The organism is Rhodothermus bifroesti (genome assembly GCF_017908595.1).
Classification (GTDB): domain Bacteria; phylum Bacteroidota; class Rhodothermia; order Rhodothermales; family Rhodothermaceae; genus Rhodothermus; species Rhodothermus bifroesti.
On the sequence record NZ_JAGKTL010000001.1, the window covers coordinates 665,001 to 721,458 of the forward strand.

General features: G+C 55.7%; 51 protein-coding genes and 2 rRNA genes (2 of these 53 only partly in view). 29 read left to right on the forward strand and 24 right to left on the reverse strand.

From position 1 onward, the window contains the following. The 5 genes from J8E65_RS02830 to trxB form a co-directional block, all read left to right on the forward strand. Positions 1 to 2,187 (forward strand): 23S ribosomal RNA (locus J8E65_RS02830) (it extends 1,438 nt beyond the left edge of the window). A gap of 88 nt (positions 2,188 to 2,275) precedes the next feature. After that, positions 2,276 to 2,392, forward strand: a 5S ribosomal RNA gene (gene rrf / locus J8E65_RS02835). A gap of 138 nt (positions 2,393 to 2,530) precedes the next feature. Beyond that, entirely contained in the window at positions 2,531 to 4,807 is a 2,277-nt protein-coding gene (gene purL, locus J8E65_RS02840; RefSeq protein WP_210373852.1) for a phosphoribosylformylglycinamidine synthase subunit PurL, read from the forward strand. A 66-nt stretch (positions 4,808 to 4,873) separates the two neighbouring features. Next, positions 4,874 to 5,221: a thioredoxin gene (trxA, locus tag J8E65_RS02845; protein WP_210374059.1), complete on the forward strand. Its 348-nt coding sequence runs from the start codon at positions 4,874 to 4,876 to the stop codon at positions 5,219 to 5,221. 24 nt (positions 5,222 to 5,245) lie between these two features. Then, on the forward strand, positions 5,246 to 6,244 hold the full coding sequence (trxB, locus tag J8E65_RS02850) for a thioredoxin-disulfide reductase (protein WP_210373853.1): 999 nt from the start codon (positions 5,246 to 5,248) through the stop codon (positions 6,242 to 6,244). Between the two features lie 4 nt (positions 6,245 to 6,248). Here the strand turns inward: trxB and J8E65_RS02855 are convergent, their stop codons facing one another. After that, positions 6,249 to 7,121: a proline dehydrogenase family protein gene (locus J8E65_RS02855; RefSeq protein WP_210373854.1), complete on the reverse strand. Its 873-nt coding sequence runs from the start codon at positions 7,119 to 7,121 to the stop codon at positions 6,249 to 6,251. 52 nt (positions 7,122 to 7,173) lie between these two features. Continuing rightward, positions 7,174 to 8,307 carry a trans-sulfuration enzyme family protein gene (locus tag J8E65_RS02860; RefSeq protein ID WP_210373855.1) on the reverse strand — a complete coding sequence of 378 codons (1,134 nt, stop codon included), beginning with the start codon at positions 8,305 to 8,307 and terminating at the stop codon, positions 7,174 to 7,176. Between the two features lie 94 nt (positions 8,308 to 8,401). Here J8E65_RS02860 and J8E65_RS02865 point away from each other — a divergent pair, with 94 nt between their 5' ends. Both J8E65_RS02865 and pdxH read left to right on the forward strand, forming a co-directional pair. Then, positions 8,402 to 10,483: a PAS domain S-box protein gene (locus J8E65_RS02865; RefSeq protein ID WP_237181556.1), complete on the forward strand. Its 2,082-nt coding sequence runs from the start codon at positions 8,402 to 8,404 to the stop codon at positions 10,481 to 10,483. A 34-nt stretch (positions 10,484 to 10,517) separates the two neighbouring features. After that, the gene (gene pdxH, locus J8E65_RS02870) at positions 10,518 to 11,159 is read left to right on the forward strand and encodes a pyridoxamine 5'-phosphate oxidase (RefSeq protein ID WP_210373856.1); all 642 of its coding nucleotides are present in this window, start codon (positions 10,518 to 10,520) and stop codon (positions 11,157 to 11,159) included. A gap of 2 nt (positions 11,160 to 11,161) precedes the next feature. Here pdxH and J8E65_RS02875 read toward each other — a convergent pair whose 3' ends face one another. Continuing rightward, positions 11,162 to 11,620, reverse strand: coding sequence for a hypothetical protein (locus J8E65_RS02875; RefSeq protein ID WP_237181558.1), 459 nt, complete (start codon positions 11,618 to 11,620; stop codon positions 11,162 to 11,164). Between the two features lie 45 nt (positions 11,621 to 11,665). Between J8E65_RS02875 and J8E65_RS02880 the strand changes: the two genes are divergently transcribed. Further along, positions 11,666 to 12,514, forward strand: a complete 849-nt coding sequence (locus tag J8E65_RS02880) for a sulfurtransferase (protein ID WP_210373857.1) — start codon at positions 11,666 to 11,668, stop codon at positions 12,512 to 12,514. A gap of 57 nt (positions 12,515 to 12,571) precedes the next feature. On the opposite strand, the gene coaE is transcribed toward J8E65_RS02880, so the two are convergent. The 3 genes from coaE to J8E65_RS02895 are packed head-to-tail and all read right to left on the reverse strand — an operon-like array spanning position 12,572 to position 15,487. Continuing rightward, a complete protein-coding gene (gene coaE, locus J8E65_RS02885) occupies positions 12,572 to 13,183 on the reverse strand; it encodes a dephospho-CoA kinase (RefSeq protein ID WP_210373858.1) in 612 nt (203 codons plus the stop codon). Then, the gene (locus tag J8E65_RS02890; RefSeq protein ID WP_210373859.1) at positions 13,171 to 15,135 is read right to left on the reverse strand and encodes a hypothetical protein; all 1,965 of its coding nucleotides are present in this window, start codon (positions 15,133 to 15,135) and stop codon (positions 13,171 to 13,173) included. Before J8E65_RS02890 ends, coaE begins: the two co-directional genes overlap by 13 nt. A 4-nt stretch (positions 15,136 to 15,139) precedes the next feature. After that, entirely contained in the window at positions 15,140 to 15,487 is a 348-nt protein-coding gene (locus J8E65_RS02895; protein ID WP_210373860.1) for a histidine triad nucleotide-binding protein, read from the reverse strand. A 163-nt stretch (positions 15,488 to 15,650) separates the two neighbouring features. Here J8E65_RS02895 and J8E65_RS02900 point away from each other — a divergent pair, with 163 nt between their 5' ends. Genes J8E65_RS02900 through J8E65_RS02910 form a run of 3 tightly spaced genes read left to right on the forward strand, consistent with a single transcriptional unit; the run spans position 15,651 to position 17,418 of the window. After that, positions 15,651 to 16,064: a 6-pyruvoyl trahydropterin synthase family protein gene (locus J8E65_RS02900; RefSeq protein ID WP_210373861.1), complete on the forward strand. Its 414-nt coding sequence runs from the start codon at positions 15,651 to 15,653 to the stop codon at positions 16,062 to 16,064. Next, positions 16,054 to 16,713, forward strand: a complete 660-nt coding sequence (gene folE / locus J8E65_RS02905) for a GTP cyclohydrolase I FolE (RefSeq protein WP_210373862.1) — start codon at positions 16,054 to 16,056, stop codon at positions 16,711 to 16,713. The genes J8E65_RS02900 and folE overlap by 11 nt, the downstream gene beginning before the upstream one ends. Before the next feature lie 3 nt (positions 16,714 to 16,716). Beyond that, the gene (locus J8E65_RS02910; RefSeq protein ID WP_210373863.1) at positions 16,717 to 17,418 is read left to right on the forward strand and encodes an SDR family oxidoreductase; all 702 of its coding nucleotides are present in this window, start codon (positions 16,717 to 16,719) and stop codon (positions 17,416 to 17,418) included. Between the two features lie 11 nt (positions 17,419 to 17,429). Here J8E65_RS02910 and J8E65_RS02915 read toward each other — a convergent pair whose 3' ends face one another. Beyond that, entirely contained in the window at positions 17,430 to 18,785 is a 1,356-nt protein-coding gene (locus J8E65_RS02915) for a nicotinate phosphoribosyltransferase (RefSeq protein WP_210373864.1), read from the reverse strand. Between the two features lie 160 nt (positions 18,786 to 18,945). On the opposite strand from J8E65_RS02915, the gene J8E65_RS02920 reads away from it, so the two are divergent. Next, the gene (locus J8E65_RS02920; protein WP_237181560.1) at positions 18,946 to 19,698 is read left to right on the forward strand and encodes a PAS domain-containing protein; all 753 of its coding nucleotides are present in this window, start codon (positions 18,946 to 18,948) and stop codon (positions 19,696 to 19,698) included. Between the two features lie 34 nt (positions 19,699 to 19,732). Here the strand turns inward: J8E65_RS02920 and J8E65_RS02925 are convergent, their stop codons facing one another. Further along, entirely contained in the window at positions 19,733 to 20,287 is a 555-nt protein-coding gene (locus tag J8E65_RS02925; protein WP_210373865.1) for a YqgE/AlgH family protein, read from the reverse strand. Positions 20,288 to 20,300: 13 nt separating this feature from the next. Beyond that, positions 20,301 to 20,729, reverse strand: coding sequence for a hypothetical protein (locus J8E65_RS02930; RefSeq protein WP_210373866.1), 429 nt, complete (start codon positions 20,727 to 20,729; stop codon positions 20,301 to 20,303). A gap of 145 nt (positions 20,730 to 20,874) precedes the next feature. Between J8E65_RS02930 and J8E65_RS02935 the strand changes: the two genes are divergently transcribed. Further along, the gene (locus J8E65_RS02935; RefSeq protein ID WP_210373867.1) at positions 20,875 to 21,849 is read left to right on the forward strand and encodes an aldo/keto reductase; all 975 of its coding nucleotides are present in this window, start codon (positions 20,875 to 20,877) and stop codon (positions 21,847 to 21,849) included. Positions 21,850 to 21,854: 5 nt separating this feature from the next. Here J8E65_RS02935 and J8E65_RS02940 read toward each other — a convergent pair whose 3' ends face one another. Further along, complete coding sequence (locus J8E65_RS02940; RefSeq protein WP_210373868.1) at positions 21,855 to 24,143, reverse strand: T9SS type A sorting domain-containing protein; 2,289 nt, start codon at positions 24,141 to 24,143, stop codon at positions 21,855 to 21,857. An 81-nt stretch (positions 24,144 to 24,224) separates the two neighbouring features. Between J8E65_RS02940 and J8E65_RS02945 the strand changes: the two genes are divergently transcribed. Continuing rightward, on the forward strand, positions 24,225 to 24,539 hold the full coding sequence (locus tag J8E65_RS02945; RefSeq protein WP_210373869.1) for a hypothetical protein: 315 nt from the start codon (positions 24,225 to 24,227) through the stop codon (positions 24,537 to 24,539). Here J8E65_RS02945 and J8E65_RS02950 read toward each other — a convergent pair. From J8E65_RS02950 to J8E65_RS02975, 6 genes are all read right to left on the reverse strand, one after another. Then, entirely contained in the window at positions 24,531 to 26,150 is a 1,620-nt protein-coding gene (locus J8E65_RS02950) for an oligosaccharide flippase family protein (protein ID WP_210373870.1), read from the reverse strand. The two genes, J8E65_RS02945 and J8E65_RS02950, sit on opposite strands and share 9 nt — an antisense overlap. An 8-nt stretch (positions 26,151 to 26,158) precedes the next feature. Beyond that, positions 26,159 to 26,668 (reverse strand): metal-dependent hydrolase, encoded by a 510-nt coding sequence (locus J8E65_RS02955; protein WP_210373871.1) that lies wholly within the window; start codon positions 26,666 to 26,668, stop codon positions 26,159 to 26,161. Positions 26,669 to 26,670: 2 nt separating this feature from the next. Beyond that, positions 26,671 to 27,117: a type II 3-dehydroquinate dehydratase gene (aroQ, locus tag J8E65_RS02960; RefSeq protein ID WP_415663038.1), complete on the reverse strand. Its 447-nt coding sequence runs from the start codon at positions 27,115 to 27,117 to the stop codon at positions 26,671 to 26,673. Between the two features lie 62 nt (positions 27,118 to 27,179). Further along, positions 27,180 to 27,995, reverse strand: a complete 816-nt coding sequence (locus J8E65_RS02965; protein WP_210373873.1) for an MBL fold metallo-hydrolase — start codon at positions 27,993 to 27,995, stop codon at positions 27,180 to 27,182. Further along, positions 27,979 to 28,296: a hypothetical protein gene (locus J8E65_RS02970; protein ID WP_210373874.1), complete on the reverse strand. Its 318-nt coding sequence runs from the start codon at positions 28,294 to 28,296 to the stop codon at positions 27,979 to 27,981. The genes J8E65_RS02965 and J8E65_RS02970 overlap by 17 nt, the downstream gene beginning before the upstream one ends. Before the next feature lie 3 nt (positions 28,297 to 28,299). Continuing rightward, positions 28,300 to 30,153, reverse strand: coding sequence for an Rne/Rng family ribonuclease (locus J8E65_RS02975; protein WP_210373875.1), 1,854 nt, complete (start codon positions 30,151 to 30,153; stop codon positions 28,300 to 28,302). Between the two features lie 541 nt (positions 30,154 to 30,694). Between J8E65_RS02975 and sdhC the strand changes: the two genes are divergently transcribed. The 4 genes from sdhC to J8E65_RS02995 are packed head-to-tail and all read left to right on the forward strand — an operon-like array spanning position 30,695 to position 34,128. Next, positions 30,695 to 31,105 (forward strand): succinate dehydrogenase, cytochrome b556 subunit, encoded by a 411-nt coding sequence (gene sdhC, locus J8E65_RS02980; protein WP_210373876.1) that lies wholly within the window; start codon positions 30,695 to 30,697, stop codon positions 31,103 to 31,105. A 2-nt stretch (positions 31,106 to 31,107) separates the two neighbouring features. Then, the gene (locus J8E65_RS02985; protein WP_210373877.1) at positions 31,108 to 31,611 is read left to right on the forward strand and encodes a succinate dehydrogenase hydrophobic membrane anchor subunit; all 504 of its coding nucleotides are present in this window, start codon (positions 31,108 to 31,110) and stop codon (positions 31,609 to 31,611) included. 29 nt (positions 31,612 to 31,640) lie between these two features. Then, positions 31,641 to 33,380: a succinate dehydrogenase flavoprotein subunit gene (gene sdhA / locus J8E65_RS02990; protein ID WP_210373878.1), complete on the forward strand. Its 1,740-nt coding sequence runs from the start codon at positions 31,641 to 31,643 to the stop codon at positions 33,378 to 33,380. A 31-nt stretch (positions 33,381 to 33,411) separates the two neighbouring features. Continuing rightward, entirely contained in the window at positions 33,412 to 34,128 is a 717-nt protein-coding gene (locus tag J8E65_RS02995; RefSeq protein WP_210373879.1) for a succinate dehydrogenase iron-sulfur subunit, read from the forward strand. Positions 34,129 to 34,142: 14 nt separating this feature from the next. Here J8E65_RS02995 and J8E65_RS03000 read toward each other — a convergent pair whose 3' ends face one another. The 8 genes from J8E65_RS03000 to J8E65_RS03035 form a co-directional block, all read right to left on the reverse strand. After that, positions 34,143 to 35,036, reverse strand: a complete 894-nt coding sequence (locus tag J8E65_RS03000; protein ID WP_210373880.1) for a GvpL/GvpF family gas vesicle protein — start codon at positions 35,034 to 35,036, stop codon at positions 34,143 to 34,145. Continuing rightward, the gene (locus J8E65_RS03005) at positions 35,033 to 35,518 is read right to left on the reverse strand and encodes a translation initiation factor IF-2 (RefSeq protein ID WP_210373881.1); all 486 of its coding nucleotides are present in this window, start codon (positions 35,516 to 35,518) and stop codon (positions 35,033 to 35,035) included. Before J8E65_RS03005 ends, J8E65_RS03000 begins: the two co-directional genes overlap by 4 nt. Positions 35,519 to 35,650: 132 nt before the next feature. Then, positions 35,651 to 37,813: a LysM peptidoglycan-binding domain-containing protein gene (locus tag J8E65_RS03010; protein WP_210373882.1), complete on the reverse strand. Its 2,163-nt coding sequence runs from the start codon at positions 37,811 to 37,813 to the stop codon at positions 35,651 to 35,653. Between the two features lie 76 nt (positions 37,814 to 37,889). After that, a complete protein-coding gene (locus J8E65_RS03015; protein WP_210373883.1) occupies positions 37,890 to 39,053 on the reverse strand; it encodes a hypothetical protein in 1,164 nt (387 codons plus the stop codon). A gap of 53 nt (positions 39,054 to 39,106) precedes the next feature. Next, the gene (nadC, locus tag J8E65_RS03020) at positions 39,107 to 40,021 is read right to left on the reverse strand and encodes a carboxylating nicotinate-nucleotide diphosphorylase (protein ID WP_210373884.1); all 915 of its coding nucleotides are present in this window, start codon (positions 40,019 to 40,021) and stop codon (positions 39,107 to 39,109) included. Positions 40,022 to 40,026: 5 nt separating this feature from the next. Beyond that, a complete protein-coding gene (locus J8E65_RS03025) occupies positions 40,027 to 40,461 on the reverse strand; it encodes an acyl-CoA thioesterase (RefSeq protein ID WP_210373885.1) in 435 nt (144 codons plus the stop codon). Then, complete coding sequence (locus tag J8E65_RS03030; RefSeq protein WP_237181562.1) at positions 40,458 to 41,498, reverse strand: acetyl-CoA carboxylase carboxyltransferase subunit alpha; 1,041 nt, start codon at positions 41,496 to 41,498, stop codon at positions 40,458 to 40,460. Before J8E65_RS03030 ends, J8E65_RS03025 begins: the two co-directional genes overlap by 4 nt. Before the next feature lie 3 nt (positions 41,499 to 41,501). Next, positions 41,502 to 43,595, reverse strand: a complete 2,094-nt coding sequence (locus J8E65_RS03035; RefSeq protein WP_237181563.1) for a glycosyltransferase — start codon at positions 43,593 to 43,595, stop codon at positions 41,502 to 41,504. 345 nt (positions 43,596 to 43,940) lie between these two features. On the opposite strand from J8E65_RS03035, the gene J8E65_RS03040 reads away from it, so the two are divergent. The 11 genes from J8E65_RS03040 to J8E65_RS03090 all read left to right on the forward strand — a co-directional run. Then, positions 43,941 to 44,588: a cytochrome c3 family protein gene (locus tag J8E65_RS03040; RefSeq protein WP_210373887.1), complete on the forward strand. Its 648-nt coding sequence runs from the start codon at positions 43,941 to 43,943 to the stop codon at positions 44,586 to 44,588. 29 nt (positions 44,589 to 44,617) lie between these two features. Then, a complete protein-coding gene (locus J8E65_RS03045) occupies positions 44,618 to 47,758 on the forward strand; it encodes a TAT-variant-translocated molybdopterin oxidoreductase (RefSeq protein WP_237181628.1) in 3,141 nt (1,046 codons plus the stop codon). Positions 47,759 to 47,786: 28 nt separating this feature from the next. Beyond that, positions 47,787 to 49,250 carry an NrfD/PsrC family molybdoenzyme membrane anchor subunit gene (gene nrfD, locus J8E65_RS03050; RefSeq protein ID WP_210373888.1) on the forward strand — a complete coding sequence of 488 codons (1,464 nt, stop codon included), beginning with the start codon at positions 47,787 to 47,789 and terminating at the stop codon, positions 49,248 to 49,250. Positions 49,251 to 49,271: 21 nt separating this feature from the next. Then, complete coding sequence (locus J8E65_RS03055) at positions 49,272 to 49,925, forward strand: DUF3341 domain-containing protein (RefSeq protein WP_210373889.1); 654 nt, start codon at positions 49,272 to 49,274, stop codon at positions 49,923 to 49,925. Between the two features lie 12 nt (positions 49,926 to 49,937). Beyond that, the gene (locus J8E65_RS03060; RefSeq protein WP_237181564.1) at positions 49,938 to 50,561 is read left to right on the forward strand and encodes a c-type cytochrome; all 624 of its coding nucleotides are present in this window, start codon (positions 49,938 to 49,940) and stop codon (positions 50,559 to 50,561) included. Between the two features lie 11 nt (positions 50,562 to 50,572). Then, on the forward strand, positions 50,573 to 51,826 hold the full coding sequence (locus tag J8E65_RS03065; protein ID WP_210373891.1) for a hypothetical protein: 1,254 nt from the start codon (positions 50,573 to 50,575) through the stop codon (positions 51,824 to 51,826). 83 nt (positions 51,827 to 51,909) lie between these two features. Beyond that, a complete protein-coding gene (locus J8E65_RS03070; RefSeq protein WP_210373892.1) occupies positions 51,910 to 52,305 on the forward strand; it encodes a hypothetical protein in 396 nt (131 codons plus the stop codon). Positions 52,306 to 52,365: 60 nt separating this feature from the next. Then, the gene (locus tag J8E65_RS03075; RefSeq protein ID WP_210373893.1) at positions 52,366 to 53,157 is read left to right on the forward strand and encodes an SCO family protein; all 792 of its coding nucleotides are present in this window, start codon (positions 52,366 to 52,368) and stop codon (positions 53,155 to 53,157) included. Positions 53,158 to 53,178: 21 nt separating this feature from the next. Beyond that, positions 53,179 to 54,120 carry a cytochrome c oxidase subunit II gene (coxB, locus tag J8E65_RS03080; protein ID WP_237181566.1) on the forward strand — a complete coding sequence of 314 codons (942 nt, stop codon included), beginning with the start codon at positions 53,179 to 53,181 and terminating at the stop codon, positions 54,118 to 54,120. A 17-nt stretch (positions 54,121 to 54,137) separates the two neighbouring features. Then, the gene (ctaD, locus tag J8E65_RS03085) at positions 54,138 to 55,847 is read left to right on the forward strand and encodes a cytochrome c oxidase subunit I (protein WP_237181567.1); all 1,710 of its coding nucleotides are present in this window, start codon (positions 54,138 to 54,140) and stop codon (positions 55,845 to 55,847) included. Between the two features lie 20 nt (positions 55,848 to 55,867). Further along, positions 55,868 to 56,458: the 5' portion of a cytochrome c oxidase subunit 3 family protein gene (locus tag J8E65_RS03090; protein ID WP_210373895.1), read on the forward strand. It continues 90 nt past the right edge of the window; the window shows 591 of its 681 coding nt (coding positions 1-591); the start codon lies at positions 55,868 to 55,870; its stop codon lies beyond the right edge, outside the window.

The following is a 56,458-nucleotide window of genomic DNA, read 5'->3' on the forward strand; positions in this document are numbered from 1 at the left end:
AGGCGATGGATAACGGGTTAATATTCCCGTGCCACCTAAAGGCGTTAACCTGAGGCGGGACGCAGAAGCGTAAGGTCCGCGCCCTGACGGAATAGGGCGTTGAAGCCCGTAGGCTGGGTGGTAGGCAAATCCGCCACCCGCTAAGGCCGAAAGGCGACAGTAGGGGGACCCGCAAGGGAAACCCATAGAGGCCCCAAGCACGCTGCCAAGAAAAGCGTCGCAGGTTGCCTTTGGGTGCCCGTACCGGAAACCGACACAGGTGGGCGAGGCGAGCATCCTCAGGCGCTCGAGTGATCCGTGGCTAAGGAACTCGGCAAATTGGCCCCGTAACTTCGGGAGAAGGGGCGCCTCCTCCCATCTAAAAGCGGGAGGGGGCCGCAGTGACCAGGCCCAAGCGACTGTTTAACAAAAACACAGCTCTCTGCGAACTCGTAAGAGGACGTATAGGGAGTGACACCTGCCCGGTGCCGGAAGGTTAAGGAAGGGGGTTAGCCGCAAGGCGAAGCTCCCGACCGAAGCCCCGGTAAACGGCGGCCGTAACTATAACGGTCCTAAGGTTCATCGCGAGCCTTAGTAAAACCGAACTATATGCGGGGAACCCCTCAAACAGCCAGGCAGTACTCGCCTGCCCCAAGCAGGCAGTAAAAATCTGCAGGACATGGGGGCAATCCGCAGGGAAGGCTCTCCCTAAAAAAGGGAGAGAACCCTCAGAGACTTTACGTTCGGTCCCGCTAGCCTATGCTTGGGGGACAATCTTGGTAGCCGTGCAAAAGCGATCATGAAACTTGAAGCACAATGGGTTGTGGGTTTTGTGGATGGAGAAGGATGCTTTCATATAGGCATCAATGCCCATCCCGAAATGAACACAGGCTACCAAGTGATCCCCGAATTCGTAGTGGTGCAGCACAAGCGGGACGTTCAGGTGCTCTATGCCCTCAAAGCTTTCTTTGGGTGCGGTGTGGTGCGTCTTAATCATGGCGACCGTATGGCGTATCGGGTGCGAAAGTTCGAACACCTGCGTCATCGCATCGTGCCCTTCTTTGAAAAGCACCCGCTAAAGACAAAAAAACGCCTAGATTTTATTGCGTTTCGGCGGGTTTTGCTCTTAATGGAGAAGGGTGAGCACCTAAACGCCGAAGGGCTTGAGCGCATCCGGAAAATTGCAGAACGGATGCATAGGCAGCGGGAAAGATAAAGTCCGGCTCCTCTGGAAACAGAGCGAGGTAAACCGAGCGAAATTCCTTGTCGGGTAAGTTCCGACCTGCACGAATGGTGTAACGACTTGGGCACTGTCTCGGCCACGGGCTCGGTGAAATTGTGGTGCCAGTGAAGACGCTGGCTACCCGCCGCGGGACGGAAAGACCCCGTGCACCTTTACTGCAGCCTGGCATTGACGCCGGCCAGGGCGTGTGCAGGATAGGCGGGAGGCTGAGAAGCCGGGGCGCCAGCTCCGGTGGAGCCGCCCTTGAGATACCGCCCTCGCTCTGGCTGGCGCCTAACCCACGGCCGTTATCCGGTCGGGGGACCGTGTCAGGTGGGTGGTTTGACTGGGGCGGTCGCCTCCTAAAGAGTAACGGAGGCTCCCAAAGGTCCCCTCAGCACGGTCGGTAATCGTGCGTAGAGTGTAAGGGCATAAGGGGGCTTGACTGCGAGACACACACGTCGAGCAGGGGCGAAAGCCGGGCCTAGTGATCCGGCGGTTCCGCATGGAAGGGCCGTCGCTCAAAGGATAAAAGGTACGCCGGGGATAACAGGCTGATCGGGGCCAAGAGTTCACATCGACGCCCCGGTTTGGCACCTCGATGTCGGCTCATCGCATCCTGGGGCTGGAGAAGGTCCCAAGGGTTGGGCTGTTCGCCCATTAAAGCGGTACGTGAGCTGGGTTCAGAACGTCGTGAGACAGTTCGGTCCCTATCTGCGGCGGGCGCAGGAGGCTTGCGCGGACCTGTCCCTAGTACGAGAGGACCGGGATGGACGGACCTCTAGTGTACCAGTTGTGCCGCCAGGTGCACCGCTGGGTAGCTATGTCCGGACGGGATAAGCGCTGAAGGCATCTAAGCGCGAAGCCCACCGCAAGATGAGGCCTCCCCTACGGGCCGTCCGAGACGAGGACGTTGATAGGCGGCAGGTGTAAGCGGGGTAACCCGTTGAGCCGAGCCGTACTAATCGCCCGTGTGACTTAATCCCTCCCCTTTTACAGGCAACGAACAAGGCGCACTGCGCTGCGCCGGTTTGCCCTTACCTTGTAGCGTGTCACATGTCATCGGTATGCGTCTCTGGTGCCTATAGCGCGGGGGAAACACCTCTTCCCATTCCGAACAGAGAAGTTAAGCCCCGCAGCGCCGATGGTACTGCCGGGTTACCCCGGTGGGAGAGTAGGTCGGTGCCAGGGACCCTTGGTTGACGAGCAGGTTGTGCTGCGACTGCAGCCCAGCCTGCTCGTTTTTTTATTGCTTGCAAAAAATTGGGTAATCTCGGATAGAAGTGTCCCCTCGGGCGTACTCTTACCACTTGCCTAAACGCAACCTCTATGGCTGAAACGCTGCTCCAAGAACCTGAAGTCACGCTCGAGCTGGCCCGTCAACACGGCCTTACCGACGAAGAATACGGCTGGATCGTCGAAAAACTAGGCCGCACACCTACCTTCACCGAACTGGGCATCTACGCGGTCATGTGGAGCGAGCACTGCTCCTACAAAAACTCCATCGCTGTGCTCAAAACGCTTCCCCGTGAAGGCCCAGCTTTGCTGGTGGCAGCCGGTGAGGAAAATGCAGGACTGGTAGACATTGGCGATGGACTGGCCGTAGCCTTCAAGATCGAAAGCCATAACCATCCCTCAGCTGTCGAGCCTTACCAGGGAGCTGCAACGGGCGTTGGCGGCATCCATCGCGACATTTTTACCATGGGGGCCAGGCCCATTTGTGCGCTCAACTCGCTACGCTTTGGCCCGCTTGACAATCCACGCGTACGCTACCTGCTCGACGGGGTTGTACGCGGCATTGGCGACTACGGCAATGCCTTCGGCGTGCCTACGGTAGCCGGTGAGGTCTATTTCGACAAAGCCTACGAGGGCAATCCGCTGGTGAATGCAATGAGCGTGGGCATTGTGCGCGTGGGCCAAACCGTTTCAGCAGCTGCCCGAGGTAAAGGCAACCTGGTCTACATTGTGGGATCCGCCACAGGGCGTGACGGCATCCACGGCGCTACATTTGCCTCTGAAGAAATTAGTGAGGAAAGCGAAGCCAAACGCCCCAGCGTGCAGGTCGGTGACCCCTTTGCCGAGAAACTGCTCCTGGAAGCTACGCTCGAAGCCATTCAGAAGGGACTGGTTGTGGGCATGCAAGACATGGGTGCTGCCGGGCTGACTTGCTCTTCTTGCGAAATGAGTGCACGGGGGAAAAGCGGCATGGTGCTCCACCTTGAGCGGGTTCCGGTGCGCGAAGCCGACATGACCCCCTACGAAATCATGCTTTCCGAAAGCCAGGAGCGCATGCTGGTTGTTTGTGAACCGGATAAAGCTGCTGCCCTGGAGGAGGTCTTCCGCAAATGGGACCTGCACGCTGCGTGCATTGGCCAAGTTACCGACGACGGACACGTGCGCGTCTACTGGCATGGCCAACTGGTTGCCGATGTTGAGGCCGAACACCTGGTCCTTGGGGGCGGGGCACCGGTCTACCATCGAGAAGCCCAGCGGCCAGCGTATTTAGACCATACGTTGGCCTTTGATCTAGCTACGCTTCCTGACGTCTCTCCTAAAACGGCAGGGTCCGTGCTCTTGCAGCTGCTTAGCAGTCCAAACATTGCTTCCAAACGATGGGTGTTTGAGCAGTACGATACGATGGTCCGCACCAACACGGTAGTAGGACCAGGTCCTAGCGATGCCGCTGTCGTGCGTATTAAAGGTACCCAAAAGGCCTTGGTTGTCAAGGTTGACGGCAACGGCCGCTACGTCTACCTCAATCCACGCCGTGGCGGGCAAATTGCGGTCTGTGAGGCTGCACGCAATGTCGTCTGTGCTGGCGGACGTCCACTAGCCATCACCAATTGCCTGAACTTCGGTAACCCCTACAAACCAGAGGTTTACTGGACCTTTAAAGAGGCCGTGGCCGGTATTGGGGAAGCCTGCCGTGCCCTGGGGACCCCTGTTACCGGGGGTAACGTCTCCTTTTATAATGAAAGCCCTGAAGGAGCCATCTTCCCTACACCCACCATCGGTATGCTGGGCTTGCTGGAAGAGGTCTGCTGGGCTACGACAGCCAATTTCAAACAGCCAGGCGACGTGATTTTCTTGCTAACCCCGGCCGCTTGGTTACATCGTAACGATCTCGGAGGCTCTGAATACTTGGCCTACGTGCATGGCATTACCGCAGGGGACGCTCCCCATTTGGAGTTAGCAGAAGAAAAAGCCGTGCAGGAGGCGCTGCTTACTTTAATTCGGGCTGGCCTCGTGCAGAGCGCGCATGACGTGTCGGATGGCGGGTTAGCGGTGTGCCTGGCCGAATGTGTGATCTTTTCGCCCGGTCTTGGCGCCACGGTTAGGATTCCTGATGCTGCTGCAGTGCGTCGGGATGCCTTGCTTTTTGGAGAAGCCCAGTCGCGGATTGTTTTTACAACCTCTGCTGCATCCAGTGCTGAAGTCTATCGGCTATTGCAGGGACGCCCGGTGCAGCTTGTGCCTATAGGAACCGTTGAGGCTTCAGAACGACTGGTGATGTACGTAGGCGAGACCCAGGTGCTCGATCTGGAGCGGGCTCAGCTAGAACAAGCCTATGAGGCTGCAATCCCTGCCTGGTTTCAGGGCGCCTAAGGGAAACCCATCCTATAGCGTCATGTTGAACCCCCCTAGACTTTGTGTAACTAGAAAACCATGACCATGGGTGAAAACGTTAAGTACGTCACGCTGACGGACGACAACTTTGAGGCCGAAGTGCTTCAGTCCGAAGTACCTGTACTGGTCGATTTCTGGGCTATCTGGTGCGGTCCCTGCCGCATGATTGCGCCGGTCATTGAGGAATTGGCTGCAGAATACGAAGGACGCGCCAAGATAGGAAAGTTGGACGTCGATCAGAATCCACGTACTGCCATGCAGTATGGCATCCGCGCTATTCCCACGCTGCTCTTTTTCAAGAACGGACAGGTGGTCGATCAGCTTGTTGGCGCAGCGTCGAAAAAAATGCTTGTAGAGCGTTTGGAGGCGCTGGTAGGTGCCGAAGCCGCTTGACAATAAAACCACAATAGAGAGCTTATGGCGCAGCTAGAGGTGTCGGCTTTTGATGGTGTTGACTTTGATCATGCAGAGCACCGCACCCTGGTCATCATTGGCACGGGACCAGCGGGCCTGACGGCAGCACTCTATGCTGCTCGGGCCAATCTGGCTCCGGTAGTGTTTCGGGGACCAGAGCCTGGAGGGCAGCTCATCACAACCACAGAGGTAGAGAACTACCCAGGTTTCCCTGAGGGGATTCTTGGGCCTGAGCTTATGCAGCGCTTTGAGGAGCAAGCGGCGCGCTTTGGCGCAGATTTGCGCTACGGTACAGTAACTGCAGTGGACTTCTCGCGCCGACCGTTTCGCCTGCTGGTGGATGATCAGACGCCTATTTTAGCCGATGCGGTGATCATTGCTACCGGTGCCTCGGCCAAATACTTAGGGCTGGAAAATGAGCGTCGGCTAATCGGTCACGGCGTTTCCGCTTGTGCTACCTGTGACGGTGCCTTTTTCCGTGGGCAGGAAGTAGCCGTGGTAGGCGGAGGGGACACGGCTATGGAAGAAGCTCTTTTCTTAACGCGCTTTGCCACCCGCGTCTACGTGATTCATCGCCGAGATCAGCTCCGTGCTTCAAAAATTATGCAGGAGCGTGCTCTAAAGCACGACAAAATCACCTTTATCTGGAACACGATCGTGGAAGACGTGCTGGGCGAGACGGAAGTGGAGGGTCTGCGCCTGCGGAACGTTCAAACGGGGGAACGTTCAGAGCTCGCTGTCAAAGGACTGTTTGTGGCCATTGGCCACAAACCTAACACAGAGATTTTCCGGGGTTGGTTGGAAATGGATGAGCAAGGTTACATCAAAACGCAGCCCGGCTCAACGCGTACCAACATCCCCGGGGTGTTTGCCTGTGGTGACGTGCAAGATCGCGTCTATCGGCAGGCGGTTACGGCCGCAGGCTCAGGGTGCATGGCGGCTATTGATGCCGAACGCTGGCTGGCCGAGCAAGCGTACGCCACAGCGCCTTCGATCCTTTGACAGGCTAGGAGCGGAACAAGTGTTTCAGGACGAACCAAACGTTTTCCTTGCGTTCCCGTAAGCGGCGATAAAAGTAGGGTAGCCATTCTGTGCCATAAGGCACGTAGACCCGCACGCGGTAGCCTTCACCTAGCAGCTGGCGTTGTGCTTTGGGCCGAATGCCATAAAGCATTTGAAACTCAAAACGATCGTGGCTGATCTGGTGCTGGGCTGCAAAGTGTTTGGTGGTTGTAATCAGATACTCGTCGTGGGTAGCAATGCCTGGGTAGCGTCCTTCGAGAAGTAGGCGTTGCATATATTCGATAAAACGGGCGCGAATGGTGGGCATGTCTTGATAAGCAATGCTTGGAGGCTCTTTATAAGCACCTTTGCAGAGGCGCACGCGGGCTTTTAAGGCGCACATGCGGGCTACGTCTTCACGGGTTCGCTTGAGGTAAGCCTGGAGTACGGGACCGACATGGTCGGGATAGTCAGGATAAACCGTTTCAAAAATACGCAACGTGGAGGCGGTGAGGTCGCTGCCCTCCATGTCGAGGCGGATAAACACGTTACGTGCCCGTGCTGCTTCGAGCAACTGGCGCAGGTTGTCCAGGCAAAAAGCCTCATCGATTTTCTGCCCTAAGGCAGAAAGCTTAAGCGAAATGTTTGCGTCACGCAGCCGGCCAGCGTCGCGTTCGTCGGCGACCACTTCGATAAGCTGCTGGTAGGCCTGCTGGGTATGGAGTGCTTGGTGACGGTTATGTACGTACTCCCCCAGCCGATCGACAGTGACGTAGAGCCCTTCGGCCGAAAGGGCCCGCAGCACAGGTAACGTGGCTTCAAGTGATTCAGCTGCTACAAAACGGCGCGCCAAGAGGAAGGGAAGTCGTACAGACATACGGCAGGTGCATAGGTTGCAAGCGCTTCCAAAAATACGAGATTTGGTAAACCTAATCTTCGAGGGCTTGCGAAAGATCTGCCAATAAATCATCAATGTGCTCTAGGCCGATCGATAAGCGGAGCAGGTTGGGGGGTGTTGAGGTATCGGGGGGTTCGATGGAGGCGCGGTGTTCGATAAGGCTTTCGGTCCCACCCAGACTGGTAGCCCGCATAAAGACGCGCGTGCGGGCAGCCACTTTCAGGGCACGGGTGGCATCACCGGCAACTTCAAACGAGATCATGGCCCCAAAGTCGCGCATCTGGCGACGGGCCACTTCGTGGCCAGGGTGGTCAGGTAGACCAGGGTAGTGCACCCGGATCACTCCCGGATGCTGCGCTAAAAAGGTGGCAATGACTCGGGCATTGGCGCATTGCTGGCGTAGCCGCACTGCCAAGGTGCGCAGGCCGCGAAGCGTTAGCCAGGCGCTAAACGGATCAAGCACAGCACCAGCGGTTTGTTGAATGGTGCGGATGCGCTCAAAAAATGCATCTGCTTCCCGGGCAATAAGCGCGCCGCCCATCACATCAGAATGCCCCGAAAGGTACTTGGTAAGCGAATGCAGCACCAGGTCGGCGCCCAGGTCCAGAGGACGTTGAATGGGGGGAGGAGCCCAGGTGCTGTCGACCACCAAACGTGCCCCCACTTCCCGCGCCAGTTGGGCTAAGGCTGATAGGTCCGTAATCTGGAGTAATGGATTCGAAGGAGTTTCTGCCCAAATCAGACGCGTGTTGGGACGCACAGCAGCACGTACGGATTCCAGATCGGAAAAATCTGCCGTAGTGTAAGATAAAACTTGTTTTACGAAAATCTTTTCAAGCAAATTTCGCACGCCATAGTATACGTTTTTTGGGATTAAAACATGACTTTTTACTTCTAAAGCCTGTAGCAAGGCTGTAGCAGCAGCCATACCTGAGGCAAAGACAGCGCAGGCTTGGCCACCCTCGAGGTGTGCCAAGAGCGTTTCCAGTTGATGGCGGGTGGGGTTAGCATGGCGGCTATAGAGATAGCCGCGTGGATAGCTGCCATCTGGGGCGCGTTCGAAGGTAGTGCTCAGGTAAGGTGGCGACACCAAAGCCCCGGTTGCAAGATCCGGCTCGCAGCCGGCTTTGGCGAGCAAGGTTTCGAGCTGCAAGGGCTGGTACATCTTTTGTAAAAAGGCGTGCGCGACATCAAGGCTTTCTCATCAACTACTAAGGGCATCTGTTTCGTTCCTTGAAGTAATGCTTGCTGATGCGCAAATGACAATGCCTTCTCGCCTGGAGCGTGCCAGGTCTTTGCTTCGACCGCTTTTTTACGTGACGCTTTATGTGGTGTTTTTTGGAGGAACATTGGCCGGACTAGGCATTGTCGGATTAGCGTGGTTGAAAGGCTGGGGGCTGCCAGTTATTATCTTGGGTTTGTTGCTGTTCGTGGCGGCTTTGGGGGCCAGCTTGTATCTCCTCAGGCACCAGCATTCCGAAGCCCTGGAAGTCTACCACGCCTTTTTTACGCATGCCCTGGAAGGCATTTTCCGGGCGGATCTTTCAGGTCGCCTGCTGGAGGGCAATCCTGCTTTGGCTCAGATGCTGGGCTATGCGGATGCAAAGGCGCTTGTTGGACAAAACCTAGCCCAGATGCTGGCCGATGAGACGCTATGGAGCCAATTGCGGTCTCGGCTAACGCTGCAGGGTTTGGTCTCAAACTATTACTTGCCGCTGCGTCGCCGAGACGGGAGCCTATGGTGGGCCCGAATGAATGCCTGGTTACGACAAGGACTGATAGAGGGAACGCTAGAGGACGTTTCGGCCTGGCAGCGCACGGAAGCTGCCCTAAGAGCCAGTGAAGCCCTTTATCGATCACTCTTAGAGCAGCTCCCCGTAGGAGTCTACCGCAGCACGCCAGAGGGGGTGATTCGGGCGGCCAATATTGCAGCAGCGCGCATGCTGGGCTACGATAGCGTTGAAGCCTTGCTGCGCGTAAATGCGTGGGACGTTTACGTGGACGTGAGCCAGCGAGAAGCGTTTTTGCAGCAATTGCAAGCCCGAGGCGAAGCCTTCGCGGAACTGATGCTGCGCCGTGTCGATGGGACGGTGGTCTGGGTGCAGGACTACGCGCGGCGCATTGAGGACCCCGAAGGCCAGGTGTACTTTGAGGGGGTTTTGATTGACGTGACGCGGAGCCATGCGACTGAACAAGCGCTAGACGAAAGCGAGCGGCGCTATCAGCTGCTCATGGAGCAGCTCCCCGAGCCGGTCATCGTGCACGACGCGCAGCATATTCTGTACGCCAATCCAGCAGCTGCAGCGTTTGTCGGTGTGCAAACGCCTGAGCAGCTCATCGGACAGTCGCTTTACCGGTTCTTACAATTTGAAGAAGCTGATGCCCTGCAACGCTATCTGGACGTGGCTGCACGGCGGGGACGGCCCCTTCCAGTCAGTGAGCAAAAAATCATCCGCGCCGATGGGCAGGTGCGCGACGTCGAAGTGATCAGCGCGCCGATCACATATCAAGGACGGCATGCCTTTCAAGTGGTGTTGCGCGACATTACCGGGCGCAAGCAGTACGAGCAGCAATTACTCGAGGCCAAGGAGCGCGCCGAAGAGATTGCCCGATTGAAGTCTACGCTTTTGAGCAACATCAGCCATGAAATCCGCACGCCCCTGGCCGGTATCATCGGCTTTGCCGAAGTGTTGGAAGAAGAGCTCGGTGAGCCGCATCGCGAGCTGGCTGGGTTAATTCGAAACAGTGGACAGCGGCTGTTGGAAACGCTGAATACCCTCCTCGACCTTGCGCGCATTGAAGCTGGCGCGTTTACCTTGTGTCCTGAGCCGTTTGATTTGGTCGAGGAAATTCGGCAGACGGTGCGGCTGTTTGAGCCAATGCTACAAGATAAAGGGCTGCAGTTAAAGCTGCAGCTTCCAGATAAACCTTTCCGGGTCTATTTAGACCGCAACGGAGTGCACCGCGTTGTACTGAACTTGGTCTCCAATGCCGTAAAGTTTACCGATCAGGGCGAGATAACCATTACGCTTCGCGTAAAAGATGAATGGCTCTGCCTTGAGGTCAGCGATACCGGGATTGGAATTGATCCCAACTTTTTGCCGCACATCTTTGAAGAATTCCGCCAAGAAAGCGATGGGCTCACGCGCACGCATCAAGGTAGTGGGCTGGGACTGGCCATTACGCGTCGCTTGGTAGAAATGATGGATGGACGCATTGAGGTGCATAGCGTTAAAGGCCAAGGCAGCCGGTTTACGGTTTGGTTGCCTTTCCAGCTTTCGCAAAAAGCTTCCTCCCCTGCGGCTTTAGCAGATGGAGCCTCGCCGAACCAAGGGCGTTGACGTTTTGCTTGAATGCACTGATTACGTAAGGGCTATGAATCCAGAACTTGCCCAATTGCGTCGCGAATATGCCCGCCAGGCACTCGACGAAGCGCAACTGCCAGACGATCCGCTGACGTTGTTTCAGCAGTGGTTTAAGGAAGCGTTACAAGCAGAGGTGGCCGATCCCAATGCCATGGTACTGGCTACCGCCGATATTTCTGGGCGTCCTTCGGCGCGGGTGATGTTGCTGAAAGATTGCGATACCCAAGGCTTTGTGTTTTTTACAAATTATGAAAGCCGCAAGGGCCACGAACTTACCGAGAATCCTTGGGCTGCGCTGGTGTTTTGGTGGGCGGCTTTGGAGCGCCAGGTACGTGTCGAAGGACGCGTCGAAAAGGTTTCGGCCGAGGAGTCGGATGCCTACTTTCAAACGCGTCCGCGCGAAAGCCAGCTAGGTGCTTGGGCTTCGCCTCAAAGCCAAGTGATTCCCGATCGGGCGACGCTTGAGCATCGCGTGGCTGAGCTTATGGCCCGTTTCAATGGGCAAGAGGTGCCGCGTCCCCCTTACTGGGGAGGTTTCCGGTTAATTCCCGAGGTGATTGAGTTTTGGCAGGGACGGCCTGGCCGGCTACATGACCGGATTCGCTACCGGCGGACGCCACAGGGTTGGGTGAAAGACCGTCTGGCCCCTTAACCTCAGGGGATGCGGAGTTGTCGATCAGTAAGGTGCTCCACTTCGGCACGTTCCACAATGTGCCAATGCGGGGCGCTCAGCCTGCCGCTGCTGGTGCGGCTAAAAGTAGCCCGTAGAAACAGTTCTTTCGCCGAAGGTTGGGCTCCCTTGAAACTGAAAGCACCCCAGTGAAAGATCCAGTAAGCCTGGGTAGGGTCAACGCCTAAGCGGCGGCCAACGTGCTCAGCCAGATAGCGAGCGTCGGCTACCGTTGAAGGTCCAGGGTTTTCGGCGAGCTCCCTTAGGACGACCACGTAGGCGCGTTCGGCACGGGGTGCGGTTCGATAGAGCTGTACGCGACAGCGCCCTTCGGCTTGATACCCTTGCCAGACCCACAGCGTGTCGATCAACGGTTGGGCGTTTATCGGGGCGACCCAAAGCAGCCCAATGGTCAAGGCCATAAGCTGAATAGCGCGAGACATCAATGGATACAAATTGTCCCTAATCCCTAAAAAGGACACGCAAAAATGGCCTATGTAACCCTTATTGATCCAGAAACCCTAGCGGCCCATTTGGATGACCCCGCTTGGGTAGTGGTGGATTGCCGTTTTTCGTTAACCGATCCAACTTATGGCCGTCGCGCTTATGTACAAGCGCATATACCTGGGGCCGTGTATGCGCACTTAGAAGAAGATCTTTCAGGGCCAGTGGTCCCCGGAAAAACCGGTCGGCACCCGCTTCCAGATCCGAAGGCATTGGCCGCCACCTTTTCGCGTTTAGGGATCGAGGCGCATCTTCAGGTGGTGGCTTATGATGATGCTGGCGGCGCCATGGCCGCAGCACGGCTTTGGTGGCTTTTGCGGTGGTTGGGGCATGACGCCGTGGCGGTACTCGATGGGGGATGGTCACGCTGGGTTCGGGAAGGCAGGCCAGTCCGCAGCGGAAGCGAAGCGCGCGAACCGCGAAGCTTTAAGCCCCAGGTGCGTTCTGAGTACGTGGTGACAAGCGAAGAAGTGGCACGTGTGCGGACAGACCCAGCGTGGCGGCTCCTGGACGTTCGGGCTCCAGCGCGTTTTCGGGGGGAAGAAGAACCCATTGACCCGGTAGCCGGCCATATTCCTGGGGCCTTGAATGCCCCATTCGCCGAAAATCTTACCGTAGATGGGCGTTTTCGTTCACCTCAGGAGCTGCGTGCGCGCTTTGAGGCTTTACTAGGGCCGGTACCGCCAGAGCGGGTGGTCTGTTACTGCGGCTCTGGAGTTACGGCTGCGCATACGCTTTTGGCTATGAGCTATGCGGGGTTGCAAGGAGCGCGACTGTATGCGGGTTCGTGGAGTGAATGGATTACCGATCCGGCGCGGCCGATTGAGCGTTGAGAAAAAAACAAAAGCTGTTTGTTCAAATTGCAACTGTTGCCTAAAGGGAAATAACAGCTACGTCATTGTAAGGTGGCGATAAAGGGCTTCAACCTGTTGGCGAAGCTGCTCTAGCGATCCCGTGTTTTCTAGGACAAAATCGGCCCGTGCTCTCAGGATTTCAGGGGGGAGCTGGTGTTGCATGCGGGCACGTACTTTTTCAGGAGGAATACCGTCGCGTGCTACAACCCGGCGGATGCGCTCTGCTTCGGGGGCATCAACCACGAGTACATGATCTACTAGCCGGTCGGCGCCGGATTCAAACAGCAGTGCTGCTTCTAAAATCAGTAAAGGTACCTGTGCACGTGTGGCCTGCTTGCGGGCTTCTTGGAATGCGTGGAGCACGTGCGGGTGGACCAAGGCATTGAGCCGGCGAAGAGCGTTAGGATCGTCAAAAACGCGTTCAGCCAAATAAGCTCGGTTAAGCTGTCCATTGGGCTGGTAACTTTCGGGCCCAAACGCATCCAAGATGGCTTGTCGCAACGCAGGGTCCTCGGTCATAAGCCGTTTAGCTTCATGGTCGGCATAGAATACGCGGGCGCCCAGGGCTTCAAACAGGCGGCAGACTGTGCTTTTGCCACTTCCAATGCCGCCGGTAACGCCTAGGGTGGGGACTTTCAAAGCTGCCATGTTAGGGAAAAAGTGAGGTTAGGAAAGCGGCCGCGTTCACCGTTCCAGGCGGCCTTTCGGATGCGGTCGGCCGTGGCCGAAGGCAGCGGTCCATAAAGACGTCGGTGCACGCGTTGTAGTAGCAACCAGCCTTCTAGGGTAAACTGAAGCGCTTGTTTGGCCTGCCAGCGCAGGGCGCACGTTGGGCCAAACTGTACAATCCACAGCTGCCCAGGGCGGTTAACAAGCGCTTGTGTGCCTGTTTCTGTGAGGTAGGCCACAAGCAGGCTGGTCGCATAATCCTGGCGAAGAAACAGACGAAAACCGATGCTGCTGGTTAGCTCTGGGTTGCGGCTTTCCAAGCGAAGCCAGGCGGTATAGGTACGCAGCGTGTCAAACGGAATTTCAGCAAAGCGGCCCCAGAGCAGTCGTCCTAGGCGGAGTTCGCTATAGCTTCCTTGGAGGTGAAGATGCAGGATTGAGGTAAGCGCGTACTGCATTTCAAGGCGATATCCGAGTTCGCGGGCCGATTGGTCCTGCCGCTGGCGACCGGGTAATACAAAGTCCGCCACGGTATAAGCAGCGCGCACGTGACTTTGGAGGTGAAGCAAGGTGCGGGTGCTGGGCGCGAAGCGTAGGCCAGGTTCGAGGCGTAAAGTGCGTTGGACGTAGTTTTCGGCTGAGCGCGCGCTTTTCAGGTAAACCAGGTGGTAGTAGGTGGCTTCTAGGCCAATTTCGGCCTCGAGTGTTGAGGTCAGGCGCCAGCCCAACTCGAAGCGCGCCTGCTGTTGCAGTTCGTCCCGGTCGTCGAGGTTGACCTCCGGGGTGTCGTGGCGCAAGATAGTACTCAAAGCACGAAGGCCAAGCGTTAAGCGACCCGTTTTGAGGCGGCCTTGGCCTCCAAGCGTTAAATGCCCTCGGGCATAGTCGGCTTGTTGGAGTAAAGTGGCTTTTTGAGCTGCCTGGGCAAGCGGAAGGTGTTCTCGGTTGGTAAGCAGTCGCGTTTCTTCTTCAGCCCCGGTTTCGAGCATAAGGTGCAGCATCCAGGGATTGCGGCTATAGGTAAGTGCCGCGGTACCGTTGAGTTGGCGGCGGTTAAAGCGTGTGTTGAAAAACAAGGCATTGGGGGGTGTGTGGAAAAACCATACCTGTCGGATTACGCTCTGGCCTTCAAACCCAGCGGCAAACTGCAGTTGAGGCATCAGGGGGAGCTCCAGGTTCAAGCTGCCCCAGAGTGTGTCGTTGCGCGTGGCTTCAACGGACTCGCTCGAGGAAGACGGGTTGTTTCGGTTAAGAAAGGAGACCGCTTGGTAGGTGTCACGGCGCAGCCGGGCTGCGCGGAGTTGCACGTCAAAGTTGAGGGCATCGGATTGATGCTGAAGCATGCCGCTTAGGTAAGCGGTTGTCCGCTGTCGTGGGGTCAGTTGCTGCTCGAGAACGCCAGCTTCCAAGCGCATCTGCACAGGCCATTGGGCGGGTGGCATAAGTTGCAGGCGCATGCCCAAGGCAGGTCCATAATCGGTGCGCAAGGGGGCTTGGGTTGTGCCTTGAGGTGTGCCTGGGCGTTGATCCAATCCTAAACCTAAGGTAGGCTCAAGCCAAAAACCGGCATTAGGCTGATAGCGCAGCCCCGCCAGGATCTGCTGCGTCAGCACGCGACCTGCGTTAAACCAGAACAGGCGACCGCTGAGCAAAGGTTGGAGTCGCCGCGGTTGTGAAGCCGTCAAAAGCCAGCTTGCGGTCGACTCGTCGCGAAAGTCCAGGCGACCCTGCCCTAGCTCGTAAGCATCGCTGGTAAAGGTTTGATGCCAGCTGAGCTGCCATGCACCCCAGCGGGGCTGTAGGGTTAGAGTGGCTGCCCACCCATAGCGGCTGACGTCCCGCAAAAAGCTTGTTGCAACGGAGCCGACAGGTTGCCCCCAAGCCGGCAGCTGCAAGACAAGCAGTCCCAAGGCGGTCAGCCAGCGGTGCATGCCTTCAGCCCGGAGGCCAGCTAAACTTGCGGCCGCCCAGCAGGTGCAAATGCACATGGTAAATAGATTGCTGGGCATCGGGTCCAGTATTAAACACGGTGCGGTAGCCGCTGCGCGCAAGGCCTTCACGCTCGGCCATTTGGCGGGCTACAACAAACAGGTGACCAATGAGTGGGGCGTCTTCCTCGGTCAGCTCATTGAGCGAAGGAATCGGTTTGCGTGGAATAATGAGCAAATGGACGGGCGCCTGGGGGTTGATGTCGCGCAGCACAATGCACCGATCGTCTTCGTAGACAATCTCACCCGGAATCTCGCCGTCCATAATCCGCTGGAACAACGTTTTCTCCGCCATACCCTTGGGATTGGTTAGCTCCTTAGACAAAAAGAAAAATATAGCACCTGAGAAGCTTCAGTGCGCAACGTAACAGACCGGTAAGCTCACAAAACCCTAAGGAACGCTGCTTTCGGCTGCACGTTTGCCTTTATCGGTCCCTGCATCATCGCCCGGCAGCAGTATGCCGACCGTTTACGTAACGCGGCGCGTGCACTTTAATGCAGCACACCGCCTGCATAACCCAGCTCGCTCAGAAACCTGGAATCAAGAAACGTTTGGTCTGTGCAACCACCCTAACTGGCACGGCCACAACTACGTGCTTGAAGTCACTGTGGCTGGCGAACCCAACGCGGAAACCGGATTTGTCCTAAATTTGCGCGATTTAAAAGCCATTCTTGAGCAGCGCATCTTGAGCAAGCTAGATCATAAGAACCTGAATTTGGATGTCGACTTTTTACAAGGGATTATTCCGACAACCGAAAACTTGGTGGTAGCCATATGGCGTGAATTAGAAGACGCGCTACCAGCTGGCCGGCTATACCGCATACGTCTGTATGAGACCGAAAGCAACTACGTGGAATACTATGGCGACTAACAACAAGCAGCACGCGCATTCTGACGTGTGGCCTGAAGCCTTTGATGGACATCCAGTTGGACGCTATGAGCGGCAGGACCTGTACTGTCCGGAAGCGACAGCAGCCATCGAGCGGCATGTGCGCGAGATTTTGCGTTGGATTGGAGAAGATCCGGATCGCGAAGGGTTACAGCGCACGCCAGAGCGGGTGGCCATGGCCTTCCAATACCTCACGCAAGGGTACCACCAGGATCCTCGGGCCATTTTGGAGTCGGCCCTTTTCGAAGAGGATTACAACGAAATGATTCTGGTAAAAGATATCCAGATCTACTCCCTATGTGAGCACCACTTGCTGCCCTTCTTTGGGAAAGCGCACGTAGCCTATATTCCCAATAGGAAGATTGTTGGGCTTAGCAAGATTCCGCGGGTAGTGGACGTCTTTGCGCGGCGTTTGCAAGTGCAAGAACGGCTGACGATTCAGATTCGGGATGCGCTGGAATCGGTGTTGCAACCCTTAGGCGTGGCGGTGGTCATTGAAGCGCAGCATTTGTGTATGATGATGCGGGGGGTAGAGAAGCAGCATGCGGTGACGACCACGAGCGCGATGAGTGGTGCCTTTTTAAAAGAAGCAACACGCGCAGAGTTCATGCGGCTCATTAACGGAGGGTGATCTGTGCCGGTTGTTGTCATTACGGGAGCAAGTCAAGGCATTGGCGCTGCCATTGCGCAGGCTTTTGCTGAAGAACCTGCGGCGCAACTGGCGTTGGTAGCGCGCAATCAAGAGCGGCTGGAAGCTGTAGCCGCAGCCTGCCGGGATCGGGGTGCTGAAACCCTGGTGCTTCCTTGCGACCTGACCAACGCAGCTGCAGTCGAAGCTGTTGCGCGTAGCGTACTTGCACACTGGGGAGCACCAGAAGTATTGGTCAACAACGCGGGGTTATTCCGACCTGCCCCTTTGCGGCAAACCACGGTTGAGGAGTTTCAAGCCCAGCTTGAGGCCAACCTGACGAGTGCTTTTCTGGTTACGCGAGCGTTTCTGGAGCCGATGATTGCCCAGCGGCGAGGCCATATCTTTTTCATGGGATCGGTAGCTTCGCTCAAAGCTTATCCAGGCAGCGTTGCCTATTGTGCAGCCAAACATGGGTTGCTGGGTCTGGCGAGGGTAGTGCGTGAAGAGACACGCCAGCTTGGGTTACGCGTGACGGTCGTGCTACCGGGAGCGACTTACACCCCCAGTTGGACAGGGGTGGACCTGCCCGAGACGCGTTTTATGCCAGCAGAAGATATTGCGCGGGCTGTACGCGACATTTACCACCTTTCAGCCCGAACAGTCGTCGAAGAAATTTTGCTCAGACCGCAAGAAGGAGATGTGTAAAGGATCTTGGCCTAATCCTGCAAAATGCGCTGCTGTACGGCTTTGCCCAATGCTTCCAGCCGGTCGCTGATGCGTACAGGATAAGGTGGATCCGCCTCTTCCAGGCTAAGCAGATGCTTAGGTAAGCGGCGCAAGCCTTCCTGAGCCCGCTGGCGGGCTGCCTCGAGCGTTTGCTTGCCTGCTTCAGTACGTTTCCCCTGACGCATCACGCATGCGAGCAACGGTTCGCCCTCAGGAAACGTCTCGTCACTGCAGGCAATCAGGTCATAAGCAGCTTCGCCTGCCTCATTGTAAAACCGAAATACCTGCTTGCGACCAGGAAGGTTGGCTTTTTCCAAAGAGAGTTTCATGCGGCCTTCCCCTTGGAATTCACTTAGTTTGTAGGCGCTGTCAAGATAGGGCCGGTCACTGAGGGTACCCATACGGGTGCCTACGCCAAAGCCATCGATAGGTGCGCCTTGCGCTAGCAGTTCTGCGATGCGGTATTCGTCTAAGCTACCACTAACAAAGATTTTTACGTGGTTTAGGCCCGATGCATCGAGCAATTGCCGTGCTTGGCGGGCTAGCGTAGCCAGGTCGCCCGAATCAAGGCGAATGGCTCCAACAGAAAACCGCTCCCCGTACTTCTGATGCAATGCGATGACTTTACGGACGCCCTCGAGCGTGTCGTAGGTGTCTACCAAGAGCGTTGTGCCAGGATACAGCTGCGCAAAAGCCCAGAAGGCCTCTTCTTCTGTCGGATGTGCTTCGATGTAGCTATGGGCCATCGTACCCGTGACCGGCACGCCGTACTGCTGGCCGCCCAAAACCAGCGAAGTCGCTTGCACGCCCGCAATGTAGTAAGCCCGCACGGCTTTAAGCGCCGCGTCCGCGCCATGCATGCGGCGCGCGCCAAAGTCGACCACCAAGCGACCCTGCGCAGCCTGCACCACACGGCTGGCTTTAGAAGCTATGCCGGTCTGAAACGTGATCTGATTGAGCACAAAAGTTTCAATTAACTGGGCTTGGCCAATCGGAGCTACGACTTGCAAGAGCGGCTCGCCAGCAAACACTGGGGTGCCTTCGGGAACGGCATAAACGTCGCCTGTAAAACGCAACTGGGCAAGATACGCTAAAAAGTCGGGTTTAAAGCGACCAAGTGAGCTGAGGTAGTCGAGCGCCTCAGGCGTGAACCGGAACGTTTCTAGATAATGCAGCACAGTATCGAGCCCGCAGGCTAGCAGGTAATTACGGCCAGGGATTTGACGAATGAACAAGTCAAACGTGGCCGTAGCCGTGTCCAGGCCTTCGCACCAGTAGGCCTGCAGCATGGTTAGCTCATACAAGTCGGTAAATAAAGCCGCATTGCTATCCGAAACCCAGCTCATAGAAAAGATGGCTTTTCTTAAAAAAATACGGCGCTTCCCTGTCAATACTGTGCAGGTAGATCTGGCAATGCGTTGTTTTGCGAACTTTTAAAGATTGCGATGTGAGCAGAATGGCATTCTTGTTGTGGAGCTAAGTTTGGGTAACCAATCCTGTCTTCTTATGGCTGGACCGTTCATTGTGATTACGCCGGATGAGGCGACGGTGCAGGAAGTGGCGCAGCATTTACAGCCGCTTGAACTACAGCCTTTATTGCACTTCCGCACGTTACAAGAATGGATTCGTTACGAGCAAAATACCGAGACTGCACCAGCTGCCCTGATTTTATTAGCGCTGGCTTTACCGGACAGCGAAGGGTTGGATGCCTTTGCAGAAGTAAAACTACGTGCTATCCAGACGCCTGTAATTGCGTTACTGCGCCGTGAAGAGGCCATGCTTGGGATTCATCTGTTGCAAATGGGGGCAGCCGATTATCTTTTTCGGGACGAGCTGTGCGCCTTGTTGCTGCAGCATGTCGTGGCGCGCGCACTTGAGCGCCAAAAGCTACAAAACGCGCTTTCTGAATATTTGCAAGAGCTGTATGCCAGTGAGTCGCGATTCCGGGCTATTCTACGGCATTATCCCGATGGGCTGCTGGTATTGGATGAAGCCGGCCGGGTTTTGCTGGCTAATAGTGAAGCCTTCCGCTTGTTGATGCTTGCGGAGACCGAACTGGTCGGGCAAAGCATAGAGGCCCTTTTTAGGGTTTCTGAGCCGGGCTTTGTCGTGGTTGAGGCACTACAAGGATTGCGAAAATTGCGTATGCAGGAAATTGCTTGTGAAGAAGATGGCTGCCGCTTGGTACTGTTGCGTGAACCAACGCCTGCAGAGCAAGGGGTAGGCGTTTCGGCAGGACTGTTCACCATGCCTGCGTAAACATAGGCTGAGGCGCTATAGCCTTGGCGTACTTTTAATTCAGGCGCGGATCTTCAGGAAAGTTTGCCAGGAGGGCATATTCACCACCCATGCTGCGCAGCACCTGCCGCCACAACTGAAGAGGATCGTTTTGAAACACATGATGAGCTTGAGCGGGGGCTAGCAACCATCCCCCGGCTTCATATTCTGCTTCAAGTTGTCCAGGCGCCCATCCAGCATAACCCAAAAAACAGCGTATGCGTTCTGGTTCAGGAGGATCCGTGCGGAGTTTCTCCAACAAGGCCTCAACTTCGCCTCCCCAATAGACCCCGTCGGTTACTTGCTGGGCATTCGGGATGGTTTCCCCCAGTTGGTGCAGGATGTGCAGCGTGTCGGGCTGCACTGGCCCCCCCAGGGATAGCGGATAATTGACCGGCACCTCGAGCACGTCGCGTAACGTGAGCGTGACGGGACGGTTTAAAATCAACCCAAAGCTTCCTTCAGCATCATGCGCACACAGCAAAACTACCGTACGCCAGAAGTTGGGATCTCGAAGCATCGGGGGCGCAACGAGCAAGATGCCCGGACGTAACGCAAGCGGAGGATTCATCGGCTCACGACTTCTAAGGCTGTTTAGGCTGTTGGAGCAAAGCCTTGAGTGCGCCGCACCACCAGTCGGCGTTGCGCGTAATCGTAGTCACTGTAATGGATTGAACATGCGGAATAAGCTGCACCAAAAGAGGAGGAATAGCCTCCCACTGCTGGGCACGAATGCGACCTTCCAGTTCATCCGATACATGGCGGCTCCAGCGCCAGCGTGCCCGTAAGGCTTCGGCTTTTTTCCAGTAACCACGATCTTCCCATACTTGGGCACTTTCCTCAATGGTGGCATAGATGCCGCGCAAGTTGAACACCAAAAACGCCACCATATCTCGGGCTTCGTCATCAAAAGAGCTCCGTTGGGCCAGCAGGCGAAGCACCTCGGCGCAAGAACGCAGGTGCTGCTGACGCCGTCGGGCAGCGCTATCACTAAGACGCAGGAGCTTTCCCATACCTAAACAGCCAGCAGGTGCAGCGCTAAAGATCGTATCGCCACCTGCTTTGGTTCAACGCCTTGAGTGCTACTTTGATGGATTGCGCAAGCGCACTGGCCGACGTAGCTTAAGACGCTTTTGCATAACCAACCTTGCAACGGCCGTGCAAACCTATCGCATTCCACGTACCGAACTGACCGTCTCGCGTATTGCTTATGGTTGCATGCATTTGGGGGGACCCTGGGAGGTCCCTACCATAAGTCCAGAGGTAAAGCGGCGGGCAACCGAAGCTATTTTGACCGCTCTGGAAGCGGGTTTTACGTTATTTGATCACGCCGATATCTACAGCCGAGGAAAATCGGAACGCGTGTTTGGTGAAATTCTCCGGGAACGGGCCATCCGGCGCGAAGCGATCATCCTGCAAACCAAATGTGGCATCCGATTTAAAGATGACCCTCCTGGCGCGCCGCAGCGCTACGATTTTAGTTACGAGCACATTGTGCGCTCCGTTGAAGGAAGCCTGCAGCGGCTTGGAACCGACTACGTGGACGTGCTGCTTTTGCATCGGCCCGATGCACTGATGGAGCCCGAAGAGGTAGCCCGAGCTTTTGACGTCCTGCATCGCAGTGGTAAGGTGCGCTACTTTGGCGTGAGTAACCATACCGCGGCACAAATGGCTTTGCTAATGCGCTACGTCGATCAGCCGCTGGTCGTCAACCAACTCGAACTTAGTTTGCTGCATGCCCACCTGATCGAAGAAGGGATTGTGGCCAACCACAATGCAGCCCCGGCCCATGCAGGCGTGACGGGCTTGCTGGATTTCTGCCGCTTGCATGACGTGCTCGTGCAGGCTTGGTCGCCGTTAGCTAAAGGGCATCTTATTGAGCCTCCAGCAGAAGCCGAAAGCCGCACGCTGCGTGCAGCCGAGGCCGTTGCAGAACTGGCCGAGGCAAAGCAAGTGTCGCGTGAAGCCATTGCTCTGGCCTGGCTTTTGAGGCACCCTGCGCCAATTCAACCGATTATTGGCACGCTCTCGCCTGAACGCATTCGGGCCTGCGCTCAAGCCGATACCGTTTCGCTAAGCCGCGAAGAGTGGTATGCCCTGCTGACGGCTGCCCGGGGCGAGCGTGTGCCCTAAAACGCTCAGTGCACCACGTATAGGCGCTGGATGTAGCGCTGCCCTTCGGCCTCGAACACGCAAAGGTAAACCCCACTGGCCCACCTTTCGGCGTTTAACCGAACTACGTGTGTACCGGCCAGCCGAGGTTCATCCACAAGCACGGCTACCTGCCGGCCCAATAGGTCATATACGCTGAGGCGCACGGGACCCGTCTTGGGCAAGTGGTAGCGGAGCACCGCCTCATGGCGAAAGGGATTGGGGTACGGCGCTTCAAGCCGCGGCGCGGTAGCCAGCGTAGGAGGCTCCTCGGCCAGAACCGGCCAATCGCTTATGAGAAATTCTACCCGGATCGGAATAATACGGTTGTTTAGCCGGGTATTATCACTTAACCGCGTCTCCCAAAGGGGCAGCCAAGAGCCATCGCGGCGTGGGCCAATAAAAGAGCGGTTTTCAACCGTATATGCTGCAGTAACCAACACAACCTGGTTGGTGTCGCTACCCGCATCCCGATAGCCGATAAAGAAGGTGTTGGGTAAGTTGCCCATCTGGTTGGCATAGGGGAACAGATCGATCTCCGCAAATGCCAGGGTTAAAGAGGTTACCGGCTGATAAGGACGTGGGTCGTTAAAGGTTTGTTCGAAAAGTAGGTTGCCTGGCGTGCCATCTGGCTGTGCAGCCCGCACCGTCAGCGTAAAGTCGCGGGGCGCGGTACTGGGCGGTCCGTTTTGAAACTGGCTGTAAAAATACAGCGGTAAGCGTACGCGCCCTAGAAGGGTGTAGCCCGGACGTGGATTTTCAAAGCGGGTGAGCAGCTCTAAGCCTCCGGAAAGCGCAAAAGGTGTTTGGGCCTGACCATTGTCATATTGGGCAAGTTGTGGCGTGAAAGTCCGGTCTGCGCTCCAGCTAGCGCGGTAGGTGATCTGTGAGGGTGTACCGGTGGTAGGACACACTACGATGAGTACAACCCGGTTGTACACGCCAGAAAACGTGAAAGAACCTCCGCTTAAAGATTCCACCACCGGCGCACTGTTGGGAGGATAGCGAACGGCACGCACGGCAAAGTTGGTTCCACTAAGGGTTACCGTAAAGTCTTTGACATAGGTCCACACCAGGTATTGTACACCTCCGCCCTGCACCGTAATGGTTGTGTCGGGCGTTTGCGTAGCGATGCGGCCGTCATAGACGACCGCGGGGGCAGCGCGCAGGTCTTGAAAGGCTGTGCGGCTGTAGCCGTAGGCAGGGTTTAGGCTCGGGTCGTTTAGGAAATTGGCAGTGTGAAAATCCACCAAGAAGTCACTAAAGTCTAAGCTTATGGAGTTTAAGGCGTTTCGATAGCCCGGCAAGCCGCTAGCAAGGTCTCGGGTGATGGCCCCCGTGGCAAGAGCTCCAAGGCGCTCCTCCAGGTAGGTTGTAAAAAGCCCTGCGCGCTCGTAGTCGTCCAGTACAGCTAGGGACTGATTTTCAGACCAGCGAAAGAGCTCCACATTGTAGCGCTTTACATCGCTTAGGTAGCGCATAGGGCGACGGCTGTAGCCGTTTAGGATTTCTGCCCACTCTGAGAGGCCTTCGTTGACAAACGTCAGCTCCTGTTGGTCGTAGTTGAAATGAATCAAGTGCTGATACTCATGTGCAGCCGTGGCCAGAAGCTGTTCTAAAGGAAATCCTTGGCTAAGTGAGGGATAAGTATCTAGGTAAAGGACGTCGCGATTATTGCCGAACGGGACCAGGTCGCCGCTATAGACAAAACCGGCAATAAAACCTCCGCCGCTTTCAGGATTCCAGCCGTCACGGATGTCGACCAGCAGCACGTCTGTTTTCCCATCTTTGTCAACATTGGGTGGGCTGCCGAAGACTTCCTCGTTATTGGCGATGATGCCTTGGTTAGGATTATATGAGCCGCTCGGGGTTGCTTCAGCGAGTGCTCTGCGTAACGCTTCCAGCTTGACGTTGTCGACGTAGCCGCTATCGAGCGAAGCGACCTCGACCCACAGGTAGAAACGCGCCTCAATGGCACGCAGCTCAAACAGGCGATTTTCTAGGGTACCGTTTGTAAAGTTGCGAACCTTAAAGTTTTGCCGATCGCCAATGTTGGGGGGAGCTTGAATGGTAGGTGTCGCAGACAGCAAGCCTAAGGCTTTACGGCGGTGGAAGTCGGCCAGGGCTTGTAGGGCTTCAGGCTGCTGATTCAGCCAGTCGGTCACGTGCAGCACGTAGCTTTTGGGGCTTGGCGGTGCAGTAGGCTCAGGAAGCGGGTGCAGCGTTTGAGCTGCAGCTGCCATGGGCCAAAGCAGCAAAAAGAGATAGCGCTTCATGGCTGCAGGGTAGAGCAACATGAAAGGGGTGCAAGAATATAACACTTAAAGGTAAGTCAACACCTAAGCCAAGCAAATTCTATGCTACGTTTAGCTTTGGCCGGTTTTTTAGGATTTTGGGTTATGGGATGCGCATCTACGCCGCTGCCTGCGCAAGCGCCAATTACGGTAGAAGGGGAGGTGGTGGCCCGTGGGCAAGAGCCGTTTTCAGCGCTTGTGTTGGAGACAGCAGAGCGGAATTTTTACGTGCTTGTTTTTGCCAAGGCGGCCGATCGGCAGGCGGTAGCGGTCCAAGCCCCTTTGCGCTTGCGGATAACCGGAGAGCCCTTTTTGGATCATTGGCAGGGCAGGCCCTATGCCCACTTGCGGGTGCAGCATTGGGAACGGCTACGCTGAAGAGGCGCGGTGTGTAAACAGTCTGCGCACTTCTTGCACACGTACTACGCGAAGGCTGAATAGGCCCCCAATAAAGGCAAAAAGCAGCAGCACTTCTGGGAGAGGATGTTGCAATAGCGGCCAGCTATGCCAAGCGCCAAAGAGCAGTCCGGCCCAAACGCCCATGGCCAGTACTTGGTGCCAGGGATAAGGAACGGGATAGTGAGGTTGGATGAGTCGCCAAAGTAACAAGGCCATGAGGGCATAGGCTAAAGTAGTAGCCCAGGCAGCGCCCAGCATGCCCCAACGCGGTACCAGCAGTGCGTTGAGCATCAACGAAGCAGCTGCACCAGCCAGCGTGCAAGGAACGAAGTATCCAGTGCGATGCTGGAGATAGGCTCCGGCGGAAAACACATAGTACCAGCCTTGAAACAGGTAGCCTAATAGGGCTACCGGTACGATAAACAGTCCGGTCCAGTAGCGGGCATTGACGAGCACATAGCCTCCAGGTAAAGGCAGGCGAACAATTTCTTGAGCAAACAGGGATACAGCCAAAAAGATCAGCAGGCTGATAGCGCTTAGTAGCACAAAAACGCGGGCAAACAGGTGAGGGGCATCGGGATCGCGGGCATGTTGCAAAAAGAAGGGTTGCCAAGCAAAGCGAAACATTTGCACGAAAAGCATTAAAAAAATGGCCAGTTTGAGTACACCATTGTAGACGCCTACCACATGGTTAGCATAGACGGCTTGGGCAGCTTCGCTCATGCGGTGTTGCACTTCTGGAGAAAGCACGCCGCTGGCGCGTTCTAGCACGGCCTGAGCTGCACGTTCAGCTTCATGGGCCAAAGCTTCTAGATCGAAGCGGTCTCCATAGAGTTGCCTCACCTGCTCAGGCGAAAGGCGCTTGAGAAAAAGCAGGTTAATGCGGTCGGTAATGGCATAGCCTAGGCCGCCAGGTAGAAACGGTAATCCAAAGCGCAGCAAGCGTTGCCAAAGCTTTTGGTCGAACGCAGGCCGCATTAGGCGCAAAAACTCAGGACCAAGGAGGAGGAGGGTAACGGCTGAGGCGATAGCGTTGGCGAAAAAGACTGCTTCGAGTCCCCAGTGCAGTCCAATCAGCAGCCAGACGTTTAGCCCTACATTAACGATTACCCCTGCCAAGCGAATCAGTGCAAATCGCCACGGGCGGTTTTGAAGCCGCAGCTCGGCAAAGGGTACTACGGCCAGCGTATCGAGCACTAGAATGAGGGCCACGTAGTAGAGGAGCCATTGGTAGCGGGCTTCGAGGTCAATCAGCATAGCTATTGGCTCAGGGAAAAGCACCATGAGCAACGAAAACCCTAAAGAGGTGAGCAGAAGTGAGCCGACCGTTGTGCTGAAGATGTGCCTTCGCGTTTCGAGCGTTTCGGCTTCAACGGCAAAGCGCAGGTAGGCTGACTCCATGCCGTATTGGTACACGATGTTCAAAAAGATAAAGGCCGTGTACACAATCGAAATAATGCCGTAGGCATCCGGGGGAAAGACGTGCGAATAAAAAGGAAAAAGAAAAAAGTTGAGCAAACGGGCTAAAATGGAGGAAAGCCCGTAAATTGCGGTTTCAGAAGCAAGTCGATGCAGGCGCCCCGAAGGCATGGCTGGCCTTAGCGGTAAGACTGGCGGCGTCGGTGAAAGCGTAGCAGAACGCCGTCGAGTACCAGATGGCTGAAGTAGCCTACCACAGCTGCGCCATAGAAAGGTAGACCCGAAAGCGGTCGGTCTGGGAAAAACAGGTATGGTAAGAGCAGCAGTGGGGAAGGAATCAAGAGCATGGCCCACCACGTATGCGTCCATCCCCGGTGTTTTCCTAAAATGGGGAGGATGGCAAATAGCCCTAGGTAAGCGGCTTCTTCAAAGTGGCGCGTTGCAATCAGCATCCCATCGACCAAAAAGAAGATCCAGTAAAACAGTGCCTGTCCGACCGAATTTGTGTCGACGTCAGGCCAGAGGGCAAACATGAGGCACAGGCCAAAGAGGGCTAAGGGGTAGGCCAGCATTTCCAGCAGGCTGAAGTGCTGGTAAGCCGCATCAATAGAAAACACGTAAAGCAATCCGGCCAGGTAGACGGCAAAGAAGAGGGTAGCCCCGGCCAGATGTCCCCGATAGCTTGGCACCGTTAATGTTTGACCGTTTGGCGGGCCCGTTCGACCAGGTAGAGGATGGCCAGCCGGTAGCCAGTAGCTCCCAGACCGACAATTTGGCCTTCACATACTGCGGCTGTCAGGGAATGTTGCCGAAAATCCTCGCGCGCGTGCAAATTAGACAAGTGCACTTCAACGACCGGGACCGAGATGGCAGCAATAGCGTCTCGCAGCGCCACCGACGTATGCGTATAGCCACCGGGATTAAAGACCACGCCATCGAAGTGTTCTGCTTCGGCCCGGTGGAGCTGATCGATCAGCGCGCCTTCGTGGTTGCTTTGGATGAATTCCAGAGTAATATCTGGAAACGCTTCCCGAAGCATTTTTTCCAAGTCCTTGAGCGAGGTTCGGCCGTAAATCGCCGGTTCCCGCTTGCCGAGCAAATTCAAATTGGGGCCGTTGAGTACGAGAATTTTCATAATGGCTATTGGGGTTATGGTCTTTACCTGAGGGTTAGGCCACGTTAAAGATACAACAGGCGTGGTTAAGATGTAAGGCGGCAGCAGAATTGCAGGCCATCGTAGGCGAGATTCATGCCTGGCGGAAGTTGAGCATCCACGTCGGCATGCAGCACTTCGTGCGTCATATGGATGAAGTACGTTTGGCGGGCGCCGATGCGTTGGGCTACGGCAACGGCTTCATCGATCGAAAAATGCGTAGGATGGGGGCGTTTGCGCAGGGCGTCCAGCACGAGTACGTCCAGGTCTTGCAGCCGCTCGAAGCTCGATTCGGGGAGTTGGCTCGCGTCGGTGAGATAGGCAAAATGACCGATGCGGTAGCCGTACATAGGGAGTTTGCCGTGCAGCACGTCGATGGGCTCAACGCGCAGGCGGGTTGCTTTTCCGTAGCGGCTGGTGATTTCAAAAGGACCTTCAACGGTTTGCAAGCGCAGCTTAGGGACGCCAGGGTAGCTACCATCAGCAAAGATGTACGAAAACATGTGATAAAGTACGCGGGCTGTAACTGGTGGAGCGTAGCAGGGGATAGGGTGCTGGTTTTCAAAGAAGAAAGGGCGCAGATCGTCGATGCCGGCTACATGATCGAAGTGATGGTGGGTGTAGAGCACGGCATCTAGGCGGTGGATGCCTTCGCGCAAGGCCTGCTGGCGAAAATCCGGGCCGGTATCGATAAGGATGCTCAGGTCAGCCGCTTCGATATAGCAGGCGCATCGGGTGCGGCGGTCGCGTGGATCTGCAGAGCGACACACCCGGCAGGAACATCCTATGACGGGCACGCCGGTTGAGGTTCCAGTGCCCAGCAACGTGACCCGAAGCATTGCCGGCTCATTCGAGGTCGACATGGAGCACTTCGGCAGGTGTAGTGGCTCCGCGCGCCCAGGCTTCTTCAAGGGCCCGCCGGAGGGCCGGTTTAATGTAGATTGCTTCAAGTGGGCGGTTACGCAGCGCCTCAGCCAGCAAAGCGATATGGACTTCGGGCGGGTGGGCCCGATTGAGTACAACAAGCTCATGGCCCTGCTTGATGCAGTAGCCTCCTCGGAACGGTCCGCGCTCGATTCGCACGCGCAGGCCTAGCTGGCGGGCCAAGGCAATGAGCTCTTGAAGCAGCCCATGCAAGGCGCTAGAGGCGTGCATTCTAGGCATGGTTTAGTCCGTTGCAAGACGGGTGGCTTGGCCATTTTGTGAAAGGGCAAACCGGTCGGTCACGTCCTCACCGGTTGCCGGATCTACAAAGCGAAAACTCAAGGGGGGAAGCGTAGGGTCTGCTTCCAGACGAACGCGAATCAGGTGTTTCAACAACCACCGCGCGGGATAAGGCGGGATCCGATGCGTGAGGTAGGCGGCTGTAAAAGGATGAATGCGCAACGTGATGCTGCGGCGCTCGCTTTGGTGGCGGTAAGCATGCAGCCATTGGTCGATTGCAGCCAAAAGCGCATCGGGTGTGGGTTGCGCCAGGGCAGGGGGTAAGGCTTTTTCTTTAACCAAACGTTCGGTGATTTTGTCGAAGGCTGTGGTTAAGCTGGGCCGCAGACGCTGGCGCGTGATTTGAACCAGCCCAAAGTCGCTCATGGGCAAGATTTTGGTCACAGCACGATCGCGTCGGAATTCCTTTTTCAGCTCGTCGTAGACCTTCTTTTTGTTCTTTTCGTCTTTGAGGTCAATAAAATCAATGACAATAATGCCACCCAAGTCGCGTAGCCGAACTTGCCGTGCGATGACGCGTGCTGCTTCCAAGTTGACGCGGAGCGAATTTTCTTCCTGGCTTAAGCCGCGCCCTGCTCGGCCCGAATTCACGTCGATAACGTGCATAGCCTCGGTATGCTCAATGTAAAGGTACCCCCCCGAGGGCAACTCGACGCGACTTTCAAAGGCTTGCGCTACCTGGTCGGCAATCTTGGTTGCAGCAAAAATGTGTGTCTTGCCCCGATAGAGCTCTACGACGTCGACTTTGTGGGGTGCTACGGCTTGCACATAGTTCCGAATGTTGCGGTGCAGGCGCGGGTCGTCGACCAAAATGCGCGTGCAGTCTTCAGAAAACAGGTCTCGGATAACTGAGGAAACCATGTTGACGTCTTCGTGCAGCAGCACGGGGGGTGTGGGGTGCTCGGCCAGCTTTTTCTCAATCCTTTGCCATTTTTCCAGGAGCAGGCGCAAATCCGTATCTAGGGCTTTGGCGTTTTGGCCTTCGGCCACCGTGCGGACAATGACGCCAAACCCTTCGGGAACCAAGCTGCGAGCCAAAGCCCGCAAGCGCCGACGTTCTTTGTAGGAGGTAATCTTTTTCGAGACGGCCACGTAGCTAGCAAAGGGTACCAGCACCAGAAAGCGTCCCGCAAGCGAGATGTCGGTCGACACCCGGCTGCCCTTTGAAGAAATCGGTTCTTTAATGATTTTGACCAAAAGCGGCTGATCTCGCTTGAGCAGGGCCTCGGGCGCAAAGGGTGGATTAGAAGCTGTTTCCTTAGGCTCTGCCTCGCTTGGGGATTTTTCGGAGCCAGCCGTTTCTGCAGCTTTAGGCTTAAGGCGCCGTTGGGCTAAGCGTCGGCGGCTACGAATAAGAACATCTAGGCGAAGCCGCCGGGGCGCTTCGCTTGGTTCGTCCGGCGCCGTCTTAAGGTTGTGATCTTCCTCGCCTTCCCCATTTGCAGTGGCTGCCAAATGCCCGCGTGGATGCCGACGCCGCGTCAGATGCTGGTGGTGCGCTTCAATTTCGGCAGCCAGCTTTTGAACGCTGGGTTGCGGGTCAGCCAGGAACTTTAGCTGTAAAGGCAGGCTGGGCGAAATATCGGAAAAGTGGAGAAAAGCGTCCTGTTTTTGGCCAATATCCACAAAGACGGCCTGAATGTTGGGCATTATGCGGCAGACGCGTGCCAGGTAGATGTTGCCGATAGTCCGTTCGTGTTCGGGGTCTTCGATGTAGAACTCGACCAATTCGCCGTCCTCGACGATAGCAATACGCGTCTGATCTTTCTCGGCGTTGATGATAATTTCTTTGGCCATACAACTCCTCGTTGCACGGGCCCCAAACCGGTTGGGGCCGGGAGCCGCTCAAGCGGAAACGCACCCCGCGACCTGACAACAAAAACCAAATAGAAAAAAATCGAAGCTTTGGTGAGGCTTCCTGCAAGCTCCAGGACTGCCACCGGTTCAAGGCGCACGTGCGCTTTTGGGTTAAAGGGAAAATCACCATATATACCTGCACCGCCACCAGGTGCAGCGTGTTCTGCCATCGTAAAAGCCTAGAGGTTTTCATGCGGTGGCAGGCAAGTAAAGAGAAAAAAATCCATTCAATCAAAAACCCCGCCCCTGATCCTTTACCTAGCCAAGCAAGGCGGTCCAAGGGGCTTTTCCTGACGGGGTACAACGCCAAACGGTACGTCGTTTGACTTATTAGGTAAATCGCCTGTAAGGATAAAAGGATCCCTAGCGCAGCAACGCATTGCTTAAACGTAAATTCGCATCCCCTTCGAGCAACCTACCCTATATTTTCCGAATATGAACCTTCAACAAGTGTTTGTAAAACAGACTGGCATAGCGTGTAATGGGCGTTGAAACCCTGGACCCTTCCGTGCGTCGCGTGCGGCGCTTTCAGCGTTACCGGGTGCGAACAGGGATGCTGGCCTGGATGCTGCATCGTCTAACGGGCCTTGGGCTGGTGGTCTATTTGGTATTGCACGTTTGGGGGCTGCGGGCGCTGACCGACCGTGAAGCCTTTAATGCGCTGATTGCTTCCTATCATGCTCCGATTTTTAAGCTTGGGGAGTTTTTTTTGCTTGTGGCGGTAGCCTATCATGCGCTCAACGGCTTACGCATTGTGCTGATTGACTTTTTAGGGTGGCATCCACACTCTAAAAAGCTGTTTTGGACGCTAGCGATCGTGTGTCTGTTTATTATTGGCGTTGGTGGGTATCCTTCGCTGTATGCGGTGATCACCTATTTGACTGGTGCATAATCATGGCAACCCAATACAGTAAAATCCCCCGCTCTAAGGCACTTAACTGGTTTTTGCACCGCATTACGGGGACATTTTTGATCTTTTTGTTGATCACCCACTTTTGGGTACAGCACTACGACGCGCAGACGGCTAGTGTGGCTGCGCAAGTGCTTTCTAGTGAGCAAATTGCAGCCGGTGAGTTGCCGGACTATCCTGAAGCAGCTAAAGAGGCCGTGCGTGCACGCTATGGCCCTGAGGCAGCGGTTACGCCTTATGATGTGGTTATGCTTCGGCTAGCTGATCCAGTTTATGCTGTATTGTGGAAGGGATTTAACATTCTATTTTTGCTGTTTGCGCTGCATCATGGTTTTTATGGGCTGAATAACATCCTAACCGATTATATCCGTAATCCGATGGGGCGGGTGTTGGCCCAAACGCTTTCTTGGGCATTAGCCTTGGTACTTTTAATTGTGGGGTTGTACTCGGTCATTACGGCAGGTTGGGGCTACATGCCCGCTTCGTGAGCGGATTGGATTTGGAACAGTAGACGACCATGATTTTCTCGCATGATGTTGTGATTGTAGGGGCCGGTGGTGCTGGTTTGATGGCGGCCCTGTACGCTCGGGAAGGTGGGGCTGATGTCGCTGTGCTCTCCAAGCTGCACCCGCTGCGTTCGCATACCGGTGCGGCTCAAGGGGGCATTGGCGCGGCCCTGGGCAATGAAGAAGAAGACCACTGGCTCTGGCACGCCTTCGATACGGTGAAGGGGAGCGACTACCTGGGCGACCAGGACGCTATTGAAATCATGTGCCAGGATGCCCCGCGTACCATTATTGAGTTGGAGCACTATGGCGTGCCCTTTAGTCGTAACAAAGAGGGTAAAATTGCCCAGCGCCGTTTTGGTGGCCACACGCGTAACTTTGGAGAAGCACCGGTGCGCCGAGCCTGTCATGCTGCTGACCGCACTGGACACGCCATCCTACATACGCTCTATGACCAGTGTATCAAAAATCAGGTCCGGTTTTATGACGAGTTTCAAGTACTGGATCTGATCCTAACGCCTGAGGGCGTTTGTTGCGGTGTGGTGGCCTATGAACTGCTGACAGGAGAGCTGCACATCTTCCACGCTAAGATGGTATGCTTGGCTACAGGGGGCTACGGGCGCGTCTATAAAACCACCTCTAATGCGCACGCCAGCACTGGCGATGGAATGGCGCTGGTCCTTCGCAGCGGCCTGCCCTTAGAGGACATGGAGTTTGTGCAATTTCACCCCACTGGCCTTTACCGGCTGGGGATCCTGGTGACCGAAGGGGCACGTGGCGAAGGCGGCATTCTCCTGAACGATAAAGGAGAACGTTTCATGGAGCGCTACGCGCCTACGGTGAAAGACCTGGCGCCGCGAGACCTAGTCTCCCAGTGTATTTACAAGGAAATTCGCGAAGGCCGTGGTATCAACGGCAAGGACTACGTTTACCTGGACTTGCGGCATGTGGGCCGGGAAGTCATTGAGGAAAAGCTTCCGGAGATTGCTACGTTCTGCCGCACCTATCTGGGTATTGATCCCGTAAAAGAGCCTGTCCCCGTGGCGCCTACCTGTCACTATGCCATGGGAGGAATTCCGACCAACTACGATGGTCAGGTGGAGCGTGCGCTGCGGGGAAGTGTCGTGCCAGGCCTCTACGCGGTAGGCGAGTGTGCTTGCGTTTCGGTCCATGGGGCCAATCGTTTAGGGACCAACTCGCTGCTGGATTTGGTAGTGTTTGGCCGTCGGGCCGGAATGCATATGGCCGAGATGCTTCGTAAAGAAGGTCGTAAAAAGGAATTGCTTCCTGATCAGCCGGATCGCCGCATTCGTAGCCTCTTGGAAGATATCTTGGGGCGTACGGAAGGTGAACCTGTCGTAGCTGTGCGTACGGCGCTGCAGCAGACCATGATGGACCATGTCTCGGTCTTTCGAAACGAGGAAACCCTAAACACGGCCCTAAACGACCTCAAGCAAATTCGACAGCGCGCACAGCGGGTGGTAGTGCGCGATAAAAGTAAACGGTTCAATACAGAGCTGATGGATGCGGTCGAGTTGGGCTTTCTGGTTGATGTCGCTGAGGCCATTACGCAGGCAGCGCTGCACCGAACCGAAAGCCGGGGTGCCCACTCCCGTGAAGATTATCCCAAGCGGGATGACGAGCACTGGCTGAAGCACACGCTGATTTATCGGGAAGCGGAAGGCTCTTACCGCTTCGACTACAAGCCAGTCGTTATTACCCGTTTCCAGCCGAAAGAACGTAAGTACTAAGCCGGTAGGCGTAAGATTAGCGGCAGTGACCATGAAGATTAACGTTAAAATCAAGCGCTTTAATCCGGAGACCGACGCTGCGCCGCACTGGGAAACCTATGAGGTCGAGGCTGACCCTATGGACAGCGCGCTGTCGGTGCTGCTCTACATTAAGTGGCATCTCGATGGCTCTTTGACCTTCCGCAAAAGCTGTGGTCATGGCGTTTGCGGGTCAGATGCCATGAAAATCAATGGCGAAAATCGCCTAGCATGCTCTGTGTTGGTCAAAGATTTGGTGCGTGGCGAAGGGGATACAATCACCTTTGAACCGCTGCCTACAGCCCCTGTGGTCAAAGACCTGGTGATTGATCAGAGTCGGTTTTTTGAAAAATACCGGGCCGTTAAGCCCTGGCTGATTACCCATAGTCCTCCGCCCGAACGAGAGCGTTTGCAAAGCCCCGAGGCGTTTGCTTTGATTGAAGATGCGACCAAGTGTATTATGTGTGGGGCCTGCACGCATGCCTGTCCCAGTACGTGGGCCGATCCGGAATATTTGGGTCCCGCTGCTCTGCTGAAAGCGTATCGCTACACGTTCGATTCCCGGGATGAAGGCGCCGAAGAGCGTTTGCCCGTGGTCGATTCTCGGGAGGGGCTGTGGAAGTGCTATACGATTTTCAACTGCAATGAAGCCTGCCCGAAAGAGATTGACATTTCGCGTTGGCTTTCCGCCTTAAAGCGGCGGGCTGTCATTGAGGCCGCTGCCCGGTAACTGGGCGAACGCGGTTAGGGGACTACGACGGCAGGTTCAGGATCTTCTAGCCGAAGCCGGGCAAAGTTGAACGGTGGCGAGGGGCCTTCCAGCCGTAGATAAAAGCCCAAAAGTCGGTAGGCACGTTCCAGGTTCTCGAAAGTGTGCCGAAATGTGGCTACCTGATCCTGGGCAACCAAATAAGCTGTGCGTACAACTTGACGCTGGCGAAGCTGCACTACCAGTGCTGTTGCGCGCTCGGCAGCAGCTTGTAGTTTTTCGTGGCAATGATGGGCCGCAAGCTGCACCAATCGATCGGCTTCAGTCTCCAAAGCCTGAGCATTCGTAGCATTGGGGTTGGCAAGGCGGATGGTTTCAAGCAGCCGCGGCCGATCCACCAAAAGCCGGAACGTCCATTCCTGACGCCCCTCCAGTAGGGCCAGTGTTGCACAAAAGTCTTCGTAATGCGCCTCTAGAAAGGCCTGAACATGGGACAGGTCTGGACAGATCGTCCCAAACCGTAACGGAAGCAGCGGTCCCTCGATTTGCAACGAGGCCAACAGGCGATGATGGGCTTGCAGGTGCATGCGGAACGCCTCAGGATCGGCCAGTTGCTTTCGTAGCACCTCAGGACCGTATTGCGCAGCAGGGACATGCCGCAGGATAGCTTGCAGCTTTCGATAAGGTAAAATTGCTAAGTCGGCCGGACCATCTACGGTGCGTCCGGCATAGGTGATGCCGTAAAGGTAGCATACGGTAGTTGGCGCCGGCTTGAGGTGGGTTGTCACTTGATGCAAAATGGCTTCCAGCCACCACTGTTTTAAAATCTGGCGGGCCAGGGCCATAGCTTCTTGACGGGCGCCTTCGGTAAGTGCATACAGCTCGTCGTCTGAAAAGCGCCAGCTAGACGAGGCTGGGGGAGCATTCATGGGGAATCCTGGGCTGAAGAGGCTTCTGAAGGACGGAGACGCGAAAGCCAGGCTTCGTTTTGGCTGAGCTGCTGCCGCAGCGCTTCAATCTCTTTCAAAATTTTTCGGGCCTGATCGAGTTCGTTGCCGTTTTTCTTTTCAGCGCCTGCAGTTTCCGTCGGCTCTTCGGGTGGGGTTTCCGGGCGGCTTACCAGTGTTACCCGGGGCGTGACAAACTGCGGGCGCTGTGATGTCGCCGCGGGCTCTGTTTTCGCGGGAGGTGGCGAGGGTGATCGAGAAGGGGTCTTTTCCGCATATCGGGCCTGCAGGGTTGCCGAATGCTCCAAAATAGCCTGAAGCATTTGTTCTTTAAGGAGGGCACGTGCTTCGGCTAGGGCTTCGGTTCGAGCCTCTTCGACAAGGCGCTGGATTTCGTCTGCCGTAAGCGCAACAAATTGCTCTCGAAAGCGCTCGATGAGCTGGCGAATATGTTCGGCTTGCATGGCAGCTCCGATAGTGAAAAGGGCAATAGGTTTCCCCTGCAAGAGGCATGCCTAAAAAGGTGAACGACACCTTATAGAGAGAGTTTCGTGTCAAAAGGAAAAGCTTTCCTAGGTTTAGGAAAGCACGTGCGTTTAGGAGAAAATTTTTAGCTGTTGGCCTGGATAAATACGTCCAGACCGCAGCTCATTCCATTGCATCAGGTCGCGTACTGAAACACCGTACTTGCGGGCAATCAGATACAAGGAATCTCCGGGCTGAACGCGATAGATGATGTATTCTGGGCTTTGGCTTTTGTTAGGATAGAGGGTTAGCCGTTGTCCAGCTCGAATCCTCTCTCCTGAGAGGTTATTCCAGCGTTTGAGATCGGTTACCGAGACGTTGTATCGGCGCGCAATTTCGCTCAATGTATCCCCTCGCCGAACGCGGTAGACGATGCGTTCTGGCGTTACGGGCTGCGATAGATAAATCACCAGCTCTTGGCCTGCATGGATGATGTTGCTTGAGAGGTTATTCCAGCGTTTGAGATCGGTTACCGAGACGTTGTATCGGCGCGCAATTTCGCTCAGCGCGTCACCCCGACGCACGGTATAGACCACGCGCGTGGGGGCGTCGGGTTCAGATGCTGTCGGGGTTTCTGTTTCGGTTACAGCCGATACAGTTTCAACGGTTGCGGAGGATAATGTTGAAGGGGTTGCGTTAACGGAGGCCGTAGGTGTCACCTCTAAGGGCGCCAGCGGGCGAATGGCACGGCCGCCATACTGCACACTGACGGGTTGCACTTCGGCTAGCCTTACGGCCTGTGTGCTTTCGTGGGTGGCTACAGGGATGATCAAGCGCTGGCCAGGATGCACTACGGTACTCCGCAAGCCATTGGCGCGCATGAGCGCGGATACGCTTACGCCAAAGCGCCGTGCAATCGTGCTCATAACGTCGCCTCGTTGGACCGTATAGGTCGTGACCGGCTGCTTACGCGTTTCAGGCAACCGGGCATACTCCTCAGCAAAGCGCGCGTAGGAGCCCAGGGGGAGGCGGATAAAATAGGGGCCGCGTGTTGGAGGAAGCATGTTGGTGCGCAGTTCTGGATTGAGGGCGCGCAGCGTAAGAACATCGGTTCCTGCCATCTGGGCAATTTCTTCTAAAGAGAACATGCCATAGATGGGCACATAGTCATACTCGTAGCGAGGGCCGGGTTCTGGCGTTAGGCCTACCGTAGCCGGGTTCGAGGCCAAAAGTGCCGTAGCAATAAACATAGGCACATAGTTGCGTGTCTCGCGGGGCAGGTAGGTATAGATATCCCAAAACGAGCGCGACGTTTGGCGGGGTTGACGGGCGGCTTGGTTCAGTGCGCGCTGCACCCGACCTGCCCCGGCATTGTAGGCAGCCAGTGCCAGGTGCCAGTCTCCGAACATGGCATACAGATCCTTCAAATGGCGGGCGGCCGCTCGGGTAGATTTTTCAGGATCCATGCGTTCGTCCACCCAAGGAGTGATTTGCAAGTCGTACAGACGGGCTGTGCCGGCCATGAATTGCCACATGCCTACGGCCCCAGCGCGACTGCGTGCACGTGGGTTAAGGCCGCTTTCAATCATGGCCAAATATTTCAACTCGTCGGGCAGTCCTTCTTCGGCAAAGATCTGTTCGATCATGGGAAAGTAGGTTTCTGCCCGGCTAAGCCAACGGAGCAAGTGTTTGCCTGGCTCGCGAAGGAGAAAATCAATGCTGGTTTTGACCAGGCGGTTCATGGTCAATGGTACCGTGCTCGCAACGGTAGGCAGCTCGGGCAGCATCACGTCTTCCAAGAGCGGATCGCGTGTAGCGTTCATTGCAGCAAACAGCGCCTCGCGAAAGGCAAAAATGTCCCCGTAGCTTAGCGTCAGCGTATCGGGCGGCACGCCGTAGACCTGTTCGTACTCGGTAATCAGGCTACGGTAAACTTCTTGGAAGCGCACATTTTCGGTAATGCCGGGGCGTCGGCTAAGGGCTGCCAGAGCTTCCATGGCATGATCTAAAAGCTGGGCAGCTTTTTCTTTCTCTCCCGCAGCTTCTGCCTTAAGGATTTGTGCTTGGTAATCATACAGGCGTGCCAGGTAGGCCAGTAGCTCGGCCTCGCTTAAGCTATCTGCTTCGGGCCAGGCTTCCAAATCGCTCGACCAAAGCAAAGCCTGCCGCCGTTCAAAAGGGATCTCTTCGGAAGGGCGGGTTGGCAAGCGCTCTATAGACCGGGTCAGATCTTGGGCAGCAAGGGAGCCCGCCAGACTACCTGCGAGCGCCAAAACAAACAGCCGTCGAAGCACGCGTACCTCCGTGGTCTGATTACCCTTTCCCGAGCGTCAACAATACGCATACACGCGATTTATTGCAAGAGGAAGACTATCGATTTCGGTATCGTCGCTCGACGGCTTCAGTAAAGGCAACCGCTGGCTCGCTATAAATATTCACCTGATACCGCCGAAAGACTTCTTGGGCGATGATTTGAGAGGCTTCAGCCCAAGTGGATGCGCGATATAGCTGCTGTAGCACTTGGGCATAGGAAGCAGAATCCCCTCCAAAGAGTGCCTGAATAAACAGCTCACGGTTGCGGATGCCCTCTGGACCCAAGACGGCGCGTTCTACCGCATCTAGGGTAGGTTCGGTTGACGGGGCAGCTGGAGGTTGTTGATAAAACTGCATCCACCGGGGCAGAGCAGAGGGGGGTTCGACAACTGCATGCGCTTGTTGTAGCTGAAAGCGGCGCCACAAAGGCATAGGCTCTTCAGGGGTAGCCATCGCTGGCGTTGTCGGTGCTGGTTGTGCCTGCGCAAGCACTTTGTGCAGCGCATCGGCTGAGAGCACCTGCACACCTTGGCTGGTCAGTTGTTGCAATCGGGCTGTGAAGGCGCTTTGCTGCTTTTCGCTGAAAAACGTGATTAGCAGAGGCACAGGAACTGCGGCAGGACGTTCGGGAAAGAGGGAAGCCAGTTCATAGAGCGGGTCTAGGAGGCGTACCCAGGCTTGGGCATCAAAGTCGGCAGTAAACTGACGGTCGACCTGTTGCAGAATGCTGCGGAAACGCTCTCGTTCTAGGGTAGCGGTAGGTTTTTCGCGAAGGTACAGGGTTAGGGCCTCTCGAAAGTAGGCATAGGGCACGAAGGCTTGCAGGCGTTCTATAATGCGTTCAGGAGCTAAGGCAGCGGATGCATGGCCAAAGACGTGCTGCACTAGGGTGTGAATGGGTTGGGTCAGGTAAGCAACAAGTTGCGCTACGCTTTGCTGAAGCAACGTGGGCCAGGCCTCCGCTGGAATGTGGCCGTGCTGACGCAAACGGGTACAGAGCACTTGATAGGCTTCACGGACAGCTGGCGCGTGCACGTCAAACCAGGTTTCATCGAGTGTGGGCAAGGCAGCTTCTAAGCGTGCAGCAACCGTGTAGCGAAGATGCGTGACAATCGCTTCTGGTAATCCAAATCGGTCTAACTCTGCGATTGCATAAGTGCGGCGAGCCGGCAAGGCCGCCTGCAGCTGCTGCGTTAGCCGCGTTACAAAAGACTCGGTCATGGCTCAGGGGTAGCTTGGGCCTATTAACGCAGGGCTTACGGCAAAGTCTCCGCCTAAAGCAGCTTGAGCTTGAGCGACAAGTCCAGCGCTTGGACAGAGTGCGTCAGGGCGCCGCAAGAGATCGCGTCGACACCGGTAGCGGCTATAGCTTCGGCCGTTGCTAGGGTGATGTTACCGGAAGCTTCTGTGCGGAAGCGGCCCCCGATGAGATGTACCGCTTCGCGTAGCAGCGTGACATCCAGCGACCCGTCGGGCAGCTGGCGTGCCAGGTTGTCCAGCAAAACCCACTCAACGCCGCCTACGGTTAGGATAGCCTCGACGTCTTCTAAGGAGCGTGCTTCGATTTCGATGAGTAGGGCAGGCTGATGCTGCTCGCGGTAGCGTTGGGCAGCTTCGATGGCGGCTCGGATGCTGCCTGCAGCGGCGATGTGGTTGTCTTTGATGAGCATCATGTCATAGAGGCCTAAGCGGTGGTTGGTCCCACCGCCAATGCGTACCGCCCACTTATCAAGCAGGCGCAGTCCAGGAGCGGTTTTGCGTGTATCGAGCACCTGCGTGCCGTAGGGACGCACGCGTTCTACCAGGCGACGGGTGGCGGTAGCAATACCACTCATGCGCTGCAGAAGATTGAGCACCAAGCGTTCGGCGATTAGCAGGCTACGTGCACGGCCGATGACGTGGCCAAAGATGGTGCCTGCACTCACCCAGGATCCTTCTTCCTGGTGCCAGATGACCTGAAGCTCAGGGTCGACAAGGTGAAAAACGCGTTGGGCAACCTGCAGCCCTGCTAGGACGCCTTCTGTCTTGGCAAGAAATAGTCCTTGGGCTTGCTGCTCTGGGGGTACAGTGGCTTCGGTGGTGACATCTCCGGTCCCGAGGTCCTCCTCCAGCCACTGGCAAAGCAGCGCATCCAGTCGGACTGGGTCAAGATAAGAAGGCCAGTTGGGTGCCTGTAGGCTTGGGGACATAAGCACTAGAGTGCCTGCTCTTCGGTACGGATTGTCAGAGCTCGTTCAAGCGTGTCTAAAAGAAGGCGTGGAGCACGGATGGGACGGTTGCGCTTGCGATCGACAAAACACAGCGTTACCTGGCCGGTAGCTAATAGTTCTTGGGTTTCATGTCGACGCACTTCGTAGCGTAGCCGGAACCGAACGGTGGGTAGCTGATCGATAAAGGTTAGAATATCGAGCAGTTCGTCGTAGTACGCTGGTCGGTGAAAGCACAAGCTGAGGTCGACAACAGGCATAATGATGCCTGCCGCTTCCAGTTCCCGATAAGGGAGTCCCATAGCCCGGAGGGCTTCCGTACGGGCTGCTTCCAGGTAGTCGACGTAGTGGGCATGGTAAACCATCCCCATGGGGTCACATTCTCGATAACGGACCCTATGCTGGTAGCAGTGCGTGATCATTCCTGGGAGGTGTTTTCAGAGGGTACGGAAATCTGAGGAGCTGTTAGTTCCCGGTAGACGCCCATGCGAGCAAATTTTTCGATGCGGGTGCTGGTGAGTTCGGCAGGCGTGTAGTGCTCGAGCGTTTGCAAGGCACGGGCAATAGCTGCTCCGACGGCCTGGAAGGTGGCTTGAGGGTCGCGATGGGCACCGCCTATAGGTTCAGGAATGATTTCGTCGATGACGCCTAGTTCGAGGAGGTCGGTTGCGGTCAGTTTTAACGCGCTTGCAGCCGCTTCTTTGTAGTCCCAAGAGCGCCAAAGAATCTGGGAGCAACTTTCAGGGGCGATGACCGAATACCAGGCATTCTCCAGCATCAAGATGCGATCGCCTACACCGATGCCCAACGCACCACCTGAGGCGCCTTCACCGATAACCAAGACCACGATAGGGACGGGTAAACGGGCCATCTCGAAGAGATTTCGGGCGATGGCTTCGGCCTGGCCGCGTTCTTCGGCCTCCATGCCTGGATAGGCTCCTGGGGTGTCGAGCAAAGTAATGATCGGCTTATTGAACTTAGCGGCCAGTTTCATCAAGCGCAACGCTTTGCGGTAGCCCTCGGGATTGGGCATGCCGAAGCGTCGGTACTTGCGGCTTTTGGTGTCTCGGCCTTTTTGGTGACCGACAAACAGTACGGTTCGATCCCGGTAGTTAAACTGGCTACCGCGAAACGTGGCAAAGCCGCCCACGATGGCCGGATCATCACCGAAGCAGCGGTCGCCATGCAATTCGACAAAGCCTTCCGAGAGCGCTTCGATATAGTCTAGCGTATAGGGCCGCTCAGGATGGCGGGCAATTTGCACGCGCTGCCAGCGCGTTAAATTGCGATAGATGGATTCTCGCAAGGCAGCTACGCGCGCCTCCAGCGCTTGGATTTCGGCCGACAGGTCCACGCTGGGATTTTCGGCCATAAACGAGCGCATCTCGTCGAGCTTTTCTTCAAGCTCGGCGATAGGTTTTTCAAAATCAAGCAGGTAGTTTGCCATGGAGCGTGCCATAGGTTACGACGGGGATGACCGCAAAGTTTGTTGCAGAATACGATAGAGCAAGCTGAGGTCGAACCCCAGCGAGCGTTGTTGCACATAGTAGGCATACAGGCGGCGTACGTCTTCGGGGGTGCGGGCTGCTTGAGGGCGGGCTTCGCTGACCGCAAACACGCCAGGTCGCAAGCCCCACTCTGGAGGTAGTAGGGCTTGCTCGCTTTCATGGTATCCGATCAGCGCGCGGCGTCCGGCCAAGACTTCACGCAGCCCGCGCAACCGATGGCCTAAGCGGTCCAGGGTCTTCCTTGAGCCTTGCCAGCGGGCGCCGAGCCGTAGCAGCGGCAAGATGGACAGCCCTACAAGCGCCAACCCGCATTCCAACGCGCGGGAAACGTGCAAGCTCCGTAGGGTGGGCAGCGCGCTTTCTGCATCGAGGATGGGCGCTACGTCTAGGGCATCAATACGTGCCTTGCCGATAACGTGCGTGCGTCCCTCCGGCAAGATTTTGAACTGCAGCGGCAAGTCGCGCAGCTGTTGAATCAGCTGAAGCACTAGGGTGTGCGTGAGTCCTCCTGTAGCAAAGACGACGGTGTCAACCGCATGAAGCCGTACCAAGTCACGTAAATGACGCAGCTCGCCCAGGCAAGGCAGCTCGCTACTGGTAGGTGATTCGGTATGAGGAGAAACGTATCCGATCAGTGTAAAAGGAGGCCAAGGGGCAGTTTCGAGCAACAGGTGTAAGCGGCGAGCTTCGTCGGCAGGCCCGACAAGTAAGGCGCGTTGCGGCCGATGTTTATGTCGCCGGCTCCAGGCAAGGCGCCAACCCACAAGTGCAGCGGCCACAAACGGGGCACTGAGCAATACCACAATGCGCGAAAAGGCGATGTCGGGCACGAAGAACGAGAGCGTGCCCATAAAAAGCAGGCTAAGGAATACGCCGTAAGCCACAGGACGCAGGTGCCCAAGTCGGCTGCGGTGGTAGCCCCGCTGCAGTGCGATACCTGCGATGGTGCTGATGGCATAGGCGGGGACAACGCTCAGTAAAAAAAGCTCGGCCAACGCTCGGCCGGCGGCCATGCTGCGCAGCCATCCAACCAGCGCTACGATTGTCGCAGTCAGCACTCCGTCGAGCCCAAGGGGAGCTAAACGCCGCAACCCGCGATGCAATACTGAAAAGCCAGCCCGCAACCCAATCCCTAGGCGTAGCAAAAGCAGAAACAGGGGAGCGTATCGATCGCGAAAGTGCTTTTCGACGAATTGCACCATGGCCCCGTAAAAAAGGCGCACATAGCGAAGCTCTCCTTTTTTGGTGCTTTCACCTTTGTAATGGATGATTTGCGTTCGGGGTGTATAGACAATTTTCCAGCCCGCTTGCTGAATCCGATAACACCAGTCTAGGTCCTCGCCGTACATAAAAAAATCTTCGTCCAATAGGCCTGCTCCCCCTTCGGGCTGGAGCCCCTCGGGTAGCAGATGGGCAACCGGGCCAAGCCCTTGCAAGCAAAGGCGTTCATAGGCCGTGCGGGAAAAGTACAGTGCGGCATGGCGCACAAACATGCACGATCCGCTTAGCGCGTCGACCTCGGTCTCTTCGTCAGGGGAAAGATAGGTAAGGTTATATCTCCCAAAGCGCCGGCTTTGGGGAAACAGCCGGCTCAGTCCTGTTAGGCGGTAAAAAGCCACCGCTGGTGTAGGAAAAGCACGGCGACTTTCAGGAGCAAACGTGCCGTCTGGGTTTAAGATTTTGCATCCTGCGGCGCCGACTTCGGGATGGGTCTCCAAAAAATCCACCATCACGCGCAGTGTATCTTCCTGAATCAGGGTGTCGGGGTTGAGCAAAAGTAAATAGCGGCCCCGTGCTTGGCGGATGGCTTGGTTATTGGCACGACTGAACCCGAGGTTTTCTGCGTTTGTGATGAGGTGGACGTGCGGAAATTCGGTTTGGATCATTTCGACGGAACCATCGGCCGAATTGTTGTCGACCACAAAAATTTCAACATCCAGGCCGCGACTTGCTCGGCACACCGAACGCAACGCTTCTTCCAGAAGCTCGCGCACGTTGTAGTTGACAATGATGACCGATAAATCGCACGGGTGGCGAGAGGTCGGCATCGTTTGTGGCAAGACCGAAGCGGCGGTCTGCATATTTGTTTGAGCCGGGCTAAAACTAACCCTAAAAGGCGGTTTTGCCAAGGAGTGTGGCGAAACTTTTAATGGCCCTCAAGTTTGGCTCAGGGTGAGCTTTAGGGATTGCGGAGACACTGTCAACGATTGCCGAAAATCGTGAGAGAATGTCCTTCCACAATTGACTTTTCCGGATAAGTCCAGTAATGTTGAGGCTGTTTTTGTAAAAGAATGCTTTTTATTCCAAATTCGCAAGAAAGACTGCGCAAAGTTTTCTGCACGGTGTAGATTCTGGTGTTTTTCTGAGAACGCAGCCTTAGACGTTTGCGCGTCATGCCGCAGATTTTTGCAAAGAAGGCAAACCGGCTTCCGGCCTTATCGTTGGCAGGATCGGTTTTTGGTGGCGTGTTGGTGGTATTCTTGGTCTGGTATTACTTTTCGCCCGAGTTTTATGAAGTGGGGTATGCGCCGCAGCAGCCGGTCCCGTTTAGCCACCGGATTCATGCGGGGCAACTGGGCATGGACTGTCGTTACTGCCACAACTGGGTAGAGGTGTCCGATAAAGCCAACATTCCGCCCACGCAAACCTGCATCAACTGCCACAGCCAGATCTTGACGGATTCGCCGCGGTTGCAACTGGTACGGGATAGTTGGGCTACAGACCAGTCCATCGAGTGGGTGAAGGTGCACCATCTGCCGGACTATGCACACTTCAGCCACGCTTCCCATGTGAACAATGGGGTGGGATGTGAGACGTGTCATGGACGTATTGATCAGATGGACGTAGTTCGGTTGGTAGCGCCGCTTTCCATGGGCTGGTGCTTAGAATGTCACCGGCAGCCCGAGTTGTACTTGCGGCCGCAAAGTGAAATCACGACGATGGGTTACCAGCCTCCGGCAGACTACCTTGAGCGCAATCTGGAACGCATTCGGGCGGAAGGCATCCGGCCACCCACCAATTGCTCGGCTTGTCATTACTGATCAAAATCTTTTTGGCCCCAAACGCTGTGATGGTATTGCACGACGGCGCTATGATTGAACTACCTGTTGTTGATGCAAGCAGCCCAGAAGAACCGACTTCAGGCAAGCGCCTTTGGCGAAGCTTGAGGGATTTGCAGCGGGACCCAGAGTGGGTGCAGCTGGCGCGTGATGAATTTATGCCAGGGGCAACAGAGCCGCCTAGTGGCACGTCGCGGCGCCAGTTTTTGCAACTTATGGGTGCTTCGATAGCTTTGGCTGGGTTGACCGCCTGCCGGCGACCGGTGGAAAAGATTCTTCCCTACGTACGTCAGCCTGAGCAGATTATTCCGGGCATTCCGCTCTATTATGCTACGGCAATGCCGTTTCGGGGTAGCCTGCGGCCACTTTTGGTGGAAAGCCACGAAGGCCGTCCAACCAAGATCGAAGGCAACCCCGATCATCCCATCAGCCGAGGGGCCACAGGCGTCTTTGAGCAGGCTTCGCTCCTTAACCTGTACGACCCGGATCGTTCACAGCGCGTGTTGCATCGGGGTCAGCCGTCTTCATGGGCTGATTTTGTGCAATTTGCGCAGCGTCTGGTGGCCGAAGCGGGGAGCAAACGGATCGCTGTGCTTTGCGAGCCAAGCAGCTCACCTACGCTGGCTGCTCTGCGGCAAGAGCTGGCGCGGCGCTATGCGCAAGTGCACTGGATCGAATATGCTGCTGAAGGAGACGACAACGAGCGCCTGGGGTTGCAGCAAGCCTTTGGTCAGCCGGTGCGGGCGCGCTACCGCTTCTCTGAAGCGCGTGTTATTGTGAGCTTAGATGCAGATTTCCTGGGACCCACAGATCGCAACTTTGTCGAGAACACCCGGGAGTTTGCGGCCAGCCGCCGGATCGCGCAACCTGGTGACGAAATCAGCCGGTTGTATGTGGTGGAAAGCGCCTACACGATCACCGGCGCGATGGCTGATCACCGGCTGCGACTTCGGGCCAGTGACATTCCAGCCTTTGCCGCAGCGCTTGCGGCCGAGCTAGGTATAGAAGAGCTCCGCGTCGCTGGAGCGCGCTTTGCGAGCCATCCTTATGTGGTTGAGATTGCCCGCGAGTTGCGGGAAGCAGGTAGCCGTGGGGTAGTGCTTGCAGGCGAGACGCAACCTCCTGTGGTGCATGCGCTGTGTGCTGTGCTGAACGATCTGCTCGGCAGTTTGGGCCGCACGGTCACACTGCACGCCTTAGAAGTTCCTGCTCAGTCCCAAGCAGAGGCCTTAGCCACGCTGATGCAGGCCCTCAAGGCTGGTGAGGTAGATGTTTTGGTGCTTTTGAACGTCAATCCCGTTTATGATGCGCCCGCAGCGCTCGGGTTTGCGGAGGCGTTGGCACAGGTACCCGAAGTCATCCATTTGGGATTGCACGTAGACGAAACCGCCCAACAGAGCACTTGGCACCTGCCCGCAGCGCACTATCTTGAAGCTTGGGGCGATGGGCGGGCCTACGATGGCACGCTTTCGGTCATCCAGCCGCTGATTGCCCCCCTATACGCTGATGCGCACTCAGCCATCGAAGTGGTGGCGCTGCTGGCTTCAGGACAAGAGCAAAGCGGCTACGACCTGGTGCGCAATCAGTGGCGGGTGCTCCTGGCAGGTCGTGGATCTTTTGAGCAAGCCTGGCAGCGCGTATTGCACGATGGCTTTTTGCCCGATTCTGCCTATCCTACAGTTTCGCTGCGTCCTACCCGTCAGTTCTTGGCCAGCTGGCCTACAACAACAGCAGAAGGCCTAGAGGTGGTCTTTCGCCTGGACCCCACCGTGCTCGATGGCAGTTTTGCCAACAACGCCTGGTGCCAGGAACTGCCTGATCCGATGACTAAGATCGTTTGGGACAATGTGGCCATTTTGAGTCCCAAGACAGCTGAGCAGTTGGGCATAACGCAGCGATATCACAAAGGTGCTTACTTTGTCGATGTCCTCGAACTGACGCTTGAGGGCCGTTCTGTAGCGTTGCCTGCCTGGATCTTACCCGGGCATCCCGACCAGACGATCACCGTCAATTTGGGCTACGGCCGCCAGATTCGCTCCAATAGGTCTGAGCGCAAGACTTCGTTTTTCGATTTGGACGACTACACCGATATCTACAACCAGGGGGCGATTGCCACAGGTGTGGGCGTCAATGTAGCTCCCTTGCGGCGCCTGGATAGCCCGTATGTAGCGCAGGGCGTGCAGTTGCGTAAAACAGGCCAGACCTACAAAATTGTCACGACGCAGGATCACGGGGCAATGGAGGGGCGGCCGTTGGTACGCATGGCCACGTTGGAAGAGTTTCGGAAACAGCCAAAATTTGCCCAGGAAGCAGAACCTCCGCTGGAAGGACTTGAGCCATGGGCTGAGTATCCCACCCTGTGGGAAGAGCGGCACCCCAGCCGCCAGCCCGATTTTCAGAACAGCGATTACTACCGCAACCAGTGGGGGATGGTCATAGACCTCAATGCTTGCACGGGATGCAACGCTTGCGTTGTTGCCTGCAACAGTGAGAACAACATCGTGATGGTGGGTAAGCGAGAAGTAGGTCGCGGCCGCGAAATGCACTGGTTACGTATTGATCGCTATTTTGTAAGCGATGAGGCGCACGCCGACAATCCGCAGGTAGTTGTGCAGCCTGTGCCTTGCATGCACTGTGAAAATGCCCCCTGCGAGTCGGTTTGCCCGGTGGCAGCGACAATGCACTCGCCAGATGGCCTCAACGAGATGGTCTATAACCGGTGCATCGGCACCCGCTATTGTTCTAATAACTGTCCTTACAAGGTGCGGCGTTTTAACTGGTTTAACTGGGTCAAAACGCTGCCCATTCAGGTGCAGATGGCCCAAAACCCGGACGTGACCATGCGCTTCCGTGGCGTGATGGAGAAATGCACCTACTGCGTGCAGCGCATCCGCGAAGCGCAGCGCCAGGCCAACGTCGAGCAGCGACCGTTGCGGGATGGCGAGGTCAAGACCGCCTGTCAGCAGGCTTGTCCGGCCGAGGCGATTTCGTTTGGGGACCTAAACGATCCCAATAGCAAGGTTTCGCGCGACAAGCAAAACGTGCGGCGCTATGAAATGCTGGCTTACCTGAACGTCAAACCGCGCACTTCCTACTTGGCGCGCGTGACAAACCCCAACCCAAGGCTCCTTGAAGTAGAAACGATAGCCTAAACGGCTGTTAAAAAGATGCATTAAGGCGATGGCGCACGCAACGGCAAAGGACCTGTCGGCTCTGGCCCGTACCGATCATGAGGTCGAGGCCCCACTTGTGCAGGGTGGACTGACGTTCCATGACATTACCGAGCTGGTTTCTCAGCACGCCGAAAAAAAGACTCCGAAAACTTGGTGGGCCGTGTTCATCTTCCCCTTTTTGGGGACACTGACGCTGGTCACCATGCTGTCCTACCTGGTGTGGAATGGCATTGGCGTTTGGGGGAATAACGTTCCAGTAGGTTGGGCCTGGGATATTGTGAACTTTGTCTTTTGGGTCGGTATCGGTCACGCCGGCACATTGATTTCAGCCATTTTGTTTCTTTTCCGCCAGCGGTGGCGTACCTCGATCAATCGGGCCGCCGAGGCGATGACCATTTTTGCGGTAATCTGTGCCTTGATTTTTCCCACCTTTCACGTAGGCCGGGTGTGGGTGATTTACTGGACGCTGCCCTTCCCGAACCAGATGGAGATGTGGCCTCAGTTCAAAAGCCCCCTTTTGTGGGATGTGTTTGCCGTGTCGAGTTACTTTATCGTATCGCTGGTCTTTTGGTATGTAGGTTTAATCCCAGACTTGGCTACGCTGCGGGATCGGGCAGCAAGGATGGGGCGTAAGCTCAGGGCCAAAATCTTGGGTTTCTTGTCGCTTGGCTGGTGCGGCGCCAATCGGCACTGGCGTAACTATGAAAAAGCCTACATGCTGTTGGCCGGCTTGGCTACGCCCCTGGTGCTCTCGGTACACTCGGTCGTGTCTTTCGACTTTGCCGTATCGATCATTCCTGGATGGCATACGACCATCTTTCCTCCCTACTTCGTTGCGGGCGCCATCTTCTCTGGGTTTGCCATGGTGGTCACGCTCCTGGTGCTGGCCCGTAAAGCCTATGGCCTAGAAAACGTGATCACGCTAGATCACCTGGAGAAGATGAACATCATCATGCTCGTAACGGGTACGATGGTGGGCTTTGCTTACATCACCGAGTTTTTCATTGCCTGGTACTCTGGTGTGCCTTATGAGCGCTACGCTTTCATTAACCGCGCTACGGGGCCTTATGCCTGGGCTTATTGGATCATGATGTCTTGTAACCTGATTTTCCCCCAGTTTTTCTGGGTTAAAAAGTTGCGGCGCAACATTCCTTTTATGTTTCTGGCCTCGATCGTGGTAAATATCGGCATGTGGTTCGAGCGGTTTGTGATCATTGTGACATCACTGCACCGGGACTTTTTGCCCTCAAGTTGGGATTACTACACCCCCACCTGGGTGGATGTGCTGACGCTTATCGGTTCGTTCGGATTGTTTCTTACGCTCTTTATGTTGTTCCTGCGTTTTGTGCCCATGGTGGCCATGGCGGAAGTGAAGGGAGTATTGCCGGAAGCTGATCCGCACTACTATGAGGCCCATGGCGACGGCCACAGCCGTCCAGCCCAGGTGCAGCTTAAAGATCGGCACGCCTAACGATAAAAGGAGCGTGACGCTATGTTGAAAGCATTGCAGCGCGCCGTAAGGACCTCGATGGGCATTTATGATCCGCCATCAGGCCAGTCGGTTTATGGTTTGCTGGCCGAGTTTTCCGACCCAGCAGCATTGCTGCACGCTGCCCGTCAGGTTCGTAAAGCAGGGTATCAACATTTTGATGCGCATAGTCCTTTCCCCATCCATGGGATGGATGAGGCGATGGGGTTAGGAAACTCCAAAGTGGGGTTTGTTGCGCTAGGAGGCACTGTAACCGGTCTGGCATTGGCCTGGTGGATGCAGTGGTGGATGGGGGCAGTGGACTATCCCCTGAATATCAGTGGTAAACCCTTTTTTGCCATTGAGCCCTCAGTACCCATCATGTTTGAGCTGACGGTGCTGTTTTCTGCATTGGCTGCCGTGGCCGGCATGTTGGCGCTCAACGGCTTGCCCCGTCCGTACAATCCACTGTTCTACTCTCAGAATTTTAGCCGGGTGACCGATGACGGCTTCTTTTTGTTTGTAGCGGCCAGCGATGCGAAATTCGACCTTGTGGCCACGCGGCAGCTTTTGGAGCAGCTGGGGGGCTATAACATTGAGGTTATTGAAGATCGTGGCGAAGAAGAATGGGTCGAGGCGCCAGCAGCACCCGCTGAAGTGACGGTAAACGCTACCTGAACAAACATGATCATGTTGCGCACAAGTTGGACGGGATTGTTTCTACTGTTGCTTTTGAATGGCTGCCGGGGGATGATCTCAAGTAAACCCCCTGTGCATCCAAACTTAAACATGGACTTTCAGGAGAAATTTGAAGCCCAGGAGCTAAATCCGTTTTTTGCAGACCGGAGGGCTATGCGTCCGCCCGTTCCGGGCACGGTGGCCCGAGGGTTGCTCAAAGAAGACACGCCGTTTTATTTCGGTAGGACGGCCGAAGGGGCTTATGTTGCGCGTGTTCCAGTAGCCGTAACTGCAGAGCTGGTTATGCGAGGCAGGGAACGATACAACATCTACTGCGCGGTTTGTCATGGGGCTGCAGGCGATGGCCAAGGTATCATCATGCGGGGGAACTACGGCTACACGCCGGCGCCTTCGTTTCATGAAGATCGGCTGCGCACTGTAGAGGACGGCTATATTTTTGAAGTGATCACCAACGGGGTGCGCAACATGCCCGCCTATGCGCATCAAATTCCGGTAGCAGATCGTTGGGCTATTGTGGCCTATGTGCGCGCGCTCCAGCGTAGCCAGCAGGCTACGGCTGCTGACCTACCTGTTGAAGTCCTCCAAGAACTCCAGCAATCCACAAGCAGCCGCTAAGCAAAATCGTTATGGCAGCCTTGAAGTTTTCCTCGTTTCCTGTTTGGTTGATTGATCCGCTTCGGCCAACGCGGGATAAGGCAGAACCGCACTACCGGTTGACTGAAGACGTGCGCCCTTGGGCGGTTCCTTTAGCCATTGGCGTAGCGTTTTTATGCATCAGTGGGGTTGGCTGGGCACTTGAGGCGGAGCAGTTTTACTTTTCATATCTCGTGGGCTGGACGTTCTGTTTGACGCTTGCCTTAGGGGCCTTGTTTTTTGTTATGATTCAGCACCTGACGCGGGCGCAGTGGGTGGTAGCCGTACGACGGCTGCCTGAAGCCTTGCTGTGGAGCTTCCCAGTGCTAGCGGTGCTGTTTGTCCCGCTGCTTTTTGGGTTACATGACCTGTATCACTGGACGCACCCCGAGGTCTACGACCCAGCCCATCCTGACTATGATCCTATTTTAGCCGGTAAACAGCTCTATCTAAACGTGCCGTTCTTTTTGGCCCGCATCGCTTTCTACTTTTTCATTTGGACGCTTCTAGCCTATAAGCTCTACACGCTTTCGGTGCGGCAGGACGTTGACCCAGATCCCGCCATCCCGGCTCAGCAACGGAAAGTCAGTGCCTGGGGTATGCCACTCTATGGCGTGACGGTTGCGTTTGCAAGCTATGACTTTTTGATGTCGCTTGACCCCCACTGGTATTCGACAATCTTTGGCGTGTATTTCTTTTCCGGTGCTTTCTTTGTGGCGCTGGGGTTCATTACGACCTGTTATGTAGTGCTGACGCGTACAGGGACGCTGCGTGGCATCGTGCGCGTGCCGCATTTTCAAGACCTGGGCAAGTTGATGTTCGGCTTTACGGCGTTTTGGGCCTACATTGCCTTTAGCCAGTATATGCTTATCTGGTATGGCAACCTGCCAGAAGAGACGATCTGGTTCCGGCATCGGCTAGAGCACGGTTGGGAAGTGCTCAGCCAAGTGCTGGTATGGGGTCATTTTGTATTGCCTTTTGTGATATTGTTACCCTGGGTTGCTAAGCGGACCGCACTTTTGCTGGGCATTATGGGTGTTTGGTTTGCCTTGATTCACTGGGTCGATTTGTTCTGGGTAGCTATGCCGGTACTGCATGCTGAGCAGATGCGTTTCCATTGGTTGGATGTAACCTGCTGGCTGGGGTTATTCGGCCTAATGGTGGGGCTGCTCTTTTACCGGCTAAGCCGGCACAGTCTAGTACCGCAAAATGACCCCTACCTAGCACGATCGCTGGCTTTGCATTAGCCGCAGCATTTTCACAGGGGCTTTGCAAAATAAGACAACCCTGGCTTTTATTGGGCGTTTGTAGTGTGTAAAACACAGGACCCATGGCCGACCACTACACAGAATCTGCAATAGCACCGGCTATTGAAACAGCAGCGCTGGAGGTGCAACCAGACGAGACAAACGTTCAGGCACCTTCGCTTTTCCGCATGGTGCTGGGAACTGCCGTGCTGCTTGCCGTGATCGTTATTGCTTTGGTTTTTGTTGCCCGATGGCAGATGCAAAAAGACGCTGAAGCAGCTGCGGCTCAGGCACGCTATCCGTTGTTAGAAGAGACCCGAGCGCATGGAGCAGCCTTGCTGCAAGGCTATGGTGTGGTAGATGAAGCGGCGGGAGTCTATCGTATTCCCATTGAAAAAGCAATGGACGACATCGTTGCGCGCTATGGGAACGCCCAGCAGGTGGTATGGCCGCAGCCTTCGGAGGTAGCAAGGCCCTAGGGCTTGGAAATCATGCAGGGTATACGCCGACACATAGGGTGTTGGGGGATTGGGATAGGGATGTTTATAGCGGTCTCTGCCTATGCCCAGCGCAGCGGCCAGCAGTTGGCCGTATTTGAAGGCGTGGGCATAACGGAACAGTTGGGCGCGCAGATACCTTTGAACTTGACCTTTTATGATGAAAGCGGGCAACCTGTAAGCCTTAAAGCGTTTTTCGATGGCCGGCGTCCGGTGCTGCTCACGCTGGTCTACCACGATTGCCCGATGCTTTGCAACCTGATGCTAGACGGGCTAACACGTACGCTTCGCCAAATGACCTGGGCGCCAGGGGAGCAGTTTCAAGTGCTCACCATTAGTTTTAATGCTATAGAAACGCCAGAACTGGCCCGAAGGCAGAAAGCCCGCTACCTGCAAGAGCTGGGAAGGCCTGAGGCTGCTGCAGGATGGCACTTTCTCACGGGGGATTCCCTGAGTATTCAAGCATTAACCCGTGCGGTAGGCTTTCACTTCCGCTGGGTGCCTGCGCAGCAGCAATTTGCGCATCCGGCAGCGCTGATTTTTCTGAGTGGCAACGGTATGGTCGCACGCTATCTCTACGGCCTGGAGCACAATGCGGCTGATGTACGCAAGGCGCTGGTTGAGGCTTCAGAGGGCAAAGTAGGTAACGTGCTCGACCAGGTAATTTTGTATTGTTTTCAATACGATCCCAACCAAAACTCCTACGTAGCCAATGCCTATAACCTCATGCGGTTGGGCGGAGGATTGACCGTGCTTGGGTTAGGAGTGATGCTGCTGTTTTTCTGGCGCCGCGAGCGGCGTCGGCAGCAGCAGGCCATGCACGCTCCCGCATGATTCAAACTACGCATGCAAGCAATGATCTGGTTGCAGGGTACAGCTTGGCTGCCAGAGGCAGCCTCTTCTGTTGCGTCAGAGGTTGACGCGCTGTTTCATTTTTGGGCATGGGTGAGTGTTGTGCTTTTTTTAGGCGTCATTGGCGCCACCTTGTTTTTTGTGGTGCGCTATCGGCGCCGTAGCATAGAAGAAGTGCCCCAGCCCGTTAAAGAAAAAAAGCTCATTGAGCTGGCCTGGATTGTGCTTCCCACGATTTTAGTTCTCATTGTATTTACGTGGGGTTTTCGGGTCTACATCAAGATGTATACCGCCCCACCAAACGCTTACGAAGTGCTTGTTCATGCTTACCAGTGGTACTGGGAGTTTGAGTATCCGAACGGGGTCAAGACAACCAACGAGCTGCATGTTCCGGCCAATCGACCCGTACGGCTGCGCATGAGCAGCGCGGACGTGATTCACAGCCTGTATGTGCCGGCTTTTCGCGTAAAGCAAGACGTGCTCCCAGACCGCTACTCAACGCTTTGGTTTGAAGCGACGCAACCAGGGCAATACACCATCTTCTGCACCGAGTACTGCGGTACGCAGCACTCCGGTATGGTGGCCAAGGTGGTAGTGCATCCGGAACAGGAATTTGAGCAATGGCTCCAGGAGGCAGGCGTTCCTGAAGACATGCCCTTGCCAGAACTGGGTGCTCGGTTGTATCGCGAAAAAGCTTGCTTTAGCTGCCATTCGCTTGACGGATCACGTGGCGTTGGGCCTACTTTTAAGGGGCTTTATGGTCACGAAGTTGAGTTGGAAGATGGATCACGTGTGGTTGCCGACGAGAATTACCTACGGGAGTCCATTCTGCAACCCGGTGCTAAAATTGTACGGGGCTATCCTAATGTGATGCCGGCCAGTTATGCTTCGTTGAGTGAGCGCGAGGTGGCTGCGTTGATTGAATTCATTAAGCAGCAGCAGTAATTGCTGAGGAGGGTCTCATGGCTACACAAATGCATGCTGCGACTGTCGCCCAGTCCCAGGCTGAGGTAAACTACCTCAACCATGCCCGAGGGCTGAAGTCTTGGCTGCTGACGCTGGATCACAAGCGCATTGGCCTGCTCTATTTGATCTCGATTGCACTGTTTTTTGTGGTAGGGGGCATTCTGGCTTTGCTGGTTCGCTTGGAGTTGTTTGAGCCGGGCCAGACGATCATGAGCGCCGAGACCTACAACCACGTCTTTACATTGCATGGCGCGATCATGATCTTTTTGTTTCTCATTCCAGCGGCGCCCGCGGTTTTAGGCAACTTTGCCTTGCCGATCATGATCGGGGCCCGAGACGTAGCCTTTCCGCGCTTAAACCTGGCCAGCTGGTACATTTTCTGGCTGGGGGCCATCACGATGCTGGTAGGGATTGTGACCAGCGGCCTGGATACGGGGTGGACGTTCTATACGCCCTACTCTACCATGACAGGCTCTGGCGTGACCTGGGTGGTGCTCGGCGTATTCATTTTGGGCTTTTCGTCTATCCTGACTGGCCTAAACTTTATTGTTACCATTCATAAAATGCGGGCCCCCGGTATGACTTGGAGTCGGTTGCCTCTGTTTGTGTGGGGCCTTTATGCCACAAGCATTGTGCAGATTTTAGCTACACCGGTGCTGGGCATTACGCTATTGCTACTGGCGTTGGAGCGCATTTTAAAGATCGGCATTTTTGATCCGGCTCTCGGTGGCGACCCCGTGCTGTTCCAGCACTTTTTCTGGTTTTACTCACACCCGGCGGTGTACATCATGATTTTGCCGGGTTTTGGGATTATTTCGGAGCTGATTGGCACGTTCTCGCGTAAGGGAATCTTTGGCTATAAGTTTGTGGCCCTCTCGTCGGTGGCGATTGCTTTTTTGGGCTTTCTGGTCTGGGGCCATCACATGTTTGTTTCTGGCCAGTCGGCTACCGCCTCGACGGTTTTCTCGCTTTTGACGTTTCTGATCGGCGTCCCGACCGGAGTGAAGGTGCTTAACTGGGTGGCGTCACTTTATCGCGGTTCGATCTGGTTGCGTTCGCCGCTGCTGTATGCCCTCATGTTCTTGTTTGTCTTTCCGATCGGTGGATTTACTGGCATCGCCCTAGGAACGTTAGGGCTCGATGTGCCGCTTCACGACACCTACTTTGTGGTAGCCCATTTCCACTATGTGATGGTAGGCGGCATGTTTCTCTCGTTCCTGGGTGGGCTGCACTACTGGTGGCCGAAGATGTTTGGCCGGCTCTACAATGAGAAACTGGCACAACTTGCAGCGCTACTGATCTTTGTAGGCTTCAACGTGACGTTTTTCCCGCAGTTTATCCTGGGTACGCAGGGTATGCCGCGCCGCTACTTTGACTATGTGCCTGAGTTTACCACGCTGCACCAGATTTCGACGGTAGGGTCGTGGATTCTGGGGGTGGGGTTACTGCTGGTGGCTGGGTATCTATTGCATTCCCTCTTCAAGGGGCAAAAAGCTCCAGCCAATCCGTGGGGTGCGGGCACATTAGAGTGGACGCATACCGGCCGGATCCCTTCGCCGCACAACTTTGATCGGATTCCAGTAGTTACGCGCGGGCCTTACGACTATCACCTGGCTGAAGAAATCTTTGGCAATGGACGAGGCGAGGGGAACGGCGTCGTGGTGCAGCCCTCTGGACAGGCACAACAATCTCATTCCACAACTTGAAAGTAAACGATTCTAAGGACATGGCAGGAGCTTCGGAAGCCGTAACCAGCGTCCATGGGGCGGAGGCCCACCATCCGCCTTATCTGCAACACCATTTTGTGTCGGCTGAGCAGCAGTTCGATGCGGCTAAGCTCGGCATGTGGATCTTTTTGGCAACAGAAATCCTGCTTTTTAGCGGGATGTTTGTTGCCTATGCGGTCTATCGCGTCTGGCACCCGGAAGTGTTTCAAGCCGCCAGTAAATTGCTGGATTGGCGCCTGGGCGGGTTGAACACCCTGGTGCTGCTGGCTTCGTCGTACACGGTAGCGTTGGCCGTGCACTATGCCCAGCTGGGGAATCAAAAACGTCTACTTCAGAATCTTTGGCTGACGATTGCCCTGGCCGGCGTGTTTATGGTGGTGAAATACTTTGAATACACCGAAAAATTCCATCACCATATCTTCCCAGGCGGAAACTATGCCTACGAAGGGCTGCAAATTCCTTACGTAGGGCAGTTTTTTAGTATTTACTTTGTGATGACCGGTATTCACGGATTGCACGTGCTTGTGGGGATGGGGGTGCTGACCTGGGTAGCGCTGAAAGCGCGGCGCGGCGCGTTTAGCAGTGCCTAC

Excerpts from the sequence above, each read along its gene's own strand:
- coxB (WP_237181566.1), top strand. The coding sequence starts at position 53,179 with ATGATCTGGTTGCAGGGTACAGCTTGGCTGCCAGAGGCAGCCTCTTCT.
- J8E65_RS02900 (WP_210373861.1), top strand. The coding sequence starts at position 15,651 with ATGCCGACCGTTTACGTAACGCGGCGCGTGCACTTTAATGCAGCACAC.
- J8E65_RS02950 (WP_210373870.1), bottom strand. The coding sequence starts at position 26,150 with ATGCCTTCGGGGCGCCTGCATCGACTTGCTTCTGAAACCGCAATTTAC.
- J8E65_RS03000 (WP_210373880.1), bottom strand. The coding sequence starts at position 35,036 with ATGAATGCTCCCCCAGCCTCGTCTAGCTGGCGCTTTTCAGACGACGAG.
- sdhA (WP_210373878.1), top strand. The coding sequence starts at position 31,641 with ATGATTTTCTCGCATGATGTTGTGATTGTAGGGGCCGGTGGTGCTGGT.
- J8E65_RS02995 (WP_210373879.1), top strand. The coding sequence starts at position 33,412 with ATGAAGATTAACGTTAAAATCAAGCGCTTTAATCCGGAGACCGACGCT.
- J8E65_RS03045 (WP_237181628.1), top strand. The coding sequence starts at position 44,618 with ATGGTATTGCACGACGGCGCTATGATTGAACTACCTGTTGTTGATGCA.
- J8E65_RS03060 (WP_237181564.1), top strand. The coding sequence starts at position 49,938 with ATGTTGCGCACAAGTTGGACGGGATTGTTTCTACTGTTGCTTTTGAAT.
- nrfD (WP_210373888.1), top strand. The coding sequence starts at position 47,787 with ATGGCGCACGCAACGGCAAAGGACCTGTCGGCTCTGGCCCGTACCGAT.
- J8E65_RS02970 (WP_210373874.1), bottom strand. The coding sequence starts at position 28,296 with ATGCCTAGAATGCACGCCTCTAGCGCCTTGCATGGGCTGCTTCAAGAG.
- J8E65_RS03070 (WP_210373892.1), top strand. The coding sequence starts at position 51,910 with ATGGCCGACCACTACACAGAATCTGCAATAGCACCGGCTATTGAAACA.
- J8E65_RS02865 (WP_237181556.1), top strand. The coding sequence starts at position 8,402 with ATGACAATGCCTTCTCGCCTGGAGCGTGCCAGGTCTTTGCTTCGACCG.
- trxA (WP_210374059.1), top strand. The coding sequence starts at position 4,874 with ATGGGTGAAAACGTTAAGTACGTCACGCTGACGGACGACAACTTTGAG.
- coaE (WP_210373858.1), bottom strand. The coding sequence starts at position 13,183 with ATGGCAGCTTTGAAAGTCCCCACCCTAGGCGTTACCGGCGGCATTGGA.
- J8E65_RS02975 (WP_210373875.1), bottom strand. The coding sequence starts at position 30,153 with ATGGCCAAAGAAATTATCATCAACGCCGAGAAAGATCAGACGCGTATT.
- J8E65_RS02925 (WP_210373865.1), bottom strand. The coding sequence starts at position 20,287 with ATGAATCCTCCGCTTGCGTTACGTCCGGGCATCTTGCTCGTTGCGCCC.
- J8E65_RS02940 (WP_210373868.1), bottom strand. The coding sequence starts at position 24,143 with ATGAAGCGCTATCTCTTTTTGCTGCTTTGGCCCATGGCAGCTGCAGCT.
- J8E65_RS02945 (WP_210373869.1), top strand. The coding sequence starts at position 24,225 with ATGCTACGTTTAGCTTTGGCCGGTTTTTTAGGATTTTGGGTTATGGGA.
- J8E65_RS02985 (WP_210373877.1), top strand. The coding sequence starts at position 31,108 with ATGGCAACCCAATACAGTAAAATCCCCCGCTCTAAGGCACTTAACTGG.
- folE (WP_210373862.1), top strand. The coding sequence starts at position 16,054 with ATGGCGACTAACAACAAGCAGCACGCGCATTCTGACGTGTGGCCTGAA.
- trxB (WP_210373853.1), top strand. The coding sequence starts at position 5,246 with ATGGCGCAGCTAGAGGTGTCGGCTTTTGATGGTGTTGACTTTGATCAT.
- J8E65_RS02890 (WP_210373859.1), bottom strand. The coding sequence starts at position 15,135 with ATGCACCGCTGGCTGACCGCCTTGGGACTGCTTGTCTTGCAGCTGCCG.
- J8E65_RS03040 (WP_210373887.1), top strand. The coding sequence starts at position 43,941 with ATGCCGCAGATTTTTGCAAAGAAGGCAAACCGGCTTCCGGCCTTATCG.
- J8E65_RS03035 (WP_237181563.1), bottom strand. The coding sequence starts at position 43,595 with ATGCCGACCTCTCGCCACCCGTGCGATTTATCGGTCATCATTGTCAAC.
- J8E65_RS03055 (WP_210373889.1), top strand. The coding sequence starts at position 49,272 with ATGTTGAAAGCATTGCAGCGCGCCGTAAGGACCTCGATGGGCATTTAT.
- J8E65_RS02965 (WP_210373873.1), bottom strand. The coding sequence starts at position 27,995 with ATGTCGACCTCGAATGAGCCGGCAATGCTTCGGGTCACGTTGCTGGGC.
- J8E65_RS03015 (WP_210373883.1), bottom strand. The coding sequence starts at position 39,053 with ATGACCGAGTCTTTTGTAACGCGGCTAACGCAGCAGCTGCAGGCGGCC.
- J8E65_RS02920 (WP_237181560.1), top strand. The coding sequence starts at position 18,946 with ATGGCTGGACCGTTCATTGTGATTACGCCGGATGAGGCGACGGTGCAG.
- J8E65_RS02860 (WP_210373855.1), bottom strand. The coding sequence starts at position 8,307 with ATGTACCAGCCCTTGCAGCTCGAAACCTTGCTCGCCAAAGCCGGCTGC.
- J8E65_RS02855 (WP_210373854.1), bottom strand. The coding sequence starts at position 7,121 with ATGTCTGTACGACTTCCCTTCCTCTTGGCGCGCCGTTTTGTAGCAGCT.
- J8E65_RS03065 (WP_210373891.1), top strand. The coding sequence starts at position 50,573 with ATGGCAGCCTTGAAGTTTTCCTCGTTTCCTGTTTGGTTGATTGATCCG.
- nadC (WP_210373884.1), bottom strand. The coding sequence starts at position 40,021 with ATGTCCCCAAGCCTACAGGCACCCAACTGGCCTTCTTATCTTGACCCA.
- J8E65_RS03005 (WP_210373881.1), bottom strand. The coding sequence starts at position 35,518 with ATGCAAGCCGAACATATTCGCCAGCTCATCGAGCGCTTTCGAGAGCAA.
- J8E65_RS02895 (WP_210373860.1), bottom strand. The coding sequence starts at position 15,487 with ATGGCGGAGAAAACGTTGTTCCAGCGGATTATGGACGGCGAGATTCCG.
- pdxH (WP_210373856.1), top strand. The coding sequence starts at position 10,518 with ATGAATCCAGAACTTGCCCAATTGCGTCGCGAATATGCCCGCCAGGCA.
- ctaD (WP_237181567.1), top strand. The coding sequence starts at position 54,138 with ATGGCTACACAAATGCATGCTGCGACTGTCGCCCAGTCCCAGGCTGAG.
- J8E65_RS03030 (WP_237181562.1), bottom strand. The coding sequence starts at position 41,498 with ATGGCACGCTCCATGGCAAACTACCTGCTTGATTTTGAAAAACCTATC.
- J8E65_RS02915 (WP_210373864.1), bottom strand. The coding sequence starts at position 18,785 with ATGAGCTGGGTTTCGGATAGCAATGCGGCTTTATTTACCGACTTGTAT.
- sdhC (WP_210373876.1), top strand. The coding sequence starts at position 30,695 with ATGGGCGTTGAAACCCTGGACCCTTCCGTGCGTCGCGTGCGGCGCTTT.
- J8E65_RS02875 (WP_237181558.1), bottom strand. The coding sequence starts at position 11,620 with ATGTCTCGCGCTATTCAGCTTATGGCCTTGACCATTGGGCTGCTTTGG.
- J8E65_RS03075 (WP_210373893.1), top strand. The coding sequence starts at position 52,366 with ATGTTTATAGCGGTCTCTGCCTATGCCCAGCGCAGCGGCCAGCAGTTG.
- J8E65_RS03025 (WP_210373885.1), bottom strand. The coding sequence starts at position 40,461 with ATGATCACGCACTGCTACCAGCATAGGGTCCGTTATCGAGAATGTGAC.
- purL (WP_210373852.1), top strand. The coding sequence starts at position 2,531 with ATGGCTGAAACGCTGCTCCAAGAACCTGAAGTCACGCTCGAGCTGGCC.
- J8E65_RS02930 (WP_210373866.1), bottom strand. The coding sequence starts at position 20,729 with ATGGGAAAGCTCCTGCGTCTTAGTGATAGCGCTGCCCGACGGCGTCAG.
- J8E65_RS02880 (WP_210373857.1), top strand. The coding sequence starts at position 11,666 with ATGGCCTATGTAACCCTTATTGATCCAGAAACCCTAGCGGCCCATTTG.